Source organism: Proteiniphilum sp. (genome assembly GCF_040307845.1).
Classification (GTDB): domain Bacteria; phylum Bacteroidota; class Bacteroidia; order Bacteroidales; family Dysgonomonadaceae; genus Proteiniphilum.
The window spans coordinates 1-57,671 of sequence record NZ_JAWRIS010000056.1 but is presented as its reverse complement, the minus strand read 5'-3'; the positions used below and the strand labels follow the sequence as shown (position 1 = coordinate 57,671).

General features: G+C 44.7%; 50 protein-coding genes, 2 tRNA genes and 2 pseudogenes (1 of these 54 running past the window's edge). 16 read left to right on the top strand and 38 right to left on the bottom strand.

Annotation, left to right across the window (positions count from 1 at the left end):
- The 3 genes in view from serB to ABV001_RS12975 are tightly spaced (at most 10 nt apart) and all read left to right on the top strand, a layout consistent with a single transcriptional unit that may run on beyond the window.
- On the top strand, positions 1 to 936 hold the 3' portion of the coding sequence (gene serB / locus ABV001_RS12985) for a phosphoserine phosphatase SerB (RefSeq protein ID WP_502929890.1). 297 nt of this gene lie to the left of the window's left edge; 936 of the gene's 1,233 nt are visible here — the last part of the coding sequence; the start codon falls outside the window, past its left edge; it ends in the stop codon at positions 934 to 936.
- A 10-nt stretch (positions 937 to 946) separates the two neighbouring features.
- A complete protein-coding gene (locus ABV001_RS12980; RefSeq protein ID WP_352423201.1) occupies positions 947 to 1,855 on the top strand; it encodes a hypothetical protein in 909 nt (302 codons plus the stop codon).
- Positions 1,762 to 4,071: a tetratricopeptide repeat protein gene (locus ABV001_RS12975; RefSeq protein ID WP_352423200.1), complete on the top strand. Its 2,310-nt coding sequence runs from the start codon at positions 1,762 to 1,764 to the stop codon at positions 4,069 to 4,071. Before ABV001_RS12980 ends, ABV001_RS12975 begins: the two co-directional genes overlap by 94 nt.
- Before the next feature lie 32 nt (positions 4,072 to 4,103).
- Here ABV001_RS12975 and nadD read toward each other — a convergent pair whose 3' ends face one another.
- From nadD to ABV001_RS12955, 4 genes are all read right to left on the bottom strand, one after another.
- A complete protein-coding gene (nadD, locus tag ABV001_RS12970) occupies positions 4,104 to 4,691 on the bottom strand; it encodes a nicotinate (nicotinamide) nucleotide adenylyltransferase (protein WP_352423199.1) in 588 nt (195 codons plus the stop codon).
- A gap of 115 nt (positions 4,692 to 4,806) precedes the next feature.
- Complete coding sequence (locus ABV001_RS12965) at positions 4,807 to 5,055, bottom strand: GlsB/YeaQ/YmgE family stress response membrane protein (protein WP_323426071.1); 249 nt, start codon at positions 5,053 to 5,055, stop codon at positions 4,807 to 4,809.
- A gap of 91 nt (positions 5,056 to 5,146) precedes the next feature.
- The gene (gene nspC, locus ABV001_RS12960) at positions 5,147 to 6,289 is read right to left on the bottom strand and encodes a carboxynorspermidine decarboxylase (protein WP_352423198.1); all 1,143 of its coding nucleotides are present in this window, start codon (positions 6,287 to 6,289) and stop codon (positions 5,147 to 5,149) included.
- A 426-nt stretch (positions 6,290 to 6,715) separates the two neighbouring features.
- Positions 6,716 to 7,243, bottom strand: a complete 528-nt coding sequence (locus ABV001_RS12955; protein WP_352423197.1) for a nitroreductase family protein — start codon at positions 7,241 to 7,243, stop codon at positions 6,716 to 6,718.
- Positions 7,244 to 7,441: 198 nt separating this feature from the next.
- Between ABV001_RS12955 and ABV001_RS12950 the strand changes: the two genes are divergently transcribed.
- The 4 genes from ABV001_RS12950 to sucD all read left to right on the top strand — a co-directional run bounded on the left by ABV001_RS12950 (position 7,442) and on the right by sucD (position 11,223).
- Positions 7,442 to 8,119, top strand: coding sequence for a hypothetical protein (locus ABV001_RS12950; protein WP_352423196.1), 678 nt, complete (start codon positions 7,442 to 7,444; stop codon positions 8,117 to 8,119).
- Entirely contained in the window at positions 8,112 to 8,717 is a 606-nt protein-coding gene (locus tag ABV001_RS12945) for a helix-turn-helix transcriptional regulator (RefSeq protein ID WP_352423195.1), read from the top strand. The genes ABV001_RS12950 and ABV001_RS12945 overlap by 8 nt, the downstream gene beginning before the upstream one ends.
- 232 nt (positions 8,718 to 8,949) lie before the next feature.
- Complete coding sequence (gene sucC / locus ABV001_RS12940; RefSeq protein WP_352423194.1) at positions 8,950 to 10,080, top strand: ADP-forming succinate--CoA ligase subunit beta; 1,131 nt, start codon at positions 8,950 to 8,952, stop codon at positions 10,078 to 10,080.
- Positions 10,081 to 10,356: 276 nt separating this feature from the next.
- The gene (gene sucD, locus ABV001_RS12935; protein WP_352423193.1) at positions 10,357 to 11,223 is read left to right on the top strand and encodes a succinate--CoA ligase subunit alpha; all 867 of its coding nucleotides are present in this window, start codon (positions 10,357 to 10,359) and stop codon (positions 11,221 to 11,223) included.
- Between the two features lie 74 nt (positions 11,224 to 11,297).
- Here the strand turns inward: sucD and ABV001_RS12930 are convergent, their stop codons facing one another.
- From ABV001_RS12930 to ABV001_RS12895, 8 genes are all read right to left on the bottom strand, one after another.
- Positions 11,298 to 12,728 (bottom strand): Gfo/Idh/MocA family protein, encoded by a 1,431-nt coding sequence (locus tag ABV001_RS12930; protein WP_352423192.1) that lies wholly within the window; start codon positions 12,726 to 12,728, stop codon positions 11,298 to 11,300.
- 432 nt (positions 12,729 to 13,160) lie between these two features.
- The gene (locus tag ABV001_RS12925) at positions 13,161 to 13,883 is read right to left on the bottom strand and encodes an HU family DNA-binding protein (protein WP_352423191.1); all 723 of its coding nucleotides are present in this window, start codon (positions 13,881 to 13,883) and stop codon (positions 13,161 to 13,163) included.
- Positions 13,884 to 13,994: 111 nt separating this feature from the next.
- Positions 13,995 to 15,290, bottom strand: coding sequence for a 30S ribosomal protein S12 methylthiotransferase RimO (gene rimO / locus ABV001_RS12920; RefSeq protein ID WP_352423190.1), 1,296 nt, complete (start codon positions 15,288 to 15,290; stop codon positions 13,995 to 13,997).
- Positions 15,291 to 15,343: 53 nt separating this feature from the next.
- On the bottom strand, positions 15,344 to 16,297 hold the full coding sequence (ftsY, locus tag ABV001_RS12915; protein WP_352423189.1) for a signal recognition particle-docking protein FtsY: 954 nt from the start codon (positions 16,295 to 16,297) through the stop codon (positions 15,344 to 15,346).
- Positions 16,298 to 16,416: 119 nt separating this feature from the next.
- Positions 16,417 to 16,578: a DUF4295 domain-containing protein gene (locus tag ABV001_RS12910; protein ID WP_019539519.1), complete on the bottom strand. Its 162-nt coding sequence runs from the start codon at positions 16,576 to 16,578 to the stop codon at positions 16,417 to 16,419.
- A gap of 13 nt (positions 16,579 to 16,591) precedes the next feature.
- Complete coding sequence (rpmG, locus tag ABV001_RS12905) at positions 16,592 to 16,780, bottom strand: 50S ribosomal protein L33 (RefSeq protein WP_019539518.1); 189 nt, start codon at positions 16,778 to 16,780, stop codon at positions 16,592 to 16,594.
- Positions 16,781 to 16,799: 19 nt separating this feature from the next.
- Positions 16,800 to 17,039: a 50S ribosomal protein L28 gene (rpmB, locus tag ABV001_RS12900; protein ID WP_294081180.1), complete on the bottom strand. Its 240-nt coding sequence runs from the start codon at positions 17,037 to 17,039 to the stop codon at positions 16,800 to 16,802.
- 187 nt (positions 17,040 to 17,226) lie between these two features.
- Positions 17,227 to 17,775: a DUF4468 domain-containing protein gene (locus ABV001_RS12895; protein WP_352423188.1), complete on the bottom strand. Its 549-nt coding sequence runs from the start codon at positions 17,773 to 17,775 to the stop codon at positions 17,227 to 17,229.
- A gap of 219 nt (positions 17,776 to 17,994) precedes the next feature.
- Between ABV001_RS12895 and ABV001_RS12890 the strand changes: the two genes are divergently transcribed.
- The 4 genes from ABV001_RS12890 to ABV001_RS12875 all read left to right on the top strand — a co-directional run bounded on the left by ABV001_RS12890 (position 17,995) and on the right by ABV001_RS12875 (position 19,485).
- Entirely contained in the window at positions 17,995 to 18,699 is a 705-nt protein-coding gene (locus tag ABV001_RS12890) for a tetratricopeptide repeat protein (RefSeq protein ID WP_352423187.1), read from the top strand.
- A gap of 6 nt (positions 18,700 to 18,705) precedes the next feature.
- On the top strand, positions 18,706 to 19,197 hold the full coding sequence (ribH, locus tag ABV001_RS12885; RefSeq protein ID WP_352423186.1) for a 6,7-dimethyl-8-ribityllumazine synthase: 492 nt from the start codon (positions 18,706 to 18,708) through the stop codon (positions 19,195 to 19,197).
- A 26-nt stretch (positions 19,198 to 19,223) separates the two neighbouring features.
- Positions 19,224 to 19,306, top strand: a tRNA-Tyr gene (locus ABV001_RS12880).
- 106 nt (positions 19,307 to 19,412) lie between these two features.
- A tRNA-Gly gene (locus ABV001_RS12875) sits at positions 19,413 to 19,485 on the top strand.
- Between the two features lie 67 nt (positions 19,486 to 19,552).
- On the opposite strand, the gene ABV001_RS12870 is transcribed toward ABV001_RS12875, so the two are convergent.
- The 7 genes from ABV001_RS12870 to susR all read right to left on the bottom strand — a co-directional run bounded on the left by ABV001_RS12870 (position 19,553) and on the right by susR (position 30,975).
- Positions 19,553 to 21,556, bottom strand: a complete 2,004-nt coding sequence (locus tag ABV001_RS12870; RefSeq protein WP_352423185.1) for a glycoside hydrolase family 97 protein — start codon at positions 21,554 to 21,556, stop codon at positions 19,553 to 19,555.
- Positions 21,557 to 21,568: 12 nt separating this feature from the next.
- The gene (locus ABV001_RS12865; protein ID WP_352423184.1) at positions 21,569 to 22,813 is read right to left on the bottom strand and encodes a glycoside hydrolase family 99 protein; all 1,245 of its coding nucleotides are present in this window, start codon (positions 22,811 to 22,813) and stop codon (positions 21,569 to 21,571) included.
- Between the two features lie 72 nt (positions 22,814 to 22,885).
- Positions 22,886 to 24,397 (bottom strand): RagB/SusD family nutrient uptake outer membrane protein, encoded by a 1,512-nt coding sequence (locus ABV001_RS12860; protein ID WP_352423183.1) that lies wholly within the window; start codon positions 24,395 to 24,397, stop codon positions 22,886 to 22,888.
- A 13-nt stretch (positions 24,398 to 24,410) separates the two neighbouring features.
- On the bottom strand, positions 24,411 to 27,368 hold the full coding sequence (locus ABV001_RS12855) for a SusC/RagA family TonB-linked outer membrane protein (RefSeq protein ID WP_352423182.1): 2,958 nt from the start codon (positions 27,366 to 27,368) through the stop codon (positions 24,411 to 24,413).
- Between the two features lie 10 nt (positions 27,369 to 27,378).
- Positions 27,379 to 28,518 (bottom strand): DUF8578 domain-containing protein, encoded by a 1,140-nt coding sequence (locus ABV001_RS12850; protein WP_352423181.1) that lies wholly within the window; start codon positions 28,516 to 28,518, stop codon positions 27,379 to 27,381.
- A 3-nt stretch (positions 28,519 to 28,521) separates the two neighbouring features.
- Positions 28,522 to 29,061 (bottom strand): DUF5004 domain-containing protein, encoded by a 540-nt coding sequence (locus ABV001_RS12845; protein ID WP_352423180.1) that lies wholly within the window; start codon positions 29,059 to 29,061, stop codon positions 28,522 to 28,524.
- Positions 29,062 to 29,322: 261 nt separating this feature from the next.
- Positions 29,323 to 30,975: a SusR family glycan utilization regulator gene (gene susR / locus ABV001_RS12840; protein ID WP_352423179.1), complete on the bottom strand. Its 1,653-nt coding sequence runs from the start codon at positions 30,973 to 30,975 to the stop codon at positions 29,323 to 29,325.
- Between the two features lie 304 nt (positions 30,976 to 31,279).
- Here susR and ABV001_RS12835 point away from each other — a divergent pair, with 304 nt between their 5' ends.
- Complete coding sequence (locus ABV001_RS12835) at positions 31,280 to 32,644, top strand: MATE family efflux transporter (protein ID WP_352423178.1); 1,365 nt, start codon at positions 31,280 to 31,282, stop codon at positions 32,642 to 32,644.
- Here the strand turns inward: ABV001_RS12835 and ABV001_RS12830 are convergent.
- The 7 genes and pseudogenes from ABV001_RS12830 to ABV001_RS12795 form a co-directional block, all read right to left on the bottom strand.
- Positions 32,635 to 32,817, bottom strand: a complete 183-nt coding sequence (locus tag ABV001_RS12830) for a TIGR04149 family rSAM-modified RiPP (RefSeq protein ID WP_352423177.1) — start codon at positions 32,815 to 32,817, stop codon at positions 32,635 to 32,637. The two genes, ABV001_RS12835 and ABV001_RS12830, sit on opposite strands and share 10 nt — an antisense overlap.
- A 115-nt stretch (positions 32,818 to 32,932) precedes the next feature.
- Complete coding sequence (locus ABV001_RS12825; protein ID WP_352423176.1) at positions 32,933 to 33,124, bottom strand: DUF3244 domain-containing protein; 192 nt, start codon at positions 33,122 to 33,124, stop codon at positions 32,933 to 32,935.
- Positions 33,097 to 33,330 carry a hypothetical protein gene (locus ABV001_RS12820; protein WP_352423175.1) on the bottom strand — a complete coding sequence of 78 codons (234 nt, stop codon included), beginning with the start codon at positions 33,328 to 33,330 and terminating at the stop codon, positions 33,097 to 33,099. The genes ABV001_RS12825 and ABV001_RS12820 overlap by 28 nt, the downstream gene beginning before the upstream one ends.
- A gap of 127 nt (positions 33,331 to 33,457) precedes the next feature.
- Positions 33,458 to 33,661: pseudogene (locus tag ABV001_RS12815) on the bottom strand (Txe/YoeB family addiction module toxin).
- Between the two features lie 36 nt (positions 33,662 to 33,697).
- Complete coding sequence (locus tag ABV001_RS12810; RefSeq protein WP_352423174.1) at positions 33,698 to 33,859, bottom strand: hypothetical protein; 162 nt, start codon at positions 33,857 to 33,859, stop codon at positions 33,698 to 33,700.
- Between the two features lie 336 nt (positions 33,860 to 34,195).
- Positions 34,196 to 35,413, bottom strand: a pseudogene (locus tag ABV001_RS12805) (acyloxyacyl hydrolase).
- A 27-nt stretch (positions 35,414 to 35,440) separates the two neighbouring features.
- Complete coding sequence (locus ABV001_RS12795; protein WP_352423172.1) at positions 35,441 to 35,779, bottom strand: hypothetical protein; 339 nt, start codon at positions 35,777 to 35,779, stop codon at positions 35,441 to 35,443.
- 429 nt (positions 35,780 to 36,208) lie between these two features.
- Here ABV001_RS12795 and ABV001_RS12790 point away from each other — a divergent pair, with 429 nt between their 5' ends.
- Complete coding sequence (locus ABV001_RS12790; protein ID WP_352423171.1) at positions 36,209 to 36,847, top strand: DUF6266 family protein; 639 nt, start codon at positions 36,209 to 36,211, stop codon at positions 36,845 to 36,847.
- Positions 36,848 to 36,874: 27 nt separating this feature from the next.
- On the opposite strand, the gene ABV001_RS12785 is transcribed toward ABV001_RS12790, so the two are convergent.
- On the bottom strand, positions 36,875 to 38,233 hold the full coding sequence (locus tag ABV001_RS12785) for a hypothetical protein (protein ID WP_352423170.1): 1,359 nt from the start codon (positions 38,231 to 38,233) through the stop codon (positions 36,875 to 36,877).
- A 227-nt stretch (positions 38,234 to 38,460) separates the two neighbouring features.
- On the opposite strand from ABV001_RS12785, the gene ABV001_RS12780 reads away from it, so the two are divergent.
- Positions 38,461 to 39,633, top strand: coding sequence for an ATP-binding protein (locus ABV001_RS12780; RefSeq protein WP_352423169.1), 1,173 nt, complete (start codon positions 38,461 to 38,463; stop codon positions 39,631 to 39,633).
- A gap of 298 nt (positions 39,634 to 39,931) precedes the next feature.
- On the top strand, positions 39,932 to 40,780 hold the full coding sequence (locus ABV001_RS12775) for a DUF3658 domain-containing protein (protein WP_352423168.1): 849 nt from the start codon (positions 39,932 to 39,934) through the stop codon (positions 40,778 to 40,780).
- 295 nt (positions 40,781 to 41,075) lie between these two features.
- On the opposite strand, the gene ABV001_RS12770 is transcribed toward ABV001_RS12775, so the two are convergent.
- From ABV001_RS12770 to ABV001_RS12745, 6 genes are all read right to left on the bottom strand, one after another.
- Positions 41,076 to 42,245 (bottom strand): ATP-binding protein, encoded by a 1,170-nt coding sequence (locus ABV001_RS12770; protein ID WP_352423167.1) that lies wholly within the window; start codon positions 42,243 to 42,245, stop codon positions 41,076 to 41,078.
- A 158-nt stretch (positions 42,246 to 42,403) separates the two neighbouring features.
- Positions 42,404 to 43,537 carry a cytochrome c biogenesis protein CcsA gene (locus ABV001_RS12765; protein WP_352423166.1) on the bottom strand — a complete coding sequence of 378 codons (1,134 nt, stop codon included), beginning with the start codon at positions 43,535 to 43,537 and terminating at the stop codon, positions 42,404 to 42,406.
- Positions 43,538 to 43,551: 14 nt separating this feature from the next.
- A complete protein-coding gene (locus ABV001_RS12760; RefSeq protein WP_352423165.1) occupies positions 43,552 to 45,072 on the bottom strand; it encodes a di-heme oxidoredictase family protein in 1,521 nt (506 codons plus the stop codon).
- Between the two features lie 56 nt (positions 45,073 to 45,128).
- Complete coding sequence (locus ABV001_RS12755) at positions 45,129 to 46,592, bottom strand: di-heme oxidoredictase family protein (RefSeq protein WP_352423164.1); 1,464 nt, start codon at positions 46,590 to 46,592, stop codon at positions 45,129 to 45,131.
- A 192-nt stretch (positions 46,593 to 46,784) separates the two neighbouring features.
- The gene (locus ABV001_RS12750; protein ID WP_352423163.1) at positions 46,785 to 47,945 is read right to left on the bottom strand and encodes an imelysin family protein; all 1,161 of its coding nucleotides are present in this window, start codon (positions 47,943 to 47,945) and stop codon (positions 46,785 to 46,787) included.
- A 44-nt stretch (positions 47,946 to 47,989) separates the two neighbouring features.
- A complete protein-coding gene (locus ABV001_RS12745) occupies positions 47,990 to 49,279 on the bottom strand; it encodes a hypothetical protein (RefSeq protein ID WP_502929891.1) in 1,290 nt (429 codons plus the stop codon).
- A 215-nt stretch (positions 49,280 to 49,494) separates the two neighbouring features.
- Here ABV001_RS12745 and ABV001_RS12740 point away from each other — a divergent pair, with 215 nt between their 5' ends.
- Entirely contained in the window at positions 49,495 to 50,268 is a 774-nt protein-coding gene (locus tag ABV001_RS12740) for a DUF4923 family protein (RefSeq protein ID WP_352423161.1), read from the top strand.
- A 123-nt stretch (positions 50,269 to 50,391) separates the two neighbouring features.
- Here the strand turns inward: ABV001_RS12740 and ABV001_RS12735 are convergent, their stop codons facing one another.
- The 5 genes from ABV001_RS12735 to ABV001_RS12715 form a co-directional block, all read right to left on the bottom strand.
- Positions 50,392 to 53,010 (bottom strand): Plug domain-containing protein, encoded by a 2,619-nt coding sequence (locus tag ABV001_RS12735; protein WP_352423160.1) that lies wholly within the window; start codon positions 53,008 to 53,010, stop codon positions 50,392 to 50,394.
- A gap of 8 nt (positions 53,011 to 53,018) precedes the next feature.
- The gene (locus ABV001_RS12730; protein ID WP_352423159.1) at positions 53,019 to 53,885 is read right to left on the bottom strand and encodes a GLPGLI family protein; all 867 of its coding nucleotides are present in this window, start codon (positions 53,883 to 53,885) and stop codon (positions 53,019 to 53,021) included.
- A gap of 346 nt (positions 53,886 to 54,231) precedes the next feature.
- Complete coding sequence (locus ABV001_RS12725; RefSeq protein WP_352423158.1) at positions 54,232 to 54,726, bottom strand: hypothetical protein; 495 nt, start codon at positions 54,724 to 54,726, stop codon at positions 54,232 to 54,234.
- 73 nt (positions 54,727 to 54,799) lie between these two features.
- On the bottom strand, positions 54,800 to 56,998 hold the full coding sequence (locus ABV001_RS12720) for a peptidase domain-containing ABC transporter (protein ID WP_352423157.1): 2,199 nt from the start codon (positions 56,996 to 56,998) through the stop codon (positions 54,800 to 54,802).
- 21 nt (positions 56,999 to 57,019) lie between these two features.
- Positions 57,020 to 57,671 (bottom strand): hypothetical protein (locus tag ABV001_RS12715; protein ID WP_352423156.1); only part of this gene is annotated, 652 nt, incomplete at its 5' end.

Sequence of the window (57,671 nt, the reverse complement as noted above, 5' to 3'; positions counted from 1 at the left end):
ATCATCACACTATTGGGTAGGATACTTACCGCTAAACAGATTGCCGCCGTCTCCAAAATTATCGCTGAGCAAAATCTCAATATCGACAATATGGTACGCCTGACCGGCCGCATCCCACTTGATGAGAAGCAGAGGGCAGCACAGTCGTGCGTGGAACTATCGGTAAGGGGCACCCCGGTTGACCGCCAACAGATGCAGCAAGCGTTTTTGGAACTCACGTCCTCACTCAACTTCGATATCTCTTTTCAGGAAGAGAGTATGTTCAGGCGCATGCGCCGGCTTATATGCTTCGATATGGACTCCACCCTCATCCAAACGGAGGTGATCGACGAACTGGCAGAAAGAGCGGGCGTGGGTAAGGAGGTGAAAGCTATCACAGAGATGGCAATGCAGGGTGAAATTGACTTCAATGAGAGCTTCCGGCAACGGGTGAAATTACTGAAAGGGCTGGATGTTTGCGTCATGAAAGAAATTGCGGAGAATCTTCCGATCACCGAAGGTGTAGACCGACTGGTAAAAGTATTACAGAAAGTAGGATTCAAAACCGCCATATTGTCAGGCGGATTCACTTACTTCGGCAACTATCTGAAAGATAAATTCGGATTCGACTATATGTATGCCAATGAGTTGGAAATTGAAAATGGGAAGCTCACCGGAAACTATCTGGGAGATATTGTAGATGGGAAGCGCAAGGCGGAATTATTGAGGCTCATAGCACAAGTCGAAAGGATCGACTTACGTCAGACAGTGGCCGTCGGTGACGGGGCCAACGACCTTCCCATGCTGGGAATAGCCGGGTTGGGTATCGCTTTCCACGCCAAACCAAAAGTAAAACGAAACGCAGGACAATCGCTTTCCACGGTAGGTATTGACGGCATCCTCTATTTCCTTGGATACAAGGACTCGATGCTCGACAGCGAAATTATCAACAGTTAAACAGGATGGTATGGATTTTGCAGATATGGTATTAAATCGCTTCGACGAGGCGGAAATGAAAAAAAACAATAGCGCATTGGTCTGTTTCTCCACATTGGAAACAGGTAAAAAATTGAGCAGTCTGGCCATCCAGTTTATCCGGCCAAAATCGGGAAAATCGTCCGTCACACTGCTTTATTTTATCGATAAACAGGAGGAGATACGACTCAGCGAAGGGATGGACGAATATAAGCACAAGATCCTCTCCGATCTCATTTCCACGGAAGAGAGGGATAAGATTACCCTGCGCCTGTTCATTCAATCCTCCGACGATTACAATGCAGATATCATAAGGATTTCAGAGGAGCAGAAATCCAATCTGATTTTACTGGGTATTCACCATAACGAATTCAATCCCGCATTGATAAGAAAATATGGTCAACTCAAAAGTGATCCTACTCACTCCGATATCTTCATCCTCGAACAATTTGAGGAAAGAGAAGCGGAAACGTTGAAAAACCTCAACGCATTATTCAACCGAGATATTGTATCTACAGGTCTTTTCATTGATAACGGCAGTACGCAGTTCAGGAATTTTTTTATTCCTATCCTGCAAAAGTCAGACATCCAGCTCTTCACCTATCTTTACCGGATCGCCCAGCAGGAGAATGTAAAGATTATGATTTGGGATGCCATTGGCATTATTGGATCAGAAGCCAGGATACAGAAACTCTACCAGTTCATCACGAAGAAATCCGAGGGGCGTATCTACTTATGGGACAATAACAAGAAGATAGGTTGTGACTTTATCCGGGAGCAAGATCTTGTTATCATGGGCGTGGAAGGGTGGCGCAAATTGATATGTACCCCACTCCCGTGGACAGATTGCATACCCTCGACGCTGCTCATCAAGGAGACAACAAATTCAATCCAATTATGAACGCATCCGACATAAGGAAAAAACTGGCCGCCATCTATTCATATATTGAACAGAAGCAACTGAAAGAAGCCCTTGATGGCATCAAGGAACTTTCAGCCATGCAACAAAATTGGGCGGTGTCAGAAAAAATAACCGAACTTACCACCAATTATCAGTTCATGCTTCATTACCTGATTGAAGGTAAAAAAGACCCTGAACAAAAACGGGTGTATACTAAACTGATCCGCGATATATATGCTTTGGCAGAAGACGCAGCGGAACAACTGCTGCTGCAAGAGAGCTCTTCCGTTTTTTTCGATAAGATGAGATTGATGGAGGTACGCACACCCATCACCATAGAAGAATACAGGACGGCCATCATCCAACAGGCTGACACCCTATCTTTTATCGACCTGCTGGAGGAAGGACCCGAGAAAGAGTCCCGCATCAGGCAGAATAGACTCTCCCGTGAAAATACACAACAGGACCTGTTCTATACTATCTTTGTTTCTCCACGGGCAAACGATGATTTCATCATCTCCTGCCGCAATTTTATGGAAGACCTGTCAGTTCCGAAGCACGATAAGGCACTCTTTATTTCAGCACTGACAATGAATATCCTGCAACGCTTCGATGCGCGCAAAATTGAATTGTTACTCGACCTCTGCAACCATCCCGAGGCAGAACTTGCCATCCGCGCGGTGACAGGTGTTATCCCCATCTTCCAGATATATAATTCGCGATTGGAATTGTATGCAGGATGCTGTGACCGCTTGAAGTTACTGTCCGACGACAAAATCTTCGGGCGCCGTTTTATTGCGGCGATCATTGGCTTTATCCAGGCACACGAAACGGAAAAGATCACCAAAAAACTGACGGAAGAGATCATTCCCGAAATGATGAAACTGAGTCCTATGATCGGTAAAAAGATCAGATTGGATGAATGGATGGGTGAGAGCGGTTTCGACGAGAAGAACCCCGAATGGCAAAAGATACTGGATGAAACGGGATTGACAGATAAGTTACAGGAGTTTACCGAGTTGCAATTAGAAGGTGCGGACGTGTTCCATTCTACCTTTTCGAATCTTAAGTCCTACCCCTTCTTTCAACAGATGAGCAACTGGTTCCTGCCGTTCACTCCACAACACAGCAGCGTGCAACCGCTCTTTAACAACCGCTCGGAAAGAGATTCCCTCGTAGAGGTCCTTTCAGTATCGTCTCTCATCTGTAATTCAGATAAATACTCTTTCTGCCTCAGCATCATGATGATGCCCGGGAATTACCGGAAGATGATGGCTGCTCAATTGGGAGCAGAAAGCGACGAACTGAAAAATATGCAGACAGAAGAAGAAGCACTCAATCCTTTCCAAAAAGAAGAGACCCTGATCAAGCAGTATATACAGGATCTCTACCGCTTTTTTAAATTGTTTCCCCGCCGGGGAGAATTCCACGATATCTTCGAATTACCGCTCAACTACCATCGCTTGCCGGCATTTCAGCCTGTAGTAATGCAACCCAGCCACTTAGAAAAAATAGCCCTTTACTATTTCGAAAAAAATAATTTCAACGAAGCACTGAATGCTTATACCCTGCTGGGGGAAACAGGAGGCAATAAAAGCGAGATATGGCAAAAAATAGGCTATTGCCGGCAGATGCTGGCGGATATGAAAGGGGCTTTGGAAGCTTATTTACATGCTGACCTGATAGAAGGGAACAACACCTGGGTGCTCAACCGCATTGCCAATTGTTACAGGGTATTGAAAGAACCTGTTACTGCCCTGGAGTACTATCATCGTCTGGAACAATTCCATCCCGACGACCTCAATATACAACTGAATATCGGGCACTGCCATCTGGAGTTGGAAGAGTATGATAAAGCGCTCAACTACTATTTCAAGGTAGAAATGCTCAACAGCCACAACACCCGAGCATGGCGTTCTATTGCCTGGTGTGCGTTCCTCTCACGCAAACTCGATATAGCAGAGAGATATTATTCCCGGATATTGGAAGCAAAACCCAATGCCCATGATTATCTCAATGCCGGTCATGTGGCATTATGCCTCGAACAGACAAAAAGATCGGTGGAACTCTATAAGCTCTCACTTGACAAAACAGGCAGTTTTGAGATATTTCAATCGATGCTCGCTGAAGATGAAAAGGAGTTGAATAAGGCAGGAGTAAATACTTCCATCTTACCGATTATTTTAGACAAGATCAGGTACGACAAGGAAATTTGAACCAATAACGCAAGATAAACCCGAGACATTTATTAACAGATATATATTCCGTTCCGGACTATAAAATCATAGACTTTGGGAGGTAGGAAAGCCCGCATATTTTTTCCATTGCGGATACTTTCACGGATAAAAGTGGATGAGATCTCAACAATGGGAGCTTCCACAAGCCGGACCGACCCTGTGAGTTCTTCGGGGATCACCACCTCCTCACCCAGGCGCGGATATACAAGGACCTGATAGTTTTTTATCAAATGCTGGGACTCTTTCCATTTGGGAAATTGCTTCCAGTTATCACTGCCAATGATAAGGGTAAAATTTTTATCAGGGTATTCGCTTCTCAGCCTTTCCAGTGTATCGATAGTATAGGAAGGACGGGGCATATGTAATTCCACATCGGAAGCGATCATATGATCATATTTTTCCAGTGCCAGACGGACCATCTCCAAACGCATATCGTCATCCAGCAGGTCTTCTCTCTCTTTGAACGGATTATGCGGACTCACTACAAACCACACCTCATCCAGTTCAGTGAATTCACAGATATAATTTGCTAAAATGAGGTGTCCGGCATGCACCGGATTGAATGATCCGGAGAAAATACCGATCTGTTGTTTTTGCATTGGGAAGTGCAACAATTATTATGCTTAAAATATTGAATTAGACTGTTTTTTAGAACAGAAAAACCGATATGCATTATCTGCATATCGATTTTTCATCTATTCCTTATGCTACCCGTTACGTACTTTTCTTAAATAACGAGATAATCCAAAGTAGCAAAATGGCGCCTATCAATGCCGTCACAAGGCTGCCTATAATTCCATCCCCGGTACTGATTCCCAGCAAGCCGAAAACCCAGCCTCCGATAACGGCGCCCACAATACCTACCAAAAGATTTACCAGGAAACCGAAACCTCCTCCTCTCATTAAATTACCGGCCAGCCAACCGGCCACAGCTCCAATAATAATCCACCATATCCAACCCATAACTAATAATTTTTAATGTTAATACTTTTGATTAAAAGTTCACTCAATTTGTTAAACGCTATCAGTCCGGAAATTGTTTAAAAAATATTTATCAACTCATCCTCTGTTTATAATCCTCATAACCAAACCGTCGGTAAAGCTCGAACTCTCCCTTTGTAGTCCATAATCCAATGGAGGGGTGTGATACACCGTTGAACATAGTGGTTTTCACAATAGTGTAATGGATCATATCTTCAAAGACAATCCTGTCACCTATTCGCAACGGTTCATCGAAAGACCATTCCCCCATAAAGTCACCGCTCAGGCAACTGTTCCCCCCCATCCTGTAGGCAGGCTTGCCGGGGAGAGGTTCCTGGCTGGCACCCCGGATGCGGGGCTTATAAGGCATTTCCAGGCAGTCGGGCATGTGGCAGGCAAAAGAAACATTGAGCATGGCCGTCCGTATTCCCCCGTTTTCTACAATATCGGCTACGGTAGCTACCAATATGCCCGTCTCCCAGGCGAAAGCACTCCCGGGCTCCATGATGATCTGCAAATGGGGGTAACGTTGCTTCAGACCGGTCAACACCCGAATCAGGTGTTCCACATCGTAATCCTTATGCGTTATCAGGTGCCCGCCGCCAAGATTGAGCCACTTCACCTGTCCGAAAAGATGTCCGAACTTTTGTTCGACCACTTCCAATGTCTTCTCCAGATCGTAAGAATTATTTTCGCACAGATTATGCAGATGCAATCCGGTAATACCTTCGGGCAAACAGGCTCCTAACCTGTCGGAGGTAACGCCGAGGCGTGAGCCGGGAGCACTGGGATTGTAGAGATCCGTATCTACCACCGAAAACTCGGGGTTAATTCTCACCCCGCACTCCATTTTTTTCCCCGATGCCTGTACCTGCGGATAAAAGCGTTCGAACTGGGAAAGTGAATTAAAGGTGATATGACTGCTGTATTTCAGGAAATAGGGAAAATCGCTTTCAGTATATGCTGGCGCATACGTATGGGCAGGGCTCCCCATCTCTTCGAAAGCCAACTGTGCCTCGGCGATAGAGCTTGCAGTGGAATGCGTGATATATTCCCGCACAATGGGAAATGATTTCCACATGGCAAAAGCCTTGAAGGCCAAAATAATCTGTACACCGGCACGATCCTGGACCGATCGTATCAACTGTAGGTTTCGGCGAAGTAATTCCTCTTCCATCACAAAACAGGGAGAGGGTATTTTGGTAAAATCTATCATTGTTCGGTTGTTATTCAATTGTTATTCAGTTGTTATTCGATTGTTATTCAGTTGTTATTCGGTTGTTATTCGGTTGTTATTCGATTGTTATTCGGTTGTTATTCAATTGTTATTCAGTTGTTGTTCGGTTGTTATTCGGTTGTTATTCGATTGTTGTTCGATTGTTGTTCGATTGTTATTCGATTGTTGTTCGGTTGTTATTCAGTTGTTATTCGATTGTTATTCGATTGTTATTCGGTGGTTATTCGATTGTTATTCAGTTGTTGTTCGGTGGTAATTTGAACATTATCCCGCAAAGCGGGAAATAACAGCGAAGCGAATAACGCGAAGCGAATAACGGCGAAGCCGAATAACGCGAAGCGAATAACAATTGAATTGAATAACAATTGAATTGAATAACAATTGAATTGAATAACGATGAAAAAGTCAATACTTCCCGACATGCACCTTTTCCCAATGAAGGTTATCCGGATCTGCGGGAGTTCTCTCCTTTACCTTTTTACCAAAAGCGATCACACACAATACTTCCAATGGCATGGGGACCTCCAGCAGTGCATTGATATATTCACCTGCCGATATCGTATCGGAATAATTCCGGTTTCTCACCTGCACCCAACAACTGCCTATCCCCAGCTCTTCGGCCTGTAACTGCATATTGATGGCAGCTATGGAGGCATCTTCTACCCAGGCATCGCTTATCAGCGGGTTTCCCAACACCACAACAGCCAGGACGGCATCAGCCACAAACGAAGCACTACCCGGTTTACAAACCGATAATTTAGACAGAGCCTCTTTCTCTTCCACGGCTATAAACTCCCATGAGTGCTTGTTTTTGGAAGTAGGCGAAAGAAGAGCTGCCTCAATGATTCTCCGGATCTCATCAGGAGATAATAATTCCGCACTAAAATTCCTGATGCTGCGGCGGCGGATCAGTAAACTTTGAAAATCGAACATTTTTTTTAATTTAAAGCGCAATGATACAAAAAAAACCGGGATAAACTGTTATTTTCAGGAAAATCACGCTGGCTTATCAGAGTTTAATATAGATTCATTCTAAATTACCATATTTTTTACTATTTTTGCATCATTGCTTCACCAGTTAATAGATTCTACGGGATGTATCATTTTTCAAGGATAAGAGTAAAGCCATATATGAAGATGGCCGATCTGATTGACGGCAACCCTTACCTGTTGCTTATGTTGCAACATTTCAACATCGACTTCCGGGTAAGTGACCGTACCGTGTCGCAACTATGCAACCAGTACGATATCAGCGAACAGTTGTTCATTAGCATTGCCAATCTTTATAATGGGTCAGGAATTAGAGGGGAACGGACATTTACCAGGAAGGATTTGCTCCAGGTAATCGATTTTCTGAAGAGTACCCACGACTATTACCGTTTCGATAAATATCCACAAATCAGCACTTATATCCGTCAGCTTCAGGAAAATCATCCTGAGAAAGAATTGAAATTATTGGAAAAATTCTTCAATGAATATTTTGCGGAGGTCAGGGAACATCTCGATTATGAAGACGAAGTGGCTTTCCCTTACTTCATCACGCTCTTAGGGAGCGATAAGAACAATAACGAGCAGGAAGTTTATTCCTCCAGGGAATACAGTGATCATCACACCGATATAGAACTGAAGCTGAAGGATTTGAAAAACCTTCTGCTTAAATATATAAAGATCGATAACGATCTGGATCTTCGCCGTAAGTTGTTCATGTCGCTTTATGAAGTTGAATTCGATCTATATATCCACTCCCTGATAGAGGAGACCATTCTGATTCCGTCGGGAATAGAGATTGAAGGAGGGAAAAATGAATAAGTCCACGCAACTCCATATTGCTATTTTAGAATCTTCGAAGATTATCTGCGAAGGTATACAGGCGATACTCTACCAATCGGACATGGATTGCCATATCTACAGGTTAGAAACACTCGACGACTTTATCGGGTTCCTAGAATCCAATCCGGTCGATATCCTGATTGCCAATCCGGTACAATTCGTAAACCGGGAAAAAGAAATTAAAAAAATCAGGAAGAACTATCCTGCCCTATCTATTGCCGGTATCGATTTCGGCATGATGCATAAACCATCCATACTGACCGATATTACTTTTACCCTTTACGACTCAACCGAGCATATCATACACCTGCTGTTGAAACTCGATAAAAAGGGCCAATCTCAGCCCAATGAAAAAGAGGGCGAAGAAAACCTCACCAAAAGAGAGATCGAGGTATTGACCGGCCTCGTCAACGGAATGCTCAACAAGGAAATTGCCGATGCGCTCAACATCAGTATTCATACGGTGGTAAGGCACAGGAAAAACATTGCCATGAAAACCGGAATACGCAGCCAGTCGGGACTCACCATCTACGCTATTTCCAAGAAAATCATCTCCATAGAGGATATCGAAATTTAATGGCACAAGAAAATCATTGCATTCTGTTAAACAATTTAATGTAATGAAGCGTTCTCCATGAACACTATTGGATTTATTAATTCAAAATATTTTATTAGATTTACAGTAATTTTTAATCAACATAAAATTATATAGAAAAAAGCCCCATGAAACGAGCATAAACACCATTATACCAAAAATGAGGATTATTGCGAGTTCCATACACCGACAAGAAAAAAAATAAATTAATCGTATGAAAATTCATGAATATCAGGCAAAAGAATTGTTTGCAACGTATGGGATACCCGTCGACAGGAGTATTGTATGCCGTTCTGTGGAGGACGCAGTCAAAGCCTACAGTCAGTTAGACTCGCAAAGGGTAATCGTAAAAGCGCAGGTACATACCGGCGGCAGGGGAAAAGCCGGTGGAGTAAAATTGGCTGACGGAGAAGTAGAACTGCGTAAGCATGCTGCATCCATTCTCGGGATGAATATCAAAGGATTTACTGTCGATCGTATTTTGGTAGGCCAGGCAATTAATATTGAGAAAGAGTACTATGTAAGTTACGTGATCGACAGGAAATCAAAATCCGCTATCCTTATGTTAAGCAAAGAGGGAGGGATGGATATCGAGGAAGTCGCCCGTACTTCACCGGAAAAAATCCATAAGTTTATCATTGACCCCTCAATAGGTGTACCCGATTATCTGGCCCGTGAAGCGGCATTCAAGTTATTCGACGACATCAAACAGGTGCGCCAGGCTACTGTGATCTTCCAGAGGCTCTACAAACTGTTCGTCAGTACGGATGCCTCTCTGGCAGAGATCAATCCACTGGTTCTTACCAGGGAAGGGGATATCATGGCCATCGACGCAAAAATGACATTCGACGACAATGCGCTCTTCCGGCATTCCAAAATAGCGGCACTCAATGAACCTACCGAAGAGGAAAAAAAGGAACAAAACGCCAAGAGTAAAGGATTCAGTTATGTGAACCTGGGCGGAGAGATAGGATGTATGGTAAATGGCGCCGGTCTGGCAATGGCTACCATGGATATGATAAAACTTTATGGGGGCAATCCCGCTAATTTTCTTGATATAGGCGGTAGCTCCAATCCTACAAAAGTGATTGAAGCCATGAAGCTATTGCTGAGCGACCAGAATGTAAAAGTAGTGTTGATTAATATTTTCGGCGGTATCACCCGGTGTGATGACGTGGCAAAAGGATTATTGGAAGCTTTCAAACAGTTTAAAACAGATATTCCCGTAGTCATCCGCCTTACCGGGACCAATGAAAGGGAGGGGCGTGCCATGCTACAGGGATCCGGCCTTTATGTAGCTGAGACTATGGGAGAGGCTACAGCTAAAGCGGTCTCAATGTGCTGATGGATGCTTCGCCGTTATTCAATTGTTATTCGGCTTCGCCGTTATTCAATTGTTATTCGCTTCGCTGTTATTTCCCGCCTTGCGGGATAATGCTCAAATTACCACCGAACGACGATTGAATAACAACCGAACAACAACCGAACAACAATCGGACAACAACTGAACAACAACTGAATAACAACCGAATAACAACTGAATAACAACTGAACAACAATCGAATAACAACCGAATAACAACTGAATAACAATCGAATAACAACTGAATAACAATAAAAACATGAGCATCCTTATAGATAAAAACACCCGGGTAATTGTACAGGGAATAACGGGCCGTGATGGTGGATTCCACACTTCAAAGATGAAAGCCTACGGCACCCATATTGTGGGAGGAACATCACCCGGAAAGGCGGGCGAACTTGTAGAGGGGATTCCTGTATTTAATACGGTAAGAGATGCCGTAGCAGAGACGGGTGCCAACACATCGATTATCTTTGTACCCGCACCCTTTGCCAAAGATGCCATGATGGAGGCTGCCGATGCCGGTGTAGAACTGATCATCACCATCACAGAAGGAGTACCGACCCTCGATGTGATAGAAGCATACCACTATATCCAACGGAAGGGAGCCCGTCTTATCGGCCCCAATTGCCCCGGACTCATCTCTCCGGGCAAGAGCCTCGTTGGGATTATGCCTTCCATGATCTTCAAAGAGGGGGGAACCGGCGTGATCAGCCGTAGCGGCACCCTTACTTACGAAGTAGTCTACAATCTCACAGAAAACGGAACAGGACAATCCACCGCTGTAGGCGTGGGAGGTGATCCGGTCGTGGGGCTCTACTTTATAGAACTGCTTGAGATGTTCGAAAATGATCCTGCTACCGATTCCATCGTGTTGATCGGTGAAATCGGAGGTGATGCTGAAGAGCGGGCCGCTGCATACATCAAGGAGCATATTACAAAGCCTGTAGCCGTATTTATTGCCGGACAACAGGCTCCCCCCGGAAAGCAGATGGGGCATGCCGGCGCCATCATTTCCAGCGGTAGCGGAACAGCTGCCGAAAAGATAGCCGCATTTGAGGCTGCGGGAGTTCCGGTTGCCAAAGAACCGAGCCAGATCCCGGATTTATTGAAAAACAGGAGATGATTTCAGATAAAACCCAACAAAAAAGCGAGCCTTTATCAGAGACTCGCTTTTTTGTTGGTAATCTATCAATACGGTCAGTCGACAAACGCGTGCCTGAATCCTTGTATCCTGTTCCAGTTACCACGGGTAAAGTCGGGCACTTCCACGGATGTATTGTTGTTCTCGATAGAGATACGGCTCAACTCGGCCAGGCTGCACCACTCGGCAAGGTCATACACGTCCATGTCCAGTGGCAATCCGTTCCGCAGACAGTAGATCAAACGGTAATCCATGATGAAGTCCATGCCGCCATGGCCGCCCACTTCCTTGGCTTTTTCTTCCAGCTCGCGGTGAATACGGTGTTTGTACTTCTTCATCAACGCATCACGCACTTCATTCGACACATAATTATGGGCACTCAGGTTCTCATGATTGGGCACATCGCCATCTGACAGCACATCGCCCTGAAGCGCATACCCCTCGTTCGGGTATTTGTTGGCAAACCCTTTCGTCCCGCTCACCTGGTACATCCGGCTGTAGGGGCGTGGTGAAGCCACGTCGTGCTGGATATGGATCGTTTTGCCCTTCTCCGTACGGATCATCGTCATCGTGTGTTGTCCGTTCGCAAACATATACGCACTGTCGCGATTCACTCCCCTCTTTTCGACCAGGTATTCGGGAATGCTTACCGGTTTGGTATCCATCGATACAAGCGTAGTCATCCTGTCGCCGCGGTGAATGTCCAGTGCCTGTGCGGCAGGTCCCATACCGTGCGTGGCATACACATCACCCCGGAATTCCTTGTTGAACTGCATTCGCCAGTCGGCTTCATAATAATCCCAGAACTCTTCCAACTGGTGGATATAGGCTCCCTCGGTATGGAGGATCTCTCCAAAAAGTCCTTGTTGTGCCATATTCAAGGTCGTCAGTTCAAAGAAATCATAGACGCAGTTTTCAAGCTGCATGCAGTGTTTCTGTGTACGCTCGGCGGTATTCACCACATCCCATATCTCATTGAGGGTCATTGCCGCAGGCACCTCGCAGGCTACATGCTTACCCTGCTCCATGGCGTAGATCATCATCGGAGCATGATGTTTCCAGTCGGTTGCGATATACACCAGGTCGATATCGTCGCGCTGGCAAAGTTCCTTCCAGGCGTCCTGACTACCGCTGTAGGAAGCGGCGCGGGGTAACCCCGCTTTCTCCAGGATGCCCTGTGCCTTCTCTACCCTATCCTCATGCTGGTCGCACAAGGCAACGATCTTCGTTCCCGGGATATGGGTAAAGCGTTGCACGGCACCCGGGCCGCGCATACCCAATCCGATAAAACCGACACGCACCGTATCAATCTTTTCGGCAACTAATCCCAATACGTCTTTTTGTCCCGCAGGACGTTCGGGTACTTCCGTGCGGATGGGTTGACCTTTCTCATTTTGGACTTTCGTCCCTTGTGTACCATTGGTACAGCTAAAAAGAAAGACTGTGGCAAGCAGTAATATGGCCAATGCGGTCAATTGTTTTTGCATAAGATTATTTATTTAACGTTGATAATATAAATCCATATCATTTTATTTCGATCTTGTCTTTATCATAAGTTAGAGTACAAATTTCCAAAGACAATTATCCTCTAAAAATTTCTCAGCAATTCATTCCCCAGAGATTTTGCTTTGGCAACCGAATGTGGGTCTGCCGCATTGATAGAGTAAACAGATATATCAGGCAAAACCAATATCGTTCCCGACGGGACTTTATTAGGATTAGGAATTTTATCTTTATTCGCAAGGTAGATATAGACCCAAAATTCCCGGTTTTCCCAAAGGTCAAGCGCCAACAATCGCAATGTTTTCCCTTCAGAAAGAACTACAGTTTTCGTTTCTTGCTGAGTAAAAGAAGGCTGCCGGACAGAGTCAATAATTGGAGCGGCTATAACCGGAATATCCTCAACTATCGTCTTTGCTTTACCTGTTCCTGTCTCCTTTGAAAAAAAAAAGTGAGGCCACGACAATGGCTACCCCTCCCGCAATCGGGATCCACACAGACGATACTCTTTTGTTGCTTCTCCGTTCCCGACGGGAGCGGGAACGGGGACCAGGCGGAAATACAGGGGTTAAGGGGGTTGGAAATTCTTGATGTGGAATCTTTTCGTACTGGATCTTTTCAGGCGGAACCTCCGGTGTTTCGTCCTCCACTACACTTTCTCCCGGTAAATCCGGCAACTCGATGACATCACTTTCTTCCGGTAAATCCGGCAACTCGATGACATCACTTTCTTCTTCAAAATCCCCCGCAACTATTTCAGGAATACCCGGAAACTGAATGTCCTCATTCAATGGCGTGGGTTCAAACTGAGAGAAAGAATTATTCACTTCATTATAGAATACCTCATCAGGAGTAAAACCGGCATAAGATAACAAGCTTTCATCATTTTCCTGAGAGAAAGCTTCAAAAATGATCTCAACGGCAGGCGGCATCAAAAGCCGTTCTTTAGTCTCCGGATTCACCAGAATATATTCCGGTTGAATATCGGTTTTTAGAGTACCGAAATCATCGATGGCCACCGGATTATTCATTTTTAATTCGGTACTCACCACTTCTATGATCGTCTCAATGATACCGGAAGTTTTCTCATCCGTCCACTTTAACCGTCTGGCTACTTCTGCAATAAAATCTTTATGCGTCATACCTATTCAAATTCAAGATTTCTGACTTCCCGAACTTCTCCATTTTTTAATCCTCAATCAATTGGTAATTGGTAATTGGTAATTAGTAATTGGTAATTAGTAATTAGTAATTTACTCCAACCCTCCCATCAAATCAAAAGGCATAGCCCCCTTGATTTTCACATCGTAAAACCGGCCAATTTCCAGTTGATTCGTCTTATCAATCAGCACCTCCCCATCCACCTCAGGCGAATCGAATTCGGTACGCCCTACATAGTACTCGGGATCTTCCCGGTCAATGATCACCTTCAGGGTCTCCCCCACTTTTGCTTCATTCACCGACAGGGCAATTCCTTCCTGCAGTTCCATCAACCTGTTCATTCTTTCCTGCTTCACTCCTGCAGGCACGTCATCAGCATAATGCTTATCATTATACGTATCTTCTTCATGTGAATACGGGAAAGCGCCCAACCGTTCAAAGCCGGTCTTTTCCACGAAATCGAGCAGTTCGAGATAATCTTCTTCCGTTTCGCCGGGATGCCCCACCATCATGGTCGTACGCAGATGGATACCGGGCACCTCGTCCCGGAAACGCTGGACCAGATCAATGGTCTGTTGTTTGGTGATATTGCGCCGCATGGTTTTCAACATGTGGTCGCTAATATGCTGCAAAGCAATATCGAGATAGTTACATACATTCTCGCGTTCGCGTATCACCCGCAACAGGTCTGTCGGGAAATGGGCAGGATAAGCATAATGAAGGCGGATCCACTCCACTCCTTCTATATCCGACACCCGCTCCACCAATTCGGGCAGTTTCATCTGCCGGTATAGGTCGAGCCCGTAATAGGTAAGATCCTGGGCGATAAACTGGAATTCCTTCACCCCTTTGGCTACTAATCGCCGCACCTCTTCTTCGATCCCCTCAATGGGACGGGACCTGTATTTTCCCGTGATCAAGGGGATGGAGCAGTATGAACAGGTCCTGTCGCACCCTTCCGATATTTTCACGTAGGCATAATGAGATGGCGTGGATAACGACCGGTCGAATTCCCACTCCTTGTAATAAGATTTACCGAGATCGCCAATAAGCGCCCGCCAGTCGAATTTCCCGTAAAACTTGTCCACTTCGGGAATCTCTTCCTGCAATTCTTCCCTGTATCGTTCGGAGAGACACCCCATCACAAACAGTTTTTTGAGTTTGTTCCGTTTCTTCGCTTCGGCAAAGGAAAGAATCATGTTGATCGATTCCTCTTTTGCATCGCCGATAAATCCACAGGTGTTGATCACGGCAATATCACCGCGGGGTGTTTGAGGATCATGTTCCACGGTATATCCGTTGGCAACCAGTTGCCGCATCAACAATTCAGAATCGACAAGGTTTTTGGAACAACCCAGCGTAACGACATCTATCTTGTTATTGACCATCTATTCGTCCTTACAATCGCTTTACATATTCTCCGGATTTCACCCGGAACATTTCACTCTCCAAACAGGGAATCCACAAATTCCCTTCTGTTGAATACCTGCAAGTCTGTCATTCCTTCACCCAAGCCGATGTACTTCACCGGTATCCTGAACTGATCCGAAATACCGATCACCACGCCGCCCTTGGCAGTGCCGTCGAGCTTGGTAATGGCAAGGGCGGTCACTTCGGTGGCAGCCGTAAACTGTTTGGCCTGTTCAAAAGCATTTTGCCCGGTGGAACCGTCAAGGACAAGAAGTACTTCATCGGGTGCCCCGGGAACAATCTTTCCCATCACATTTTTTATCTTGGTCAGCTCGTTCATAAGACTAACCTTGTTATGCAGGCGACCGGCGGTATCTATGATTACCACATCGGCATCATGCGCCTTGGCCGAACTGACCGCGTCGAAGGCCACCGACGCGGGATCTGATCCCATTTTCTGCTTGATTACCGGTACCCCTACCCGCTTGCCCCAGACATCAAGTTGTTCCACTGCCGCTGCGCGGAATGTATCGGCAGCTCCCAGGTACACAGAATACCCTTTTTGCCTGAATTGGTATGCCAGCTTACCGATGGTAGTCGTTTTGCCAACGCCATTCACACCTACCACCATGATCACATAAGGCTTTTTATCTTCGGGAAGCGTAAATTCCGACAGGTCGTCACTGTTATTTTCGGTGAGAAGGAGGGCAATCTCATCACGAAGCATGGCCGTCAACTCATCTGTCCCTACATACTTGTCCCTGGCCACGCGCTCTTCAATGCGCTCAATAATTTTGAGGGTGGTATCCACCCCTACATCGGAGGTCACCAATATCTCCTCCAGATTGTCGAGCACATCATCATCGACCTTCGACTTGCCGGCAACGGCACGTGTGATCTTCGAAAAAAAACTCTCCTTGGTCTTTTCGAGACCTTTGTCCAGCGTTTCTTTCTTCCCTTTGGTGAATCTATCAAAAAAGCCCATAGCACAATTATTAAGATACCTTTGATTTTTCCGTTTCTACAAAGCTACAAAATAGTGAATAAAAAACTTCCCTGCGTTTGAGCACAGGGAAGCTTTTATATATTTTTAACCGATCAGATTTATTTCGAAAAATAATCTTTCACCTGGTCGTTCAGGATCATCTCTTCTTTGAAACTGTACGCTCCGGTCTTGGGCGATTTCACCATTTTGATTACTTTGGTATGGCTACGCCCGGTAGTTGTATTTTTGTCGCGGAATCCCGCCACTGCTTTCTTTGCCATAGTCTATCTTGTTTTACTTGATTTCTTTATGAACGGTCATTCTCTTCAGTATGGGATTGTATTTTTTCAATTCCAACCGTTCTGTTGTATTCTTTCTGTTCTTTGTGGTGATATACCTTGAAGTCCCGGGCATGCCACTTTCCTTGTGTTCAGTGCATTCCAGGATCACCTGGATCCTGTTTCCTTTTACTTTTTTTGCCATTGCTGCTTCCTCCCTCTCATTAAGCGTTTAAATACCCATTTGCAGCGGCTTTTTTCAAGGCTGCATCCAAACCGATCTTATTGATGGTACGCAAACCGGATGCCGATATGTTGAGGCTGATCCAGCAATCTTCTTCCACCCAATAGAACTTCTTTGTGAACAAATTGACATTGAATTTACGTTTCGTCTTCTTGTTAGAATGAGAAACGTTGTTGCCAACCATTGCTCTTTTTCCTGTTATTTGACAAATCTTAGACATTGCTATATAATGTGTTACTTTATTATTCACCCACAATCGATACCCATGGATCATACCCACAGCACCTCACCGGAATTTTATTTTCCGGTAAATCAGGGCGCAAAATTAATCATATAATTTCAATTTACCAAAGCTTTTATACGATATTTTTATTCATACGCCCAAGGTCATGAAGATATATGGTTTGTTAAAACAAGCCTGACACCTCTTTATATATGCCACTCAGGAAAGAAAGGGTTTCTTTTCGAATACTGCTTCTCATTTGACCCTCTTCCCCACCGGCATTTACCGCCTGATCGGTAATTGTTTGCTCGGCCGTAATGGTCTTCGGAAAAGAAGATGCTCCCTGCCCCTGCTTCGGTGTACTTTGATAGGAAATATCCCTTATCACCAGTACACATCCGGCATTGGCGATGGAGAGGTCGAACCGGTAATTCATCACTGTTTTCTCCGGCATGCCCGACAATTCTGTTTTTGCACTTACCGTGGCGGATTGGTTTTTATCATCGAAACGAATGCCCGACACCAACGGACTTCCGGCATACTTGCCTTTCACCCATTTTTGCAAAACAGCATATTTTTGATCGGCCGAAAGCCCTTGGTCCGTAAGGACAAACTGTTCAAAAACCACTTTCCCGTTCACAACCGGAACGTTAGTGAAACCGGCATCCACCTGTGCTGCCATCTCCGACAGGCCTATTATCAATATGCTTGCAACCAATATATACTTTTTCATATCAATTTTTTACAATAAAGAGTAAAGAATAAAGACCTGGACACTTGTCCACTGAGGCACTTGTCCACTTTAAACATACATTTAGACTACAAACCTACGAAAAAGATTAAAACAATCTCTCATTTTCATAAAAAACAAGTGATGAAATTTTATTTATCGTTTAAAAAACTGTACTTTTGCATCTCGAAAAATAAAACATAACATTTTTTTCAAAGAAATATGTCTGCTAAAAAAACAAAAGAATCGAAAGCCGAGAAGAATTTCGAAAATATCGGAGAAGCGCTTACCACTTCTGAACAGTTTCTCGAAAAAAATCAGAGGACCATTGTAACAGTATTACTGATAGTTATTGCTCTGGTAGGGGCTTATCTCGCTTACCATTATCTACACAAGACACCCCGCACTGAAAAAGCACAAGCCGCCCTCTTTAAAGGGGAACGTTACTTCCAAAACGGGAACGACTCATTGGCTCTTTTCGGGAACGGCAACGATTATATAGGATTTGAATCTATCATCGATCGTTACAAAGGGACCAAAACGGCTGATCTGGCACATGCTTATGCAGGCATTTCCTACAGCCGGATAGGCAATAATGAGAAAGCGCTGGAACACCTGAAAAAATTCAAAGGAGGAGATTTGCTGATTACTCCGGCCGTTACAGGTGCTATAGGTGATGTATATATGAATATGGGACAAACCGATCAGGCTATAAGCAACTTCCTCAAGGCAGCGAAAGAAGCCGACAACGAAATGCTCAGCCCCATATATTATAAGAAAGCCGGTGAAGCTTATCTAAGCAAAGCCGACTATGACAAGGCAATTGAGATTTTCACACAGATCAAGGAGACTTATCTCAATTCTCCCGAATCGCGTGAAGCGGATAAGTTTATCCAACAAGCCCAATTTCTGAAAGGAAGCAACTAACAAAGCATGGCAACAGCATTGAATAACCTATCGTCTTACGATCCTACGGCAGTTCCCGGGGGAAAAGGAAAACGGGTAGGCATTGTGGTCTCCGACTGGAATTCGTCTGTCACTCACAGTCTGCTCAACGGAGCAACCCATACATTACTGAAATTCGGCATATTGGCCGATGATATAATCATTGAACACGTACCCGGCAGTTTCGAGTTGACCTACGCCGCAAAGGTGATGATTGAAAAAGGAAAAGTAGACAGCGTTATCATTTTAGGTTGTGTCATCCAGGGAGAAACACCGCATTTCACTTTTGTCTGCGACAGTGTGACAGAAGGGGCCACCCAACTGAATCTCAAATATGATATTCCGGTGATTTTCGGACTCCTGACTACCCTTACGCTCGACCAGGCACAAGCCAGAGCGGGTGGCAGGCACGGAAACAAAGGTGACGAAGCGGCCATCACCGCATTAAAAATGATGGATCTTCAATCGAGATATAAATAATTTTAGTATCTTTGCATCCGCAAAAAGGGCAGTTACCAGAGTGGCCAAATGGGGCTGACTGTAACTCAGCTGGCTTACGCCTTCGGTGGTTCGAATCCATCACTGCCCACTGGTTCAATGAGCCAATGATTCAATCCCGATAACTTGTCCCGATTTATCGGGAAATCGGGATTAGTGAATTGGCACTACTTTGTCCCGGCTGCTCGGGATTACTTGCGGAAGTAGCTCAGTCGATAGAGCATTAGCCTTCCAAGCTGAGGGTCGCGGGTTTGAGTCCCGTCTTCCGCTCTAAAGAGGAGAGGAGAATTTATTCCGGTATGCTGGAAAGTCTCCTCTTCCTCTTATCTAAAAACGATTATTCTTTCGTCAGGATGATGGCCGCACCACCACTTGTAACCAGTTCCAATTCAATTAAACTGTCTGTATTCACTTCCATTTCCTCTATATCCAATGCATACGGATTTGTTTTCCAGTCGGCGCCCTTGCCGTCTTTAAAAATTTTCGCCCGATATGTAGCTCCTTTATCCAAGAAATCCAGCGACAATGACAATTTACGGCTATCGGCATTGGTGATGCTTCCCACATACCAGTTTTCACTTTCCCGGTCTTTACGGGCTATGGTTACATATTCACCTATTTCGGCATCAGGAACCACTGTCTTCGACCAGTTTGTAGGGCATGACGTAATAAATTCGAAAGCCGGATTATTTTCATAATTCTCTATCATATCGGCAGCCATCTGCAAAGGACTGTACAGGACGACGAATTCGGCCAGTTGTTTTGCCAGTGTTGTCTGAGGCCTTGTATTGGGGAATACGGGATTCTCGAAGTTGAATATTGCCGGCGTGAAATCCATCGGCCCTGCCAATCCACGGGTAAAAGGAATAATGGTGGTATGTTCGGGAGGATTTCCTCCGTCTGCCGACCATGCGTTATATTCCTGTCCCCTCACCCCCTCCTGGGTCATCAGGTTAGGATAGGTACGCTGCAAGCCCGTAGGCATCGCAGGTTCATGATTGTCTATCATGATCCGGTATCTGGCAGCCGTCTCTATCACTTTACGGTAATGCCGCACGCCATACTGGCTGCTGTGCCTTTCCTTATGGTCGAGCAGAGCACTGACATAACCCGTTTTAACCACATCGACACCAAGCCTGTTGTAAAAGGCAAATGCGCTGTCCAACTGCGATTCGTAATTGATGGTAGCACCGCCCGTTTCGTTGTGTCCGATGAGTTTGACGTTTTTACCGGCAGCATACCGGCTGATTGTCTCCATATCGAAATCGGAGTAAGGACGCGTAAAGCTGAATTTGTCACCCTCTCTCGTCCAGTCGTTTTCCCATCCGTAGTTCCAGCCTTCGACCAGTACGCCCGAAAAACCGTGCCTGGCGGCAAAATCGATATACCTCATCGTGTTTGCAGTGGTGGCTCCATGCTTAGGTCCCGGTGCCCACGTGTATTTCTCCATATGCATGCCCCACCAGACACCTATATACCTACCGGGTTTTATCCACGACGTGTCTTCTATTTTGCAAGGCTCGTTGAGGTTGAGCATCAGCCGGGAGAGTATAAGGTCGCCCGGTTTATCCGCAATGATAAGCGTCCGCCATGGTGTCACACCCGGCGCTTTCATAAACACCTTTTCACCTGTAAACCAGGGTGTAAGATCAGTTTTCAGGGTAGAAGTCTCATCTATGGGAGTCAGGTTCATGGCGGCATAATCGGTGAGGTTGGCCTCATGAATAGTGAGATACAACCCCTTGTCAGTTTTCATTGTCAGCGGTGTAGCTACCGTATCCAACTCATTGGCAAGCGTTTTTTTATATAATCCTTCATAATACTCCGTGGTATAGGTGGGAAATGACCATGCGGTATGATTTCCCGCAAGGGAAAACTCGGTCAGTTCGTCCATAATGACAAAATCCTTGAGGTTTTCCTGTTCCGGGAATTCGTAGCGGAATCCTATCCCGTCGTCAAAAGCACGAAAAACAACAGAGAACTTACGCTGCAATCCTCCGCTTTCCGCTACGCTCACAATCATCTGGTTATAGGTATTATCTACGGATATCTCCTCCCCCCAGGGCTGTTCCCACGTCTCGCTGAACGACGAATGGGTTATATCCGTTATTTTGAAACCTTCATGGAAATCGCCGTCTTTCAGGACAAATCCTAAAAATGATTTTCCAATGATCGGTGTATTGTCTTTGGAAACAGTATAATAAATACATCCATCCTCTATACCCGACTGAACCGTAATGGTTCCGTCGGGGGAATTTACCTTGACGTTTTGTACCGTCTTATTGCATGAATAAAAACAGCACAAAACGCAAAGTAAACCCAGTGACATTAATTGCTTCATATTTCTTTTTTCTTAATTTACTTTATATTCGTCCAATATGCTCCGGGCCTTGTCCTGCTGCAATGAAATGAAATAGTAGAAAGCCTGTGATAAGGCACTTTGTACTTTCAGGTTGTTCGGGTATTGCTTTTTCAAGACATAGTATTTATAGATGTCCTCTAATACAGGCGTATTGTATGAAATACCTGAGAACGTCTGTAGCTCAGATAAAAAGGAGTACCCGAATTCTTCGGTGGGTTCTATCATCGTACCTTCGCCAAAGTCGTTCCAAGTGATGAGTTGCAACATATCCACATGGTTGCTTTTCGCCATATTGAGTAAATTCCTGAAAGTCGCACCATCGGCATAATCTATGGATGACAAAACGCTTTCGCCCCATCCGCCTTCCTTATAGAAATCATGAAAACCCGGATATGCACCGCTCATAAATAACTCAAAATTATCTTTCGCCGCATATTTGGTATCCATGGATGTAGCGTCCACCCAGATATATTCGCCCTGCGCATTTTTTGTAGCGGCAGTATTGGTCGCTCCCGAATGTCCATAGAGCGCCAGGAAAGATGGTTTGGTGTTCAATACCGAAAGGATAGTACTCCAGTTATCGGGACTGGAAATTTCCTGTGGTCCGAAAACCAGCAACAATGGTTTTCCGTCCACCTTTATATAATTGCTTTTATTGAAAAAATTGGCTTCGAGATATTTCATATCGGCCTGGGCCTGTGCCATCTTTTCATCGGTTCCTTCCATCTCGGCTCTCAGGGTCTGGTCTTCGTACACGATGGCTAATTCCAACCCTACTTTTCCGGCTACGTCCATCAACACTTCGGTGTTTCTTTTGACAGCCGGATAATCATACAAATCCCGGGTTCCGTACCAGTCGACCAATAGCCCGTCTATTCCCGAATATTTCATCAGCAACAGGTGATACTCCAGGGCATCTTTATCGCCCGAAGCATAAGGCCCTATCAACGGATAATAATGGGCCGCAATTTCCCTTTTGCCATTTTCGTCCATATTATTCGGGTTTTTATTGGCCATGGTCCAGTGTTGTCCCCATGCTCCACCGTTGGTTTCCGGCGTTTCGAACCAAGGCATATAATGCACATAGAGTTTCATATCGTTGCTTTTTTGCGGGGAGGCAGGCTCGAATATTTCCACCGGATAAGGATCAATGATTGGCAGCTTATCTCTTTCACAACCATTTACAATCAATGATACAACAACTGTCAAAGCAGCATATAATATTATTTTCTTCATTTTCTTTACTCTTTATTCTTTACTCTTTATCCCAAAAGTCTTGGCTCTTGATTCTATAAGTCTTGGCTCTCTTCAATATCCCGTATTTTGCTTCAGGCTTGGGTTCAATGCCAACACATTGTGAGGGATAGGATACAAAGCCCTGTACTGGGGAGTAGTCCCTTTTTCCCACCATGCATTGAAGAATGTGCCGAAGCGGATGTTTGTAGTACGCCGTATACCTTCGAACACGAATTCATGTTTCCATTCCCTGTCCAGATCTTCCAGCGTCAATGTCGTCAGCGACGATAATCCGGCGCGTTCACGCAGCTGGTTTACAAGCGGTATGGCGTTGGCAGTATATCCCAGGCGGAAATTGGCTTCGGCCTTCATCATCAGGATTTCAGCATAACGGATAAGCACCCAATCGTTATCCCTCTCCCACTGGTCGTCGGATTGCACTTCATACTTGTTCAGGCGTCCCCCTTCGTTTTGCAGGGCGTTGGTATATTTTTCTATCTCTTCGGTATAAATAAGAGGGTTACCATTGTCCATCATAATTACAGATCCGGTTCCGACGTGTATCTGCTCCCCGACCAGCACGGATTTACGGCGTACGTCATTTTCATCGAAGGAGGAATACAATCCCGGTTGTGCAGAAATGCCATTTCCGCACCATGGATAAGAACCGTCGGCAGTGTAAGCGAATTTCTGGTTATAATGATAGGTCATCGAAGCCAGGTAATTCCCTACTGTACCTTCCTTATGGTCGTACGGTATGGCGAAGATAACCTCTTTGGAGATCTCGTTACGGGTCTTGAAATTCGTAAAATAATCGGGTTCCAGCGAATAGCCGCTTACCCGGTCGCAAGCATCGATACAGTCCTGCCAGCGTGCAGTACCGGTATATACTTCGGCATTCAGGTACAGGCGGGCTAACAGGCTGTTGGCCACATTTTGAGAGAAACCACCATACCGGATGCCGGAAGGCAGTTTATCCATGATGTCGAGCAATTCATCTTCCACAAACTTGAAAACTTCTGCCCGTGAAGAATTTGCCGGCAACTCCGATTGTTCAAAACTGGTGACGATAGGTACATTCCCAAATTTATCGATAAGCAAAGAATAGTAATAGGCGCGTAATCCTCTCAGTTCGGCCTTTACAATATCCTTGTCTTCTTCGGTCAATCCCGATTGGTCAACCTGGTATATGATGGAGTTTACATTGGCGATACCCTGGAAAGAGTATTTCCATGCGCTCCAGATAAGAATATTCTGGGGATCCCAGGTATGGAACTGAAGTTGCTGGTAACGGCCCCCGTCATACCAGTCGGTACCACGGGTAGGGATGCAGGCTTCGTCCGAAACACATTCTTCGAGAAAGAATACAAACTCGCAGGTGGGATAACAGATAGTTCCACCCTGATCCGAATCATTGAATCCCCTTAAGGTGGCGTATGCCCCACCCACAATCGTCTGTATTTCGGCAGCTGTCTTGCCGTAGTCGTCGGTCGACACCTTGTCGTACAGTTTTTCATCCAGATCGGTACATGCAGCGGCAAGTAAGCCGACAAGCGTCAATATAGATAATATTTTTACTTTCATACGATTATTTTATTTAGAATGATACGTTCAGACCAAAAGATACTGTACGTGGACGCGGATAAATATTATAACGGTCGATACCGGGTGACCCTATTTCTCCGGTGTCGGGATTGACCAGTTCGGTACTCACTTCAGGGTCTACCCCGCTGTATCCGGTAATGTTGAACAGGTTTTCTCCCGTCACATAAAACCTTACTTTGTTCAATCCCCATTTTTTGAAGTAATCCACGGAGTACCCCAGCGTAACCGATTGCAAACGGAAGAAGGACCCATCTTCCACCCAGTAATCAGAGAAAACGGGATCGGACTTGATGCCGCTCGACAAGAAATCGTCGGGCACGTTTTGTGCCGGAAGCCGAGTAGGATCATACATACTCATATAGGTAGCATTCAATACTTTCTGTCCAAACATACCATACGTGGCGATGCTCATGTCAAAATTCTTGTAAGTCGCATTCATGGCGAATCCCATATTCCACTTGGGTTGTGCGCTACCGAGGTATTCGTTTACGGGATTACCTTCGGCATCGGTATTGAGCACATATTTACCGTCCTTGTCCAGTCCTATACACCTGGGACCATAAAAAGCTCCTACCGGATAGCCTTCTTTGATGATCTGCGCATATATACCCGACAATCCTCTGAGGCCGTGCAATGAACCCGATTGTAATCCTGCATCCTGGAATACTTCGTTCGACAGTTTCGTGATTTCCTGTTTATTATAAGCGATGGAGAAATTGGCATCCCATGTAAAATCCTTCTGCCGCATGATATTTGCGCTTAAAGATAATTCCACCCCTTTGTTGGTCAGGTCTCCCACGTTCGCCAGCATGGTTCCCACCAGATAGGGTGGTTGGGGAACGGGATATGTCCATAACAGGTCCTTGGTCTTTTTAGAATACAATTCTATGGTACCGTTCACCCGGTTAAACAATCCGAAGTCGATACCCAGGTTAAACTGGGCTGTCGATTCCCATTTCAGGTCGGGATTGTGGTTTTGTATCGGTGTATACGATTTTTTCCATGTGCCGGTAGCCGGGTCATAATAGGATGCACCATCGGCACCCAACAGGGACAATGACTTGTAGTCGCCTATACCGTCCTGATTACCGGTGACACCATATCCCAGACGGAGTTTCAGGTTATCCAGCCAGTCAGAAGTACCCGTCATAAACTCTTCTTCCGACAGACGCCATGCTGCCGAAGCCGAGGGAAACCATCCCCATTTGTGATTCTCGCCGAAACGGGACGACCCGTCGTTACGCAAAGTCGCCGTGACCATGTAACGGCTCATGAAATTGTAATTGATACGCCCGAAGAAAGAAGCCAAGGCTGAACTCCCTTTGTATGAATAGACGTCCCCGGCCCGATAGTCGCCTCCCGCTGCCAGATTATTGTATAAGAATGCGTCGGTATCAAAACCTCTTCTGGTAGAGCCAAACCCTTCATACATATTGTCCATATAAGAATAACCCAGTAAGGCACCGAGTCTATGCTTTTCATTCAACTGTTTGTCATAATTCAGGTAGGTTTCTATCTGCATCACTTTATAATCACCCAGGCTACGTTCACCTCGTCCTTTCTCCGCCTGGCCTTCCATGACGGCATAAGTGGGCACGTAGAAACGACGTTGGCGGGAATTGTATTCATACGATACGTTGGCCGAAGCTTTCAACTCTTCCATCAGTTTAACTTCCACTTTTCCGTATCCCAGGAAACGGTGGCGGGAATCATCAGCAAAACGGTTGTTATTCAACTCCACGGGGTTTTCGGTATTGGTTCCGCCGATAGAAGTGTAATTACCGCTCCGGTCGTATACGGGAACAGTAGGGTTAAGGTTGGCCGAACGCTCAAAAATACGGGTATCCACGGGATTCCATTCATCAAAGTTCCCGGTGACACCGGCTTCCAACTTAATACGCCGGTCCAATGCATATTGGTGTGCCGCGATACTCCCGGAGAGGCGCTCCATGGCACTGTTCTCTATTACACCCTGACTGTTGAGATAAGTAAAGGATGCACTGTAACCGCCATTTTTACCTATATTGGTAAAAAACAGGTTGTGCGAATGAGTGATGGCCGTACGCTGCAATTCTTTTTGCCAATCGGTATTGCCGCCATAATCGATGGCATTGGGAATGTTGTTCTCCCTTACATATCCCCGCCACTGGTCGGCCGACAAAAGATCCATATTTTTTGCCACCGTACCGATAGCCACATAGCCGTTGTAATCGATGCTGCTCCTTTCGGTATCGCTGGCAGAACGGTTGGTTGTTACGATAATCACACCATTGGCTCCGCGTGAGCCGTAGATGGCCGAAGCCGAAGCATCTTTCAGGATATCGATCGATACTATTTCGGATGGCTGCACGGTATTCATATCCACACCGGGGATACCGTCGATAACGACCAAAGGCGAATTACCTGCCGAAAGAGACGTTCCCCCTCTCAACCTTACCGTCGCTCCTGCAGAAGGGTCACCCGAACCCTGGACAACCGACAATCCCGCCACCTTGCCTTGTAACAATTGCTCTGCAGAAGTAACCACACCCTGCTTGAAGTCATCCTTACTCACCGATGTGATGGCCCCTGTCAGGTCGGACTTGCGCATAGTGCCATACCCCACGCCTACGACTACCGTTTCTTGCAGGAGGATGGCATCTTCCTGCATAATGATCGTCATATTCTGCCGGGCGGGAAGCTGCTGCGTCACATATCCGATATAGGAAAATTCAAGTCTGCTTTCAGGTGGACAGTTCAACGAGAATTGCCCGTCGATATCTGTAGAGGTTCCGGTGTTTTCACCGATTACTTTTACGTTTACTCCTATCAAAGGTTCATTGTCTACATCGGTGACGACCCCTCTGACGGATATGTTTTGAGAAAATGCCTGTTGCCCGATACTCCATGCGCAAATGAATGTGAAAAGCAGGCGGACTGCATATCTGTTTTTTATTGTATTCAGTTTCATGTCGGTTTTCTTATTGTAAGTCTGATAATGGGACTAATGGAATATCTGTTTTTACGATCTCGCTGCCGTTCTGGTTGGTTACTACCAGATGTATCTTATCCAAAGAGGCATCACCGGAGAAGACCTCGAAAAGGTTGATGTAAGCCCTTAGATTCGCCAGAGTGCCTGTGAATTCGCCGGTGATGGTCTTTCCTCCGCCGGTAATGGTATAACTTAACTTACTGTTCTTTTCATTGTTCAACCTCACCAGGGTAAGCAGGTCCAACTGGCTAAAGCGTTGCGGGAAGAAATAGAAGACGGGGTCGGGCGGGATGGGTACTCCGGGAGCTAATATAGTGAAATTCTTTCCCCCCTCGTCGGTACCTACTTTTGCCCAGTCTTTGGCGGGGAAAAGAAATTCAATATTCTCCATTATAAAATCTTCTTCCACCCCGTAATATTCACGAGGAATGAAATCTATTTTATAGAGATTATTCCCGATAGGGGTAAGCTTGGTCTTTTCGGATACTTCCGGTATCCATGCCTGGTATTCTACCATAGCATCTGCCTGAAAATTATTGAGCCCGCTGTGCAGGTGGATTTCTTCACCTGCCAATCCGCCCTGGTCGCCTCCAACCCATATTTTTTCGGCATTGACGAGGAGAGAAAGAGGCTCGTTGAGATAAAACTTCTCCGGGAATATTTTCACCGGATCACCCGATTCGAGAAAAGAACGTACTTCCCCCACAGACCAGGTCATACTGAAAACATCACTTTGCACTTCATTCCCTTTTCTCTTGAGGCGCATCCAAAACCCTGCCGAGTTCTCGATATCCTGTACATTTGCACCAAAGTATTGTGTAGGTATAAGTGTTTTCTTCCATACCATGTCTCCCACATATTCGAGTTTGGCAAATTCGGAAGAGTTGTCGAAATTACCGGCATCGGGTTCGGTGGGCGACCATACCCACATATAGAGGTCCTCACCCTCCGAAAATCCCGAATCGGTCATGTCAAAATACCAGGTCACTTCCTGGTCCATAGCGTATATAACAGGATATGTCCATACTCGTGCCGGACCACCCAGATCATCTGTCGCAAAACTTTCTGCAGGTAATACCAGCGCCATAAGCACCCATAAGACGGGTATAATCATTTCTTTCTTGTCCATGGTTTATTCATTTGATTCGTTAAGAGGAGATAATTGATACACATACGACACAAAAGCCACGCCTTTTGATTTGCGTGTAAAGCGCAATTCCATCGTTCGGTTCGAACCGGGAATAGAAGTAACATACAATTCGCCTATCGCTGTGGTTTTCGCCGCATCCGAAAACAAATTAATTATGTTGGGACTGCCGTCGGTATTATGAAAAGAATAATCCAACGCCCAGTATCCTTCGGACGGAAAAAATTGGGGGGCAGAACCTCCTACTTTATAAGTAGTGGGTTCCTTGTCAGCGTCTACGTCCAGCGATATACTGAAAGTAGAGAAGTCGAACTGACCGGTTAATGTCATTTCGCTGGGTGATTGGGAATTGGCTTTGGCAATCTCGTCGACCTGTTTCAGGGAAGTGATTTTCCAGTCCCCGTTGATCTTTTCATATACCGTGATGGGCGCCACATAAGAGCCATCGTCGGTACTTTCGCATGCTGGAAAGGGTAAAAGCAATACCACCAGCAAAAGTGTGTAGAAATACTTGAATGTTTTCATTGTAACTTCACATTTTTTAATGATTCTATTTAGGTATAAATATACAATTATATCTATTCTTCTTACCGTATTGACAAAAGTGTCCGTATTAAATATTGCATTGATACAAAGATATCCGGTCAATCACACTCTTCCAACCCAAGGTAACTCCAATGTAACTTTTTTTTACATCGGATATTCATAAACACCTAATAATAACCAATATAAAAGGTGGCCTATCCCATCCTAAGTAAATGAGACAGTTGTATGGGATAGTGGTTTTTAACTGCAAAGTTGCCTTACTTTTTCTTCAAAGTCCCCTTTTTGGTCCAGGGCTTTTGATTTTACTTTACTTCGGTAGTTATAAATAGTGCGCAAACTGTAGTGAAGAAAAACAGCCATTTTATTGCTGTCGTTAATACCCAGGCGTATCAAGGCAAAGATGCGCAATTCCTGGTTTAAGGTAGTATTGTCGGTGATGATATATTGCTCTTCGGGGCGTAACAATGTATTGAATTCTTCCACAAAATCAGGGTAAATATTGAGGAACGCCTTATCGAAATTCTCATATAGTTCTTTTAGTTCTTTGGAGGAATCGGCCGTGGAACTCGTCATTCTTAAAATATCGTTCGTTTGGCCCACCTTTAGTTTTACATGTACAGACTGTTTAAATTTTTCCAGTTTTTCTATATACTCTGTACATATCTCCAAAAAATTACTGATAAACCTTTCCTTCAGATGGTTTGCCTCTGCTAATGACTTGTTGGTGAGGGACTGTTGATCATTCGCTTTTTTCAGTTCAGTATTCAATTCGTTCAGGCGGGAGTTGATCTCCATTATCTCCTTTTGCGCTTTTGCCAGTTTCCTCATTTGGCGTATAAGAAAAAAGATCGTCATCAGTAAGAAGAACGAAAGCACACTGATGGTAACCAAAAGGGCAGTAAGCATCTTTTGCTGTCTTACCCGGTCCTGTTGATATGCCCTGTCGATAACCGGAAGTATCCTGGCCGTCTGGAAATTCCGGAGACGGGCATTATAAAAATTCGCATCTTCCATACTTTTCTTTATATACCTGTCAGCCCGCTGTATTTCATTTTCATTGAACAACAGCAACGCCAGCGTCCGTAAGGAAGTATTTTCCATGATTGCTCCATGGATATCGGCCAATGCCGAAAGGGCGAGGAATTCTTTTTGTGTCTCCACGTCTTCCTTCCGCTCATAAAGGTTTGCCAGTAAAGAAGTGAGTATGGCATAATCCCGGTTAGTGGATGTCAGCTTTGAAAGCATCGATTGAAACACCGCCTCCGCTGTGTCAAATTCTCCCCGTTCCATATATTTCACTCCGAAATACACGGCATAATCATACGAATCTTCAGGAAGTAATTCGATCAGTGAATCCTGGGTTGCCTGTTTTTTTTCAAGCAATGACGAAGTATCGAAACCCTCGAGGTACTCCACCCAATAAACATACGTATCGTAACAGGCCTTATAATAATTGACCAGTTGTTGTCCGGAAAAAAGGCTCCTGTCCAAATCATCCAGGATATCAATGGCTTCCTGAAAGAATCCTCTTTGGGCTTCCACCAATGCTAAATTTATTTTGCTGTCTATAATCCAGGCAATATTATTTGTCGACTCGGCGGTCGATAACCTTTCTATGGAATATTTTCTCAGGGAATCAGATTGAAAAGCTTCATATCCATTCACAAGCTGGCTGTATATGATGTAGCGGCTTTCGGTAGTCTGGCCGGAATTATTCAATTGGGTTTTGATTTTTTGTATATAATTTTCTCTTTGTCCAATATAGGAATTCTGGTTCTTTACGGCATTGTCTATCTCCATCAACAAAGAGTCCAGGGTTGCATTATTTGCAGCAGGCAAACCTGTTGAAGCCAGGATTAATAGGATACAAAAAACAGATATAAAAAATTTCATGGAAATTATTTTCATCTTATACTTTACAAATATAATGAAAGCCGAATGGGTAAGCCAAACTTGTTTGAATTATTCCGTTAAGAGAGAGCAGAACGAGTTTACTCGTTTTGCCAAACGCCGGAATAATCTAATTTATTGAACTTATCTGAGGCGCATCTTATATTCTACAAATATAGGGAATATGTTCGAATAAGAAGCTCAACATTTGCTCATATTAAAAATGATCACTACTTTTGAGACCGGAAACAGAATCTAAGGGAGTAACATCGATGGTTACTTCCTTTTTTTAATAAAAAAAGCACAAGTGGAATCTCACCCTTTACAGACATCTACGGTACGTGATCTTACCGGCGGGAGTATTTTCCGTCAGTTGCTCACGTTGGCGCTTCCACTGATGGCGATCAGTTTCATCCAGATGGCTTACAACCTGGTGGATATCATCTGGATAGGCCGGCTTGGAAGTGAATCGGTGGCAGCGGTAGGCGCCGTGGGGATGCTCATGTGGATGATGAATTCTGTAGCGCTTATTTCCAAGGTGTCCGCCGAAATCTCCATAGGACAATCCATCGGAGCCCGTCGATTGGACCAGGCATCGATATACGCTTCCCACACTACCACCATTGCCATAGTGTTGGGTGTTAGTTTCGGCCTGTTCTTCCTTCTTTTTCCCCACCCTTATATATCGTTTTATAACCTTGAACAGGAGATTGCCCTGGAAGCCACCGGATACATGCAAATCATTTCCCTGGGGATCCCCATTATATTTCTGATACTCAACTTCTCCGGCATTTACATAGGTTCCGGACGGAGCGACATCCCTTTTTATTTCAATGCCACCGGCCTTGTCACCAATATCATACTGGATCCCCTCCTGATTTTCGGAGTAGGCCCTCTCCCGGCTATGGGCGTAAAGGGCGCAGCGTTGGCCACTATTCTCTCAGAAGGGGTTGTACTTTTCCTATTCATACGGCATTTGAAAAGAAGGAATGGATTATTCGGAAAATTCCGGTTCCTGATCCGTCCCCGAAGAAAATATACGTTGAATATTCTGAAACTGGGTCTGCCCGTTGCCGCCATGAATGCCTATTTTGCCTTTATCAATATGAACCTGGCCCGCACTGCTTCGCTCTATGGCGGACATCTGGGTTTGATGAGCCAGACTACCGGAGGGCAGATAGAGGGAATCACCTGGAACACCTCTACCGGATTTTCCACGGCGTTGGGGAGTTTTGTGGCGCAGAACTTTGCCGCGCGCAAGATGGGCCGCGCCAACCGGGCTTTCCGCTACACGCTGACGATGATGGGAGCGTTGGGGATCGTTGTAACCCTTGCATTCGTGTTATACGGGGAAGGGATCTTCTCCCTCTTCGTTCCGGAAAAAGAAGCCTATATGGCCGGAGGGGAATACTTATTAATCATTGGCGTTTCGCAGATCTTCATGATGTTGGAGATTACCACCCAGGGCATGTTCAACGGTCTGGGCAGGACTACCCCACCCGCCATTATCAGCATCGTGTTCAATACACTGCGGATTCCCATCGCCATGATACTGGGCACCCACATGGGTGTCACCGGCGTCTGGTGGGCCATATCCATCACCTCCATATTCAAGGGAATCATCCTGTTTACGTGGTACCTGATCCTGCAGAAAAACCTGTCTCACCAGTGAGACAATTCTGCCAACTTAACTTCTTCATCGTAATCATTTTCATCAACATGATTTCCATCAGGAGTACATGTTATGCAACTCCCCCCTGCTCCACCAACAATTTGATTCATCTCGCGTTTATTAATTTTACCCTGACTTAATGTAGTCAACTTCATTTTCTTAACTTTTTTCATTTTGCATTTTTTTTAATTAGACATAAAACCACTCAAGAAAAGAATTTCTTGTTTTCAACATATCTCACCATTTTTCATTTATAAGAAAGAAGAGATTCATTGATAATATATTTGATCAAATCTCAAAACCACCATACATTGAACCAAAGTTATTGCTGAATGTGATGGTGTAAATGCCTGATGACAATCCTGAAAGCGGAATAAACACCTGCTGTTGCACCGAGGTATTCACTGTCGCCTCATATACCGTATCGCCCATACTATTGGTGAGCATAACCTCTAAATTGCCGACATTCTGGAAGAACATCGCCATAATAACATTGTCCTGTACCTCGGCAGTAATGGCATCCCCCCGGAACGAAGATCACCGGTTCTGAATTCTCCTATCAAGTCTATGGGATCTGTTTCGTTGATTGTTTTCCCATCAGTATTCAGGGTTGCCGTGGTTGACAGGGTCAGAAAATGGATAAATACTGTCGACAAAATCCATAGTACTATAAAATGTCTCTTCATCGTAGAATTTTATGCAGACAAAATTACAGATAGCCTACCGGATGGTATAAATTCCCTGCATCATGCCGGAAAGGTAAAATGCCGACAACTCCGCCTTTATGGTGGGGTTGGCCGCTTTCTGTACATATCATTTATCTCCATAATGGCCGGCAGCGCTTATCATCACAACAGTAATAATATCTTCGTGAATTTCATAGATTAGCCGGTGTTCCCGTGTGATTCGTCTCGACCATTGTCCCTCTCAATCCCTTCTTAAAGCTTCAGGTTTACCGGTGCCTGTTGTTGGATGATGTTGTATTTCGTCTATAAGTGAATTGATTTTTGAAAGGATTGATTTCTGTCCCGTTTTTTATGTACCTCCACATCTTCAATGAATTGTTCGGTATATTCCAAGATGTATTCTATGCTTTCTTCTTTCATAAAGATTGACATATTTCTTACCTCGTTTAACTGCAACTCTTTCTTTTTCTGCCAGTTCAAAATATGTCTTTGTTTCTCTGACTATTTCTCTTGTTGTGATTACTTTCATATCAATTATTTCTTGTACATACAAACATACATTTGTTGATCTACACAACTGAAACTTAATTTATTTTGATGTCTCGATAGTGCAGGATCTTCCTCCGGCATTCCGATATCCAAACAGCGGAAGACACCAAATAACCCATCGAGCTGCAAAGGCTTTTCTGAGAAACGGGGTCAAAATTAACAATTCTGACAAAGATCCGGAGAATGTTCTGGTGTCAAAAAGACGTTGGCCAATGTCCTCGCGGAAAGGATAATGGTGTCTTTATTCATTTTCGAACGAGTACTGAATTTAGTGCCTTCCACCGCATGATTTTGAAAACAATATGTTTTTGTTGTTTCATTTAGCGTTAAATCTATAGCCAAGTCCCAACATAAGACTGTTTGGATCCTTGAAACGGTAAAGTTGATATCCTGCATGCAAAAACACATTATCCGTAATATTCGTCTTCAGCACAAAAGTTTGATAAAATGAATCAGTATCACTACCCTTGCACAAGAAGTTCTTTCCAATGCCAAGATTGATTAAGAAAATAGGCATGACAATCTCGGCACGCAATGAGAGACCTGCCGAAAACTGCTCTCTGAAGGAGGGTCTGTAGAATTTAAGATCCTCCGGGTCACCCGGCATATAGTCATTGGCTATATGTTTGCCAATGTTGGCACTTTCGTCATACTGCAAGTCAAGGGAGGCACCGGCACGGAAGTACTCGCTGAAGTTATACAAAGGATTGAAGTTTAGCCCTACAACAGCAAAGGAACCGGGAACGAGCATAGAGTTTGAATCTTCAGGGTAGATGCCTTTTTTTCGTGTTGAACCATAGAGAATAAGATCATAGTTAATATAGGAATTGAATACATGTTTTCGTGATGGATAGGGAGAATAGGTACTTCTTTCTTTGTTTCCGAAAAAGCGGGCCACACCTATGGAAGCCTCCATCGTGTTAACGCCTGCGTTGGGATAACTGGTGTTGCCATTGGAGAAATGTGTCAACCCCACCCCACCACGAAGGTTTGTGTTGGATGAAAGCTGCCAATTCAACAGAAAACCCAGATGAATATAGGCGTTGGCTTTAGAGCCTACAACTTTATTGTGTGGGTTCTTTTCTTCATCATACTTCTTCCAACCAAATGAAGCGCCAAAATTCCATTCATAATCGAATGATAATTTCTGTGTGATGTTGGCGATCCTTGATGTTTGGAAAAAGTAAACGGCTACCGGATTGCCCAGTTAGGAAGAGTTGAAGAAGGTATTGTAACCAATTCCTATTCCCTGTATGGCGTATGGATATACATTGCCCAAATAGCTGTCGGGGGCGAACTTGAAACCATACTTCAGATGTCCCGAAAGTGCGGAGTGCATCTCCTTTTGGGCATTATTATTCCCTTTAAAGAAATCATGCGTAGGGAACAGGTAACCTGGTTTTACATCAATACCTATCATCTGTATGATTTTGTTTGAAGTAGTATCCCGATCAGTGGCTAAAATATCTATCGATATCAATATCAACAATAGAATGGTTGCAATCGTTCTGTGTGCACACTTACTCATTTTCATCCAATAATTGCTTAAAGATAAGATAGTCTATAGGTTCTCATTCATCAGGTTCTCATTGAGTATGACCTTTAGTTTGTTGCCACTTTTTTTCTCTACTTGCACATCTATATAGTCATTTTTGACATGAATAGTGCCCAACTCTTTCTCTTCGAAAGGAAGGTCGGTTGACTCGCCATCAATGGTATATGCATTGGTAGTGTATTCATCAGATGTTTCACAAACAATATAAAAAAGCCCCCAATTGTCTGACTTGAAATTAATTTCTTTACTATTATTCGTTTCTGAGACTGTAGTTTCATCATATCTTATAGGCATATAATCTTCTACAAAAATATCTCCATTGCATCCCGCAAGAAATATCAACATACTTAAACACAATATTCTGTTCACTTTTACTGTCTTTGTATAATGGATTTTAATATTCCTGATGAATAATAGCCGTCACAATCTCAAATTTTCCCTTAATCACAAGTCTATCTGAACCATTCTCAGGAGAGACAAGGGAATAATATCCATGACAAACTTTTGTATTTACATATTGTAGTGCAAAGGTACAGTTTTCTCTATAAAAAGATACATTTTTCTCCATAAGAAGTAAAATGTGTTTTGGTCAAAGACAAAGTCTTATCAAAGTCTTACCAAAGTCTTGTCAAAGTCTTATAAATAAGACTTTGGTAAGAATTAAACAAGAGTTAAGAAAGAGGAAGATACGGCGAAATATTTGCCGAAAATTTGTTTACCTCATTCAAAACAGGTAATTTTATCAACTATAATAATGAAAAACAGAAGTATACTATGGGCAGATTAAAAAATGGAATACAGGGAGGCGTCTCCGGCAAAGTGGGCGATGTTATTCTCTCATCATGGAAGGGTATAGAATACGTTAGGAGCCGCCCGGTGAAATACCATGACGCGAAAACGAGAGTGCAGGTCAAACAGCGAAGCAGGTTCTCGATCACGATGGAATTTCTGCGCACCATTACTCCCTTTCTCAGGATTGGCTTCCGGTCGGATACCGATGGTCGGATGACGGCGTTCAACGCGGCCATGTCTTACAACATGAAACATGCCGTAAAAGTGGAACACCAGGAGGTGATGTTGGATTATCGGAATGCGCGTGTCTCCATGGGGCCGCTAAGTAGTGCATCCGGCATACGTGTCGAAATTGTGGAGGAGGCGTTACAAATTAGCTGGGAGGCCAACCCATCAGCAAACGCCAGACACGACGATATAGCCATGGTGCTTGCCTACAATCCCGTAAATCGTAAAGCGGTGTATGACCTCAACGCGGCAAAAAGAGCACACATGAAAGCCATTTTGCCATTGACACCATCCTGGAAGGGAGATGCGATGGAAGTGTACCTGGCTTTTAAAACTGCCGATGGATTGGAGGTGTCGGACAGTGTGCATGCAAGCCTGTGTGCAGATGAATAGTGTATTATTTTTCAACCTTATTCAGCCCTATCTCTGAATCGTCAGATACTCCTCAATAAACTCACCCGTAGCATAATCAAACACTGCAGTTTTGAGATTATTGGGGACAGACATCGTCACATCGATTGTCTGCTGCGGAATTTCGGGGCCATATCCTTCTGAGAATGCACAATCAATCGACACAGCTTTCCAATCAGCATAATGTTCATCCAGATAATCGGCAATGGAATGGGGCAACATCTCAACTACGGCACGGGGCAGGGGCGTCACACGGGTATGATCGGTTGACACAACGCCTGAACTGATTCTTCGCATCTCGCCCTGTGCATTGGTGGTAAGACTGATGACGAGATAGGGGTCCCTGCTCCATCCCCTAATCACAAAAAAATATCTGAATAAGAAAGCACCACCGGTGTTAACATGCGCGTAAACTTTGTATTCACTTCCGAGATTAAATCCTTTGTCGATATAGTCTCTTACAACATTATATGGAATCTCCAGCAACTCATTTTCAGCGTTGATTGCCACAAATTCTCCATTATCGAGCGTGAAGCCATATATCTTGTTAAAGCCATAATCCTTATTGTCATTAAACACGTTGATCTTTCTGATACGCTGAATCATAGATTGATCCACGGTTTTCAATTTACTCAAAACACCCTCAGGCACTGCCTTAATCAATCGGCCGGCAATTATTTGGTACGGGGCTGTCTCTTCTTCCTGCACATAAAACCAGTTCCCATTTTTTTCGAGATCCACAAAGGTTTCTAAACCAAACTTATACCTATAAATCTCGCCTTTGTGTACTGCAAACTTTTGTATTTTGGGATATTCACTCACCTCGCTTGTTCTGGTTACACCATACACATACTGACTGATATACTCCTTCACTTGTTCGGGCAAATCTCCGGCATCTGTTACAAGTTCAGCCAACGTATTGCCTTCATCCCCCACAATATCACTGTATATTTTTTGACTACCTGTCCGTATATCAACCTCCTTGCCGTATCGGTTATGAAGCTGCTTAATTTTCACATTAGGCTCTCTTTCTTTAAGTTCTTTCAATGTCTTCTCATGAATAAGTCCTTCGGCAGAGGCAGGCAGTCCGTCTGCCGACACAATTGAGTTCCAGTCATAATCAGGTGTAAAGTTAATTTCCACATCTTTAAGACTTACCTCAATGTATGATCCTCCATAAAAAGGAACTTCGGTTGCAGAAACAAATTCATTATTACCAAAATAGGTCTGCAAAAACGTTTGCACCTTTTCCGGTAATTGCTCTTCTTTAATGTAGTTGATTTCGTCGTTGTCGTTGTAGCTACATGACGCTAATGATAGAATCACCGCAACGGTTAGCGCATAATAGATAGATTTCATAATATCCATGTTTATACATTGTTGAGACAAAATTACTCTTTTATTGACAACTCCGGCAACAAGTATAGGATTATTTTATCCAAGTATCGGTTCATGGAGATAAGGGGGGCTATGCTTTCGTCTTCATTGATAAATTTTTCCAGATTGTCGGAATCTTAGTAATTATTCCCAAAAAACTGCTTGATAAATCATGCATATTTATTACATTTGTGCCGTAAACATCAAGCAGAATTAATATGGAAATCCTTTACAGAACATTCCGGATGCGTTTGGAGAATACTCCGACCGATTATGTGCGTTACCTTCACGATGAAATATCGTGGAACAGTCGTCTTGTCGCGATTCTGGGAGCGAGGGGCGTCGGTAAATCGACGTTGGTCTTACAACATATCAAACAGCACGAGGATACACAGACCTCGCTCTATGTTTCGGCAGACGACATCTACTTCTCGACACATACGCTCGTGGAACTGGCCGGGAAGTTCTATCAGGAAGGAGGCAAAGCCCTCTACATCGACGAAATACATAAATACAGGAATTGGTCGAGCGAGATAAAGAATATCTATGACACTTACGCTAATCTGCGAATAGGTTACACCGGTTCGTCGATCCTCGATTTGGAAAAGGGCGGAGCTGATCTGAGCCGCCGTAAATTGGAGTACCGCCTGCCGGGGCTTTCGTTCCGCGAATACCTTGCTATCGGGAAAGACATCCATCTGCCCGTGCATACATTAGAGCGGGTCATGGCTCACGACATAGAGTTCCCGTACAAGGAGCATCGTCCGATCGCACTCTTCAAAGAGTATCTGAAAGCCGGTTATTATCCCTATTTTCAGGAGGACGGATACTATCTCCGGTTGCAGAATGTGATCAATCAGGTAGTCGATAACGATATTCCGGCATTTGCCGAAATGAGCGCATCGACGGCGCAAAAGTTGAAAAAGTTACTCTATGTCATTGCTCAGAGTGTGCCGTTCAAGCCTAACTATTCCAAGTTAGCGCGCGATCTCGATATGAACCGCAACCTTGTGGCTGACCTTATGGTCTATCTCGAAAAGGCGCAGCTCATCAATATTCTGCGTGACGGTACACATGGTATCGGTTCATTGGGAAAGGTCGATAAAATCTATCTTAATAACACCAACCTCGCTTACGCTCTGTCTGATTCGATACCCAATACAGGCAATCTGCGCGAAACGGTATTCTTGTCTCAAATGATGCAGACGCAAATTATTACCTCATCGTCAGCAGCGGACTTTAAAATAGGAGAACTGACTTTTGAGGTGGGTGGCAAAAACAAGAAACAGAAACAAATCCGGGAGGTGGAGAATGGCTATATCGTAAAAGACGATATTGAATACGGACATCGCAATACGATTCCTCTTTGGGCTTGCGGATTGACATATTGACCGTAAATATCCGGTATTTAATTATGCAAAGGTCAGTGAAAGGCTTGCTCTTTATTTATCCGTGAGCCACAGGTCAGCGATCAACAACCCTCCCTCCGGATTGTAAAGGGATCTTCGTCAAATTTAAGACGAAACACGCTGCTGTCCAAATGCTTTTTTATATCTTTGCTCGGCAACGTGCGACTAATAGACAGTGACTAAATTGTCATTCGCATTTCCATAATTTAGTGTAGATTTGTATAAGAGATGATGACCTTAATTAATAACAGACGAAGTAAAAAAGTTGTAAGACAAAAGCATGGATATTAAAACTGATCGACAAGACATACATATCTGTTTTGGACAGATAGCCCGAAATTTATTGATAAAAAGCAATGAATTTGATCCTTCCGGGAATAAAATAGTCTGTCTGGAAGACCACTTATGCGATGGGCCTCTTTGTGACATTCATTCTAATAAGGAAACAGAAAAAAGGAAAGAATGGATATCCTCTATCTGCAGCAATGATGAATTCACTAAAATCTTCACGGATTACGTGACAAAAGATCTTGACACAATACAAAAACTTGTCGCAGAGGCAGAAAATTGCTCCAGAATATTTTTCTGGACCGGCTTTAATGCTTCCGAGATGATCTCCACGGCAAGGCTGCTGTATCATATACCCAATCCGGGTAAAGAGATGTATATGGCAGATTTCCCCCATATTCCGGTCATGGCCCTATCCGGAGAAATTATTTATCCCGACATTTTAGCCGTAACCAATGCAACCGATGTAAAAGAAATCACCCGGCATTTCAAGAAAATAGACAGTCACTCATTCACCCGATGGAAAGATTTATGGAAAAAATTTATGGGTGGTGATTCCCTGTTAAGGGTTCTCGAAGAAAATGGCGATATCTCGGCACATGATGAGACCTATTTCGATTCTTTTTTAATTTCAAATTGCACCGACCAATTTCAATCCGCGGCAAGAATCATAGGCTCCACGCTTGTCGACATTGACTTCGGCGTTGGGGATATATTCCTCAACTGGCGACTTAAACAGCTGGCCGGAACAGGAAAAATAGCCTTTCGCGGCGCACTGAAAGAAATACGGGATTATCAAGTGATGCTTTTAAACTACCCGCAGAAAAACGATCAGTCGTGATTTATTCTGATCACTTTTGCAGCGTATTTCAAATCAAAAAAGAAGATATTAAATATCAACGGGATCTAAGTGTCCAGTAGTGTTAAGAAATACTGGCGGGAATGTATTTTAACACGTTATTCCAACTCCTCTATAAGCCCGATGATCTCTTTTTGCAATGCCTTGTCGAACTTTACCACGCGAGCATCCGATTGGGTCAATATCAAGCAGACTGCTTTCGTTTTTTACACAAGGGCAAAAATACAAAAAATTTACTCTCGTTCGCATAATGAGGGTAAAATTTACTCACGTTATCTCAATAAGTCAACCCCAAGTGCCACAAAGGGATAACATTGAGATAACCCTCCTCAATGTCGTCTTTGATGATGTATCCATTCTCCACATCCTTAACCTGCCTTAACCCTTTATTTTTTCCTCCCACCTCAAAAGTTTTGTCACCTATGATGAAATCGGCGACAGGAGAGGTATAAACCTCATTCTTAACCCGCATTTGATTCAGAAAGAATGTTTCCCTGATATTCCCGATATTGGGATTATCGGCGGACAGGTTGTAAATCAGATTGGTATTGTCCAAATAAATCTTATCGACCTTCCCTAATCCACGAATACCGCCTGTATTGCTTCTCAATTGGGCAACCATACCTGCTTCTTCCATATACAAGCAATAATCCGCTATATTGTTCCGGCTGGCGGAGAGCATATCCGCAATTTTACTCATGTTGGGCTTAAACGGCGCGCTTTTGGAGATAATCAACAATAATTGTTTTAGTTTTCTGCCGGTAGCCACATTCATACCGGCATACACCGGAATATCACTTTCTAACGTTTGATTGATGATTTGCGTTAAACGTAATTCAAAATCATCTTCCAGGGCAAACGGATAATATCCCCTTTTCAAGTAATCACCAAAAAGAGGGAGGGGATGTGGTACATCTGCCAATTCAACTTTGCGTGAAAGGATTTCATCCAATGAGTATGTTTCGGATTGGATACCATGAAACAATTGCAAATATTCGCGGAAAGACAAACCCTGCATGGTGTAAATGACTGCACGGCGACTTAAATCAGCGCTCCCTTTTTTAATATCAAGAATGGATGATCCGGTGAAAACAACATGTAAATCTTTGTGATAATCATAGATCAATTTCAGCTCTTTCGACCAATCCTTGTATTTGTGTATCTCATCTATAAATAAATACTTACCCCCTCTTTTCACAAAATCATCCGCCAATTGGGTTATCCGGTGATCCACAAAATAAAAATCTTCGGTTGTCACATAAAGCGTTTCGGCAGGATCCAGGCTCTCCCTGATATATTGAAGCACCAAGGTTGTTTTACCAACCCCCCGGGGGCCAATCAGGCCGAGCATCCGGTTATTCCAATTGATTTCATTGTATATATACCGGAAAAAGCGTGTATCGACCTCTTTTACGAGTTTATTGGAATATTCAAATAATTTATCCATAACAGACGTTTTTCACAAAGATAGCGAATATTGCACTATTATAGTGCATATTTTTATAAATATCGCACTATCGAAGTGCAAATAATCGATTATCATTCCAACAGAATTGGAAAATGACTTTAACTGAAAAAGGTTGACAGGTACAAAATAAATTATAATCAAATATAACTGTGTATCCCTCCCAGCACATACGTCACGCCCAGGAATGTCATGAGCACGACCAGAAAAGCGAGGGCGCAATAGAGATGGAATTTGCGGTGATTCCTGAAAAATGGGATGTTCTCGCCGTGCATCGGCAATGAGTAGGCCAGCAGGGTGATCAACGCCCAGGTCTCCTTGGCATCCCAGCCCCAGTAACGTCCCCACGAGATATTTGCCCAGACGGCGCCGATAAAGATACCTGCCGTCAACAGGAACACCGCCGGATAAAGGAGGGTGGAATTGACCCGGTAAAACTTTTCAGTCTGCTTCTTGGAAAACAGCCCCACGATGGCGGTCACGGCGATACACAGGAACAGCATATAGGAGACCATGATCACCGAGACGTGCGCTGCCAGCATGGGCGTACGGAGAATAGGCGTCATGGGGTTGATACGCGAAATATACAACCACACCAGGACGGTGGGGATCGCCGTGTAAAGCACTCCTTTCCATCCGATGCGGAGGAAAAGTATCCACAACATCGATATGCCTAAGAGCAGATAACCGGCATACGTGATGCCCACGCCCCACGGATCATGGCTGACCAGGAAAGTGGCGCCCATCTCGTCACTGTCGTAATCCATCTGGTAGAGTCGGTAGCCCTCTTTCTTGAAGATATTGTTCATCGATATCTGGTGCACCTGTTCATCCACCATCACAAAACTGCGGTAGTCGGCAGGTTGCTCCGTACCGGGATGGTACACAATATCAAAATAGAGCATCTTCACATTGAAAGGCAGGCCAATCCGGCGGCTACCGTCTTCCGACACGAAATAATTGTGTATCTCGTTCTGGCGGATATGCATATGTCCTCTTTCAGCAGACAGGTAAGTGACAAGTCCCCCTAATAAAATGACAATAAAAGCGCAATGCAACAGGAAAGCGGGAAATTTCCGGTAAAGTCTGGCCCGGATGATAAAGGCCAGCATCGCCAGGGCGAAAATCCCCCAGAGTGCGACAAACCACCATGCGCCGTAAATCCATTCTACTGCTTTTTCCGTGCTGAAAAGTTTCTCGACGACGGTAGCCGCGGCAAGCACGATAATAAGCAATATCAACAGTGCGAAAGATATTTTTCTGAGGAATTTCATAGGGCTTATAAGAATTAAATGGATTCCAGGAATTTCATCAGGGCGTCACGGTCCTCCTTGGAGAGGGCACGGAATTTATCCCTGGCAAACTTCGCATCACCTCCGTGCCACATGATTGCTTCGGTGTAATTGCGGGCACGCATGTCGTGGAGATGGTCCCCATTTCCCGAGCACAACTGCGACAGCCCCCTACCCCACAACGGAGAGGTACGGCACCAGCCGGTATGGATATCATTGACCATTTCGAGGCGGTGGTGCATCAGGTCGGAATAGGGCCATATCTTCTGATAGGGATAACGTGGCAGTTTATCTGTAACTAGGGGGTCGCCCTTGTACTCATCGGGGCCGGTAGTCCACGAAGGACGGTGGCAACTGGTGCACCCGATACTGTAAAATGCCTTTTTCCCTTTTTGCACTTCAGGGTCATCCAGGTTACGGGCTGCCGGTACGGCCAGGCCGCGTTGCCATGTCATCACGCTGGCATATTCGTCCGCATCCATCTCTATGGGCAGGTCGTTCCGCATCAATTCGGCGAAGACCGCCTCTTCATCCATTCCCAAGGCTTCCTGCACATCCTTGTTCCTCGACATGGCACGCGCATACGCCTCTGAAATATCGTTGTGGCGGAAATGGGGATTGGTAATTCCCAGGGAACCCCACAGGAAAGTAGCTCCCGAGTTTCCCTGCAACGGGGCGAAAGAGAGGTTGTAAGAAAAACGACCCGGGTGCTTGGTGCCATCCAATGCGGTATGATAATTGGCAGGATCGTAAATGGCGTCGTTCATGTTGCGTCCCCTCGCCTTTTGCCGCCGGTATTCCGCCAATATGGAATCGGTGGGAATGGCATCGATCAGCCCCGTACCGTAGAGCGGGAGCGATGACTGTAACTTGACCACGTAATTGGTCGGTTTCGGGTCGGTATTGATATACGCCGGATCGATGGTCACCTCGGGGTAGATCAGGCTGTAGGTCTCACCGTCGGGAAATTTATTGCCGAATTCGTCGGTATGTTCTTTCCAGTCTATTTTAATTCCCTTTTCATCCACCGGAGGCAGGAAAGGTGCCACGGCATGAGTAAGCACCGCATGGGTCATTTCCGGCACGAATTCCTCGGTATCTTTGTCGATCATCCGCAAGTGATAGCCGCTCCCGTATTCTTTGGAATTGATTTTTTCGGTGCGCTTGCTATGCCCGTAACCCGGATGGCAAATAATACACGAACCCCTTTCATACACCGGCCCCAGTCCGAAAAACTTCCCGGAGGTGTTGGTATTGAATGATTTTTCGACATACGACTCGCCAATCATGAAAGTCAGCCCCATACCTGCGTTGTCAATGGCCGGGGTCGGTTGTTCATAAGCGGTAGAGATATTGTTTACAGTGGTGGTGCCCAGCTTGCCGCCGGCATAATATTCTTCCGGCAATTCGGAATTACCGGGATTGTCCGGTCCGTCATCATTCTTACAGGAAGTTGACATGAGCAAAACCAAGGAGAAGAGAAGAAACACCGGAATACGGGTTATTCTTCTTCCCATAAAACTCGAAAACAAATGAGAATTGATCAAGTACATTATTACTGATAGTTAATAAATTAAATAGATTCCAGGAATTTCACCAATGCGTCACGGTCCTCTTTGGAGAGATTACGGAATTTCTCCCTCGAGAAAGCCGCGTCTCCGCCGTGCCACATGATCGCTTCGGTATAATTACGGGCACGCATGTCGTGGAGGTGGTCGCCGGCGCCGGTACATATCTGTGAAAGCCCACGCCCCCAGAGCGGCGTAGTGCGGCACCACCCGGTGCGGATATCGTTCACCATCTCCAATTTATGCTGTAGCATATCGGTATAGGGCCATATTTTCTGGTAAGGATAACGGGGTAATTGGCGTGCGACTAATGTATCACCGGTGTAGTTATCCGGTCCGGTAGTCCATGAGGGTTTGTGGCAACTTGTACAGCCGATGCTGTAAAAAGCCTTCTTACCTTTCTGCACGACGGGGTCATCCAAGTCGCGCGCGGCGGGAACCGCCAATCCGCGATGCCAGATCATAAAGTTGACGTAGTCTTCCGTCGACATTTCGGGTTCCAGGTCGGTGGCCATCAGTTCCGCGTAAATGGCAGCCTCATCCTTGCCAAGTGTGGCTTGCACGTTGGCATTTTTCGACATGGCAGTGGCATACGCCTTGGTGATATAGTTGCTGCGACGGTTTTCACGGGTCACGTTGGTGATGTTCCAGATAGCGTTCGATCCGGGACCGTTTTGCAGCGTTCCGCGGGTCAAACCGTAAGTGTAGCGACCGGGATGCCTTGTGCCGTCGTTTTCGGTAATGAAGTTTGCCGGATCGTACTTCGCGTCATTCAACGTGCGCCCCAATGCTTTCTGGCGGTTATATTCAGCGATGAGGGAGTCATCGGGGATGGCGTCGAGCAGGCCTGTCCCGTAAATACCGATGGTCGCTTCGAGCCTCACCGTATAATTGGCCGGTTTGGGATCGGTATTGATATATGCCGGATCGATGGTTACCTCCGGATAAATAAGGCTATAGGTTTCACCGTCAGGAAATTTATTGCCGAATTGATCCACATGTTCCCTCCACTCAATCCTGATGCCCTTCTCGTCGACAGGCGGCAGGAAAGGGTCTACTGCTTTTGTTTGGGGCATACCGGTGAGTTCAGGCACGAAAGCGTGCGTATCCTGGTCGAACACCACAAGCAGGTAACCGTTCCCGAACTCGTTGGCACGGTATTGATCCACCCGTTTGCCATGTCCGTAACCCGGATGGCAGGTAATACAGGAACTGCGCACATACACCGGCCCCAATCCATGGCGCACACCCGATGGATTGGTATTGAATCCTTTTTCAAAAAAAGCTTCCCCTATTTTAAAAGCAAGCGTCATTCCGTTTTGTTCCACGGCGGGAGTGGGTTGCTCATAAGCTGTTGAGATATTGTTTATCGTAGTTGTACCCAGCTTGCCGCCGGCATAATATTCTTCCGGTAATTCCGAATTCCCGGGATTATCCGGGCCATCATCATTCTTACAGGAAGTTGACATGAGCAAAACCAGAAAAGAGAGGAAAAGCACCGGAATACGGGTTATTCTTCTTATAAAGCCGGATAATAAATTAGTATTGATTAAGCACATTATTACTGATAATTAATAAATTAAATCGTTTATATAAAAACGGACGAAAGAGGATATCCTGTTTTCAGGATTCCTCTTATAAATATCCTATTGCAGGAAGCTTCAATTTCTCGTCAGGACACTTTTTGCTTCAGTTAATGCCTCACTGAGATCTGCACAAGCTCCCATGGCTTCACCGGCTTCCGTAGAGGTGAAATTCTTTTCAAAGGGATAAGGAATGGCCCTTATCTTGGCAATGGCATTCACTGCCGCTTCTTTCACTTTGGTATCTGCAGCCGGTTCGACCGATTTAACATAATCGCTCAACGATTTTCCCCGGTTGTTTTTATCGGCTCCTCCCAGATAAGCATTTTGTATGCTGATGATGTTGTCTTCGAAGTCCACCAATGAATTATAACTATAAGGAGATTCAAGATAGTTGGGATCATCGCCGCGGTAGGCGTTGCCAATTTTCAACTCACCCACCTCATCGGCAATTGTGATACAACCCTCCAAAATCTCTTCCGCACTGGCTGTGATAGTCTTGTAATAACTTCCGGTTTGTCCCACTTTGATCATATTTTCACCATAAGGGATGCTACTATCTTCCATGGTATATACAAGCTTCTTATCATCGATCAGTTCCTGTTTTTCTTTTGTCACAGCGGCATAGCCTGCCCATGAAGCTTCAAGACGCACGCACTGGTTACGCAAATCACCCGCAACGGCAAGCGCATAGATCAATTCATTATTTTTCACCTCAGAGGCCGACTTTACTTTTCCATCCTTATAAAAGATATACTCTATACCATGGAATCCACGTAATGCATCATCAAAATGTTCACCAACCCATATATCGCCATTTTCCGAATTCATGTTGGCTATATCGCTTTGATTATTGATCCGTTTCAAGAATTCCGTTTCATCCAGAGGCCAGGTATCGATATGGGGATCAATCCCCAATTTATCTACCGGTCCGAACAGGAAAGATTCGCTCAACTCCCAGTATGTGCGGGTTTTTATCCATTGGTCGGTCACTTTTTTCAGGTTGGCATCGGTTTGATCACCCTTAAAGGTTACAACCATCTCATATAAGGCCAGACTTTCATCAGCCAGATTTTTGTAGGTGGGGAGTACAGTCTTGTTTACATATTGCTCTACAATAGCCAATAATGCTTGCTCTTTTTCTCCTGAATCGATTACGGGATCATCATCGTCACAAGCGGTCAACACGCATGCCGACAACAAGGCAACCGACAGGTAAAATCCGATTATTCTTCTCATTTTCATTATGTATATTATTATATAATTATTAAATAGTCCTTGGTTTACTTGGTAAAGAACCCGGCATACGCCACACCGATGGAGAGGGAGTTTTCATTCATGAAAGGATCCTTCATGATGCCGGCAGAATATTGCGCTTTTATCACGATATCCTTTGTCGGGAAATAGTTGACCCCGGCCGTCACGATTTGCCGTTGGCACCAATCAGGATTCTGTAACCCTTCTGCTGTCTTGAACATCGAGTCATAATATTCGTAGCGTCCAAACAGGTATAGTTTCTGATGGTCCTGTTTCAGTTTCTGGAAGCGGGAGAAAATATCGTAGCCCGCTTCGGCCCCGTAGCACAATGCCTCGGTGGCAATATGTGTCTTGGGGGAAGGAGATGCTTTGGGCAATCCCCTGTTATAAATGGAGATGGTTTTGGCATCGCCCAGATGACCGTAGTCGAAATAGCCCCGGGCAATCCAGTTGTGGCGGTTGTATTCAAAATCGAAGGAACCGATAGATACCGCCCCTTTTACCTTGTCGTATTTATCGGCATACGACGGCATCAGGCTATTCCGGAAACTGTGCCCGTAATAACCGCTTATCCCTAATCTCAAACCGGGTACGGAATAATTGTCGACACGGAACGCGCCGGCATAGGTATTGGCTATCTTGAATTCATACGGCGACGCCGACCCTCCTTTTATCCAGTTCCGGTTATTGAAAAATTCGGAATCGAGTCCCGGCAACAACATGGCTTCATAACGCCAGTCCTTCCCGAGAAATCCCCAGAGGCTGATTCCTGTTTCGTGCCATGTACAGGGCATAATGGTGTTTTCCCCTTCGGGACGGTATACGGTAAAAAACTGTGTGGGCAAGTGGTTGCCGTTGGTCAGCCCGACGGGAACGATAATATGTCCCATACGAAGATTCAGGGATCGGTTGAATGTCTTTTCAATCCAGAATTGTTCCAATGCCACTTCGCCACCCCGTTCTATCTCCTGTTCATATTCGCCGCCCTCTTCAGGCTCCACCTCCATGGCTGCTTCCACACCTCCATGTTCAAATTCTATCTCGGCATTCATCCTCCAGCCTTTCCCCAATTCATAACCGACGAAGAAAACCACATGCGGCAAATCAAAGCGCCCGTGGCCCGGATCTTTTTTATAGGATTCCGGGTACATATAACGGAAAGGATTGCTACTATAGAAATTACGGCTCATCACCGCTTCGCCATATCCTCCTAAGGTGAGGCGGGAAGGCATTGACCATGAACTATCGCCGGAACGGCCCCTATTTTTTTCGGCTTCGGTTGCATCCAGTGCCGGAACATTTCCTTCCGGTTCCATATTATCCGCATATACTTCCGGACAAACGGCTCCACTCAGCATGAAACCGAACAACAATACGTGAATAAAAGTTTGTTTCATAAAATTAATATACTTGTCAACGGCATCCGATAGAATGTATTTATTTTCCATTACATTCATCTATACAGAGCGCAAAAGTATCGCTTATGCAGACATGGCACAATACCAAGAAATAATAGTTTTTTTTAAAAAAAATGGCTAAAAAGTGCCAAACCGATATAATTCCAGACACCGGCAACCTCACGGGTCGCACTGTGGATAAAATCCACGCCACGGCGGATGGTTGGCAAAAGACGTCATACCCGGTAAAAAAAGAGTATCTTTATAGTCTGAACAGAATAAACAGCAATAAAATGAAATTTTTTAGCACGGCAGTATTATGTGTCACGGTGGGATGTCTTTCTATTTTCCAATCCCAGGCACAATCGAATTCCAAGTCGACATTCAATAATCTACTGAACAAAGTGGTAGAAGCGAGAACGGGGACCTTTGATATCTCCGGCAGATGGATTTACCAGGGAGCGGCCTGCTCTTTCGAGAGCAGCAATATCTTAAAAAAGGCTGGGGGTGCGGTCGCCGCCAACCAGTTGGAAAAACAGTTCGACGAATACCTCACCAAAATGGGGATCAGGGAAGGAGCCGGTGAATTTACCTTCAACGTCGACAGTACCTATGCGGCCATTCTGGGGAAAACGAAACTGAATGGGGATTATACGCTCGACGAATCAAACAAAACCATCACCCTCACCTATTTAAGGGGCGTGGCAAAAATAAACGCTTCGGTGGTTAAATCGGGTAACCGCTTACAATTGCTTTTTGACGCCGATAGCTTACTGAGATTCCTGAAAATCGTCAGCGCCACCACCAATAACAGTACGCTGAAAGCTGTCACCGCAATCACCGACCAATACGACGGCGTTCTGCTCGGATTCGACCTGCAAAAGCAGGAATCCGTATCTTCACATTAGTCATGGTAACAAAAATTGTACTGTCATAGTGCAATTTTTTAATTATCTTTCCTATTCACAATAGTTCAGTGTCTTTAACAGTATAAGACAAACAAATAGAGTACTAAAAATACTCTCGGATAACTAATATTTAAAACTCAACGTAAGCATCAACATGGCAGAGCGTAAGTTGTACCTATAATCAAAACGATCCAAACCGTTATAAAGTGAGTAGGAATAGCTTCGCTGGTTGAAAATATTATTCCATGAGAAGTCGAACTCCAACTGTTTGAGTTTGTAAGTCACGCCGATATCGGCGAAGAACATCTTCACCGCATCGTCGTCACCAATTTCATTATAGGAGTGTTCCACCCGCGCGTTCAATTGCCACTGTTTTCCGATCAGGTAGAAGCCTGATAATTGCTGTGCTATTTGCCACATCGATGAGCGGAAAGTATCATCGGCACGGGTGATTTCTGTTATCCGGTCAGCCAGTACCGCCTGATAGGTTATCGAACAATCGTCTGATATCTTCACACTTGCCTTTGGCAGGAAACTCCATCCCGAGAAACGGTAGGGATACAATACATCCTGTTGCAGCCTCTCACCTTCCAATGTATTATAGCTCGCCGACAATGAAACATTTGTCCGTATATCCGCCAGGTACTTCCCGGCATATCCTTGCCATATCAACATATCCGATTTAGTTTCATAAGGGCGGTTACCCGTCACCAGTTCTGTCCCGACAAACCGCTGCGAATTGACCAGGTTCATTCTCGAAGGAGCATAGGTGAGCGATGTATGAAAGAAAAAAGTGGTCAGTGGATTGCGGTACTGCACCCCTCCACCGAACGATTGCCTCGCAGTCTTCGCCAATACACCCGACCGCTTACTGAAGCTGCGGTATCCCGACATAAAATAGATATCGGCAAGGTCCTGAAAATCGCCGATGGATTGTGTGTACCGGTAGTTTGCACGTATAGTCAGCATGGGAGTAACCCTGTAGTTGATCCGCAGGGAAGGGTTCGCGAACTGGTAACTATGGTGGTCAACACTATTATATATCTTGTTCTTGACGCGCAATGTATGGTGACGCAATGCCATATCGGCATTGATGGAAAGACCTCCGCGCCGGTAGGAATAGGTGGGTATAAACTCCAAGTTCAACCATTCAGCCGTGATGTTGGCACGTGTGCTATCGATAAAGACTGGATGAAACAACTCCGACTTGAACCTGTCCGATGCACCTTCGAGGACAACCTTTAAAATCCAGCCCGAGTATCCTCTACCCAGACTGTAATAGGTACTGTTACGGGTATAAAAACGGGAAAGGTTCAACTGCTGCACCTGATCTGTAGCGGTAGTATCCACATTCACAGCAAGATACTGAGACTGTGGCACGTATGCCGTAAAGGAGGTGATGTCCCACACCTTGTTTCCCCATCGTTTCACATACTTGAAATCGTTCGTGAACTGCTGAGAAGGCAAGTTGAAATCCTGGGCGACACCCAACCGGTTCATCCTGACCGAGGCTACGGAATTATCCCAACGCCCGATCCATTTTGCCCTATTGTTCAAATAATAACCGGGGCTGTTGTCGCTATAGGTAAGGGCAGCATCCAGCATATTGTGCTTTTGGGAGACCATACTCTGTTCGGAAATATGCATCATGCTATCGGGCAGGAAATAGAAATTGTCCCGGTGGATTGTTTCCTGTTGCCGGTCGTGCAGATACTGCACATTCAACCTTAACTGGCTGTTACTGCCCGTTCGCCACAGATTATTGACAGAGGCGACATGCGAATTGTTAAAGAGGTAGCGCTTTTTCTCTAAAGGGGGATAGCTGAATCCGCGTGCATCGAGTAGTGTTTTAGGGGAATAGTTCGACACATCCTGCAGTTCTCCTGCCGACAGTCTCTGGGTAGTAAGTTCCCCTCCAATATCGTTTGCCGCGTTATTGGTTTTATACATCACGATATACTGCCTGTTTCTCGCGGCACTCAGCGCGAAGGATTCCGCCAACCAATGCCACTCGTCCGACACGCCGCTTCCCAAGGAAATTGTTCCCACCGGACGATTCATCTTATCCTTTCTCAGTTTCAGATTGATGGCCGCCTTATCGCTTGAGGAGATATCTTTCAACATCTTTAACGGTTCGTGATTCTCGATTACCTCCACATTCTGCACTGCATCCACCGGAACGTTGTTGGTAGCGATACCGTAGCGGTTTTCCAACAGGTCCAACCCCTCTATATAGAACTTATTGATCGGCTCACCCTGGTACTTGATGCCGCCACTTTCACTGACTTCCACGCCCGGAAGCCTTTTCAATACGTCTCCGATAGTCCTATCCCCCAGACTCTTGAATACATCCACACTATAAACCAAGGTATCTTCCCGGTTCCACATTGGTTGCGATTTCACCACCACTTCCCGGAGTTGGATTTCACCAATGGAAAGTTCCACATTCAAGGACTGCGAGCGGTTCTCGACCCTCCGTTCATAATCTTCATAGCCCAACAGGTGTACCCGTACCGTAAACATCGCCAATGTGCTGTTCACTTTCACAGAGAATGTACCGTCGTTGCGGGATATACCATAAGCCAGCATCTCACCTTCATGATCGAGAATGGTGACTACCGCTCCACCGATTATCTTTTTATCTTCCTTATCAGTTATAATACCGTCGATGACCGACTGCGCACTTAGTTTTCCTGTAACTACTACGGCAAACAACAACACGATATAACCGACCTTTCTCATACGCCCTGTTATTCACTCAGTTCAATAGGGTTATAGGGTCGCGCCCTATAAGCGTTAGGAGGTAATTCTCCTTGTATAAATCCTGAGTTGATTACATTTGCACTCGGATTTTCATTAAAGTTTCTTAGTGCCTGGTCCAATTTTGCTTTCGTTGTATTCACATAACTTCGGTCTAGTATATAGATTGGAGTTATTTGATACGACTTCTCAATAGCAACACATTCAAAACTATAATGACCTTTATCATCTTCCACTTTTAATATCAATCCCGGAAGCCCCCAAAACTTCCAAGGGCCTTCACTCACTGCTATCTCCGGTGTATACCATGCTATATAGCTTCGACCATGAAAAGTTGTGGCAGCTTTGTTACATTTATAACCACAAACAGTTAAGCTCCCTGATTCCAATCTCCATAAAGGATTTTCTTTTTCTTCGACATATTTATAGCTTCCACTTAACGGAACCCTATCCGTCACAGTTATTTTACCTGTCGGATAGTCTTTAAAAACATTCAATGGCGTAGATTCTTTCATCAAAGGCATTCGTCTATTCATCGATTCTATCATACTCATCTTTTGTTCTGCATGAACCTCTTCCAAGGAATCTGTCACCAATCTATGATAATCTGAAAATTTCGACATCTTTCTTCCTATTTGTAGCAACATAAAATAATTTTCCTTTTCTTCCAGCCGCTGCACATCATTCACACTAAACACTCTGTATTGGACATTGAACAGACAAGTGTCCAGCACTATTTTCTTTGAAGCAACAACCCCTATTTGCATATTTTCAGGGGAGGTAGATGATATCTGTTGAGAAAAAAGTCCCTGAACAAATAAGATAGACAAGATGAATAATATATGTATCTTTTTCATTTGATTATACTCTAATTTCAATATCAAGTCGGCATTAAGCCTCATGGCAAAATTACAATTATTAGGGCAATATACTAGTAGGGGGGGGACAGATTTGATTCAACAACTTAATTATTCTTATTAAGGACAAAGTTGAAAATTGTTTTTGGAAGTGTATCTAACAAACAGCTAACAATTATCTAACCAATCTAACAACGTCCATAAGATTATATTTATTTAATCTTTTCGACTTTCCATAGATAATTTTTCTTTATGCAAATTATTCACGAGAATTGTGTTATTATTCCATTTTTTACTGTCTTATCAACTCCTCGTAGAGGGTATTGTTTCTCAAAAAAATGCACTATCACAGTGCAACCTCTGATTTCCTCATCATCCATTTCAGATAAGTTGTCTCTTCCAACTCTATTTTCGCAGGAAAAGTGATAGGCTCTTGAATCTTAACCGGAGGAGTATTTGTATCTGTCGGAAATAATTCAACTTCATACCAGCCTGCTGACCGGGAAAGATGTAGTGTATCCGACATATAGCGTAAGGTAAATCGAGCCGGTATAGCATCATCCACCGGTGGATATCCGGTGATAAAGTTAAAATTATGCTGTTGGATCATCACTTTATGCGGTATTTTGGCTGTAAAACATATCTCCCCATTCGCTTTCTGTGCAGCAATAACCTCAATAGATATCTTCGGATAATACGGGATAAGTGCGCCCAATGCTACCAACATCAGTAACGAAAGACTGATAATAGTAATACCATATCGAAGCAACAGGGGCGGTACTTGCCCGATTATACTTCTTACCTTTTCACTGCGTAATTCAATGGGTTTCTTCTCATCCATGCCCCTACTCAATTTTACAATCAATAAAACTATCAGGAAATATTAATTATCCCCTTTTATATGACTTACCTTATCAGCTTCCCAGTTCCAGTTGATTCTTCACCAATTCGTAATAATTGCCTCTTTTACCTGTAAGTTCCTCGTGTGTGCCTGTTTCAACGATTTGACCTCCATCCAACACCACGATCAGATCGGCGTTCCGAACCGTACTGAGACGATGTGCTACAACGACAACCGTTTTATCTTTATAAAAGGTCACGAGGTTTTCCACAATTGCTTTCTCGTTATTCGCATCCAAGGCATTGGTCGCTTCATCCAGGAAAATAAATTGAGGATTCTTATAGACCGCCCTGGCAATAAGAATGCGCTGTCGCTGCCCCTGGCTCACCCCCTGCCCATCCTGTCCTATCTTCGTGTTATATCCCAAAGGGAGCCGTTCAATATCTCCCGCGATATTTGCCACATAAGCCGCGTATTCCAACCGCTCCAAATCAATCTCATCATCCGATACGGCAATATTTCTGGCGATCGTATCGGAAAAGAGGTAACCCTCCTGCATCACGGCTCCGCATTCGCCGCGCCACCATCTGAGATTAAATTGATTCAAATCCGTACTGCCTATATCAATCTTTCCACTATCGGGAGCATAGTAGCCCAGAAGTAATTTCAGGAGAGTTGTCTTACCACTACCACTGGCTCCTACAATAGCCGTCACTTTCCCCTGAGCGATATTCAAGTCCACATTATTTAACACCCAGTCGGGACGGGATCCATCATACTTAAAACAGAGGTTCTCTATTTTTATGGAACAGTCCCCCGGAAGGTAATTCTCCGTACGGTTTTCATTCTCCTCGTTATTTTGGGTATGGATCTCGTTCATGCGGTCGAGACTGATACTCACATCCTGCCACTGGTAAATAAAACCCATGATTTGCTCTACCGGGCTGTTCAGTTGCCCGATGATATACTGTATGGCCAACATCATCCCCAGGGTAAGTCCCCCGTTAATTACCGCGGTAGCAGCCACCACGGTGATCAATATGTTCTTCAACTCATTGATCAGGATACTTCCTGCTTCCTGGTTCTGTTGCAGGGAGAGCGATTTCATGCTTACATCGAACAAGTCCGCCTGCACGTCTTCCCATTCCCACCGCTTACGCTGTTCACAGCCCTGCAACTTGATTTCCTGCATGCCGGTAATCAGTTGATATACCACGTTCCGGTTAATACCCTGCTGTTCGAACATTTTGTAGTCGAGCAGCCGACGTTTTTTAAGGAAAACGGTAATCCACACACCATAAAGGATGCTTCCCACGAGAAAGATCAGGAAGATGACAAGATTGTAATACAAGAGCACTATCCCGAAGATAACGAAACTGAATACAGAAAAGAGCAGATTAAGCGTTTGTGCTGTCAGAAAGTTTTCAATACGGCGGTGGTCTTCAATCCTTTGTAGGAGGTCTCCCGTGAGTTTTGTATCAAAGAATTTCATCGGCAGTTTCATCAACTTAATAATAAAATCCGAGATAAGTGAAATATTGATCCGAGTGCTGATATGAAGAAGAATCCTTCGACGGATAAAGTCAATAGCGGTACGGCTGAACAGGAGCATTAACTGAGCAATCAGCACCAGCCATATAAATCCGATATCCTTGCCATTGATCCCCGTATCGACCATTGCCTGTGTAAGAAAGGGGAAGATAAGTTGCAGGATGCTACCAATAAATAGCCCGAGAATTAATTGCGTGAAAAAACGCTTGTATTTCACCAGGTATTTCCAGAGAAACCTCAGACGGTTCTGTGAGGAAGAAACATCCCCCTCCTGTTCATAGAAGAGATTGGTTGGTTCCAATAGCAAGGCTACCCCTTTCTCTTCACCATTGGTTCGGGTACTTATCCAATTGTTACAAAATTCTTCACGGGAATAGTTCATCAAACCTTTTCCGGGATCGGCTACCGAAATTTTGTATCCTTTTTTATTCCGCTTTATCTCGTATACCACCACAAAATGCTCCTGCTTCCAATGGACAATGCAAGGTAAATGTGCTTTTTCAGACAAGGCATCGAAAGTAAGTCTTCCTCCCACGGTTTTGAATCCAATTTCTTCCGCAGCCCGACTAATACCGAGCAATGATACTCCATCACGACCAATGAATGAGTTCTCGCGCAATCTTTCCAACGAATAATCTTTTCCATGATATTTAGCGATCATACTCAGGCACGATGGACCACAGTCCATTGCATCTCGTTGTTTGATAAAAGAAAAGGGCATAGCGTAATAATATAAAGGGTCTCAAAACCTGAAAAACACACTTGCCAAAACGTTTCTTGGCCTTATCCTGTATTCCTTGTTGATACTTGTCAATCCATCATAAAGGGTATAGCTGTAGGTATCCTGATTGAATATATTCCTCAGTGAGAGGTTCAATTCCCATCCACTACTGAAGTTATAAGTAAATTCGGCATCACACAGGAATAGCGATTTCGATACACCACTCGCCATCCGGTTATGATAATGCTCGCCAATCAGTTTGATATAGTACTTCCTGTCGGGCATCAGGTTGACGGAGAGTGTCTGCCAGATGCTTTCGGAGGATGAAGTAATGCCACTCTCCTTCACATCCAGTCGGTTCTTTGTAAAGTTCAATTCGTAGGAGGCATTCAACCAGCCGGAAAAAGTGGAGTTGACCTTGGGAGTGACGGTCCATGTGTCGGACGAATAGGGTGTCTCGATACCGTTCTGAAACAATGACCCGTCGTATCCCATATAGGAACCTCGCAGCGATAGCATCCCCCGGAGAAAATCCAGACCTTTACTTACATTGCCATTCAGCATCCATACGCTGGATGAATGATCCTGCGGAATAAAGGAGTACAAAATGAACTCATCAAGGAAATGGCGGTTGGAAATCCGTCGAGCTTCGCTCCACGAACGGACGGCCCCC

Bases quoted from the DNA above. Each gene is read 5' to 3' on its own strand.
- ABV001_RS12930 (WP_352423192.1), bottom strand. From the start codon at position 12,728: ATGCAAAAACAATTGACCGCATTGGCCATATTACTGCTTGCCACAGTC.
- ABV001_RS12765 (WP_352423166.1), bottom strand. From the start codon at position 43,537: ATGAAATTCCTCAGAAAAATATCTTTCGCACTGTTGATATTGCTTATT.
- ABV001_RS12775 (WP_352423168.1), top strand. From the start codon at position 39,932: ATGGATATTAAAACTGATCGACAAGACATACATATCTGTTTTGGACAG.
- ABV001_RS12725 (WP_352423158.1), bottom strand. From the start codon at position 54,726: ATGGATGAGAAGAAACCCATTGAATTACGCAGTGAAAAGGTAAGAAGT.
- ABV001_RS12745 (WP_502929891.1), bottom strand. From the start codon at position 49,279: ATGGAACCGGAAGGAAATGTTCCGGCACTGGATGCAACCGAAGCCGAA.
- ABV001_RS12735 (WP_352423160.1), bottom strand. From the start codon at position 53,010: ATGAGAAAGGTCGGTTATATCGTGTTGTTGTTTGCCGTAGTAGTTACA.
- susR (WP_352423179.1), bottom strand. From the start codon at position 30,975: ATGAAATTTTTTATATCTGTTTTTTGTATCCTATTAATCCTGGCTTCA.
- ABV001_RS12945 (WP_352423195.1), top strand. From the start codon at position 8,112: ATGAATAAGTCCACGCAACTCCATATTGCTATTTTAGAATCTTCGAAG.
- ftsY (WP_352423189.1), bottom strand. From the start codon at position 16,297: ATGGGCTTTTTTGATAGATTCACCAAAGGGAAGAAAGAAACGCTGGAC.
- ABV001_RS12950 (WP_352423196.1), top strand. From the start codon at position 7,442: ATGAAGATGGCCGATCTGATTGACGGCAACCCTTACCTGTTGCTTATG.
- ABV001_RS12980 (WP_352423201.1), top strand. From the start codon at position 947: ATGGATTTTGCAGATATGGTATTAAATCGCTTCGACGAGGCGGAAATG.
- ABV001_RS12780 (WP_352423169.1), top strand. From the start codon at position 38,461: ATGGAAATCCTTTACAGAACATTCCGGATGCGTTTGGAGAATACTCCG.
- ABV001_RS12890 (WP_352423187.1), top strand. From the start codon at position 17,995: ATGTCTGCTAAAAAAACAAAAGAATCGAAAGCCGAGAAGAATTTCGAA.
- ABV001_RS12755 (WP_352423164.1), bottom strand. From the start codon at position 46,592: ATGTCAACTTCCTGTAAGAATGATGATGGCCCGGATAATCCCGGGAAT.
- ABV001_RS12785 (WP_352423170.1), bottom strand. From the start codon at position 38,233: ATGGATATTATGAAATCTATCTATTATGCGCTAACCGTTGCGGTGATT.
- ABV001_RS12790 (WP_352423171.1), top strand. From the start codon at position 36,209: ATGGGCAGATTAAAAAATGGAATACAGGGAGGCGTCTCCGGCAAAGTG.
- ABV001_RS12740 (WP_352423161.1), top strand. From the start codon at position 49,495: ATGGCTAAAAAGTGCCAAACCGATATAATTCCAGACACCGGCAACCTC.
- ABV001_RS12720 (WP_352423157.1), bottom strand. From the start codon at position 56,998: ATGCCCTTTTCTTTTATCAAACAACGAGATGCAATGGACTGTGGTCCA.
- ABV001_RS12910 (WP_019539519.1), bottom strand. From the start codon at position 16,578: ATGGCAAAGAAAGCAGTGGCGGGATTCCGCGACAAAAATACAACTACC.
- ABV001_RS12865 (WP_352423184.1), bottom strand. From the start codon at position 22,813: ATGAAGAAAATAATATTATATGCTGCTTTGACAGTTGTTGTATCATTG.
- ABV001_RS12860 (WP_352423183.1), bottom strand. From the start codon at position 24,397: ATGAAAGTAAAAATATTATCTATATTGACGCTTGTCGGCTTACTTGCC.
- sucD (WP_352423193.1), top strand. From the start codon at position 10,357: ATGAGCATCCTTATAGATAAAAACACCCGGGTAATTGTACAGGGAATA.
- nadD (WP_352423199.1), bottom strand. From the start codon at position 4,691: ATGCAAAAACAACAGATCGGTATTTTCTCCGGATCATTCAATCCGGTG.
- rpmB (WP_294081180.1), bottom strand. From the start codon at position 17,039: ATGTCTAAGATTTGTCAAATAACAGGAAAAAGAGCAATGGTTGGCAAC.
- ABV001_RS12955 (WP_352423197.1), bottom strand. From the start codon at position 7,243: ATGTTCGATTTTCAAAGTTTACTGATCCGCCGCCGCAGCATCAGGAAT.
- ABV001_RS12750 (WP_352423163.1), bottom strand. From the start codon at position 47,945: ATGAGAAGAATAATCGGATTTTACCTGTCGGTTGCCTTGTTGTCGGCA.
- ABV001_RS12925 (WP_352423191.1), bottom strand. From the start codon at position 13,883: ATGACGCATAAAGATTTTATTGCAGAAGTAGCCAGACGGTTAAAGTGG.
- ABV001_RS12895 (WP_352423188.1), bottom strand. From the start codon at position 17,775: ATGAAAAAGTATATATTGGTTGCAAGCATATTGATAATAGGCCTGTCG.
- ABV001_RS12820 (WP_352423175.1), bottom strand. From the start codon at position 33,330: ATGAAGAGACATTTTATAGTACTATGGATTTTGTCGACAGTATTTATC.
- ABV001_RS12855 (WP_352423182.1), bottom strand. From the start codon at position 27,368: ATGAAACTGAATACAATAAAAAACAGATATGCAGTCCGCCTGCTTTTC.
- ABV001_RS12845 (WP_352423180.1), bottom strand. From the start codon at position 29,061: ATGAAAACATTCAAGTATTTCTACACACTTTTGCTGGTGGTATTGCTT.
- rpmG (WP_019539518.1), bottom strand. From the start codon at position 16,780: ATGGCAAAAAAAGTAAAAGGAAACAGGATCCAGGTGATCCTGGAATGC.
- rimO (WP_352423190.1), bottom strand. From the start codon at position 15,290: ATGGTCAATAACAAGATAGATGTCGTTACGCTGGGTTGTTCCAAAAAC.
- ribH (WP_352423186.1), top strand. From the start codon at position 18,706: ATGGCAACAGCATTGAATAACCTATCGTCTTACGATCCTACGGCAGTT.
- ABV001_RS12870 (WP_352423185.1), bottom strand. From the start codon at position 21,556: ATGAAGCAATTAATGTCACTGGGTTTACTTTGCGTTTTGTGCTGTTTT.
- ABV001_RS12850 (WP_352423181.1), bottom strand. From the start codon at position 28,518: ATGGACAAGAAAGAAATGATTATACCCGTCTTATGGGTGCTTATGGCG.
- ABV001_RS12760 (WP_352423165.1), bottom strand. From the start codon at position 45,072: ATGGGAAGAAGAATAACCCGTATTCCGGTGTTTCTTCTCTTCTCCTTG.
- ABV001_RS12965 (WP_323426071.1), bottom strand. From the start codon at position 5,055: ATGGGTTGGATATGGTGGATTATTATTGGAGCTGTGGCCGGTTGGCTG.
- nspC (WP_352423198.1), bottom strand. From the start codon at position 6,289: ATGATAGATTTTACCAAAATACCCTCTCCCTGTTTTGTGATGGAAGAG.
- ABV001_RS12825 (WP_352423176.1), bottom strand. From the start codon at position 33,124: ATGTTCTTCCAGAATGTCGGCAATTTAGAGGTTATGCTCACCAATAGT.
- ABV001_RS12730 (WP_352423159.1), bottom strand. From the start codon at position 53,885: ATGAAAAAGATACATATATTATTCATCTTGTCTATCTTATTTGTTCAG.
- ABV001_RS12810 (WP_352423174.1), bottom strand. From the start codon at position 33,859: ATGAAAGTAATCACAACAAGAGAAATAGTCAGAGAAACAAAGACATAT.
- ABV001_RS12795 (WP_352423172.1), bottom strand. From the start codon at position 35,779: ATGTTGATATTTCTTGCGGGATGCAATGGAGATATTTTTGTAGAAGAT.
- ABV001_RS12770 (WP_352423167.1), bottom strand. From the start codon at position 42,245: ATGGATAAATTATTTGAATATTCCAATAAACTCGTAAAAGAGGTCGAT.
- ABV001_RS12830 (WP_352423177.1), bottom strand. From the start codon at position 32,817: ATGAAAAAAGTTAAGAAAATGAAGTTGACTACATTAAGTCAGGGTAAA.
- sucC (WP_352423194.1), top strand. From the start codon at position 8,950: ATGAAAATTCATGAATATCAGGCAAAAGAATTGTTTGCAACGTATGGG.